Source organism: Ruania albidiflava DSM 18029, from assembly GCF_000421225.1.
GTDB classification, from domain to species: domain Bacteria; phylum Actinomycetota; class Actinomycetes; order Actinomycetales; family Beutenbergiaceae; genus Ruania; species Ruania albidiflava.
In genome coordinates this window covers 1-45,603 of sequence record NZ_ATWL01000022.1, presented here as the reverse complement: position 1 = coordinate 45,603, position 45,603 = coordinate 1, and the positions used below count along the sequence as shown (strand labels likewise).

The window sequence follows — 45,603 nt, the reverse complement described above, 5'->3', positions numbered from 1 at the left end:
GGCCCGCGGCGGTGTCTACGCCGGCAGGCCACGATCCGCTCAGCCACCTCGCGCGGGGTACGCCGGGGGCTGCGGCGGGGCCGGCTGGAGCGGTCGTGCAGGCCATCCTCGCCCTCCTGGTCATAGCGCTTGAGCCAGTAGTGGGCGCACTTGCGCGAGATGCCCATCGCCTTGGCGGCATGGGCCACCGCCCACCCTTCCTGGCGTACCCGACGCACCAGCAGCAGGCGTCCCTGGAACGTCAGCCGGGCATTACGGTGGGACACGAGGACCTCCGGGATCTGGTAGTGACTCTTCGACAAGCCACACCCCACCCGGAGGTCCTCCCTACGTCAACGAACCGCCCCGACGAGTGTCACCAACGTCCTGGCCGGGTACACCTAGCCGCGCACGACCTCGCCGAGGCCGTCGATGTTCTCGGTCACCTCGGCGCCGCCGGTGTGCCGGATCGTGCCGGTGCCGCTGATGGTGGCGTCCAGGGCGTGGGTGGCGTGCACCTGGATGTCGCCGGCGCCGTCGATGGCGGCCACGGCATTGCGGGCAGTGAGCTGGTCGCCGTGGAACTCGCCGGCACCGTCGATGTGCACCTCCACCCGGTCGGCCTCGCCGCGCAGCTGGACGGATCCTGAGCCTTCGATCAGCACGGTGACGTGCTCGGCGTCGATGTCGGTGATCACTGCCTCGCCGGCGCCCAGGATGCGCACGACCATCGAGTCGGTGGGCACTGCCTGCGCGGTGACCTCGCCGGCGCCGTCGATGGTGACCGCGTTCAGCTCGGGCAGGTTGAGCTGGTAGTCGATCGGGCCGGGGCTGTTCCAGAATCCGCGGCCGACCGTCAGGTGCAGGGCGCCGGCCTGCTCGGCGGAGGTGATCCGCTTCAGTGCGTTCTCACCGGCGGTGATGTGCAGTGCTGGGTCTCCCGGGGTCACCGTGAGGCTGCCGGTGTCCTCGAGGACCACCTCGGACAGGCCGGAGGGCACCGGGCGGTCCTCGGAATCCGTGGGCCCGGCGGACAGGTACCCGCACCCGGTGAGCCCGAGCAGGCCCGCGGCAACCGCCGCAGCTGCGAGAACCAGTCGAAGTGCCATCGGAGTCCTCCTGTGGAAAGTGGGTGGCCCGCCCCTCCAGCGGGCCTGAGTCCACTCTGGCGGCCTCGTGGTCGCTGTCACTATCGGGGACCACCCCGGTTCAACCCTGGTTCCCCGCTCGGGGAGGAGCCCGAGGGCCCTAGCCATTAATGGAGTGTGTACTCTATTATTGGCGGATGGAACCGACGCGGATTCGACAGCACGCCGCCATCCCGGTGGTCTTCGGCGCCGGGGCGGTGGCACTCGGCGGAGTGCTCGGCGCGGTGGCTACGCCGGTAGCGCGCTGGTTGGTGGACCTGCTGCAGCGCACGCCGATCCCGGTGCACCAGCTGATCGAGGTGCTGGCGGGCCTGACGCTGCCCTGGAGCCTGCCGATCGGGCTGGTGCTCGGTGTGGTGGCAGGGGCAGCACTGGCCGCATCGATCGTGCAGGACGGCCTGACGCTCACCGTGGACTCCGACGGCCTGGAGTACCAGCACAAGGGTTGGGAAGGCTGGCTGGACCACGCGGACGTGGCAAGCGTGCACCGGGACGGGCGCTACGCCGTCGTGCTCGGCCACGACGGCGGTGTACTCGCCCGCCTGGACGCGGATGGCGTCAGCACCCAGCGGTTGCGCGCGGCATTGGTCCAGCACGGATACCGCTACCTCGAGGTCGACCCGTTCGAGGCGGACTACCGGCGTTGGCAGGACGGTCGGCCCGGGCTGGACAGCGCAGAGCACCGGCTGGTGCGCCGCTGGCGCGCAACCGGCAAGGATGCTGAGGCCCGAACGGAGGTGGAGGTCGACCTGCGCCAGGCAGGCCTGGCGATCCGCGAGCGGGATGGTCGCATCCAGGTTCGTCGCACGGCAGGATCGAGACATGGCACGCACCGTCGACCCGCAGCGTCATGAGGCTCGCCGGCTGCAGATCATCGACGCCGCCCTGACGGTGATCTCCGCCCGCGGCTACGAGGGCGCCACCACGGCTGCCATCTGCCGTGCCGCGGGTATCGGGTCCGGCACGTTCTTCCACTACTTCCCCACGAAGGTGGAGCTGCTGCTGGCGATCCTCGCGCTGGGCACCGCCGAGGTGAGCGAGCTCGCCGAACGGCTGGCGAACGTGGAGGACCCGATGGCCGCGATCGAGGCGATCGTGGACCAGGCAGTGGCTGACGCGGCCGATCCCCGCGTGGGTGGTTTCGTGCTCGCCGTCGCCGCGGTGATGCACGAACCGAAGGTGGTCGCCGCGCTGCAGGCGGACGAGGACGCACACCGCGCGCTGCTCACCGAGTGGCTCGCCCGCGCGCAGGACGCGGGCCGGGTGCGCACCGACCTGCCGGCCGCCCGGCTCGCCTCCTGGGTACGGCTGCTGCTGGACGGGTTCCTGGAGCGGATCGCCACCGAGGAGGACTTCACCGCCGAGCGCGAGGAGCCGGTGCTGCGGGAGACGGTGCTGAGGTTCCTGGCCGGTGACCACTGAACGGGGACTTCAAGGTCAGCTCCTGGTGCGCTGCCGTAGCCCGTGGGTGGTGGTCGTCGTGCGCCAAGCGCGGGACCGTGGTCGCAGGCTCGCCGCTCAGCGGGCTCTACCACCGACGGCCGCCGAGGAGGAGACGGTCGACGGGTCAGCCTGATCGCTGCTGCAGTTGTCGAAGTCCACGATGGCCCCCTGGCTGATCAGCGCCTCGCGAAGGGTCGGGTACTCGAGCTGGTTGATGTCAGAGCCGCTCGACAGGCTGAGCGCTGCGGCCGTCCCGGCTCCCTGGCCCATCGCCATGCAGGTGGCCATCACGCGCACCGACCCGAACCCGGGACCATCCGCACTCAGGCAGCGGCCAGCTGTGAGCACGTTGATGCTGCCCTGGGGAATGAGGCTACGCAGCGGCACGTTGTACTCCTGCCGCAGCACCACCAGCTCCGCCTGGTCGTTGGTGTGCGGCTCGTGGATATCGATGACGTGCGCGCCCTTGGCGATCGTGTCCGGGAACGGCTTGGGCACGAGGATGTCGTCACGGGTCAGCTGGTAGTGGCCGACGATGTGGTGCGTCTCGCGGACACCAGTCTGGATGCCGGACTTTGCCAGCCAGCAGTCGGCGAACTCCGGGAAGTTGGCACGCAGCACCCGGATGATCAGATCGAGGTTCTCGCGCATGCTGCACTCGGTGCGCGTGAACCACTCCGGGTCGCTGGCATCGGTCGGCTCACGCAACAGGTTGATGCTCACCATGCCGGGGTGGAAGAAGTAGTTGATCCATGGACCGCCGAAGTTGGGGATCACGCCGGCTTCGTTGAGCTCGGTCAGGCGACCTCGGATCTGCTCAGAGATGGGCAGGATGCCGTCGACTGCGTCACCGAAGGTGTATGCGAGGGCGTCGGTGTCCACACCGCCGAGCTGGAACCACAACGACGCGGGCTGCAGGACATCGGACTTGGTCGTCTCGAAGCCGGCTGCGCGAACCAGGTCGGCATCACCTGTGCAGTCGATGAAGAACTTGCCCTCGTAGGCAACCCGGCCAGACTTGTTCTGGACGATGACGTGGGTGAGCCGGCCGTCGGCGACCACGCAGTCAGCGAGCCACGAGTGGTAGAGCAGCGTGCCCCCCGCCTCGAGCACCAGCCGCTGGGCCGCGAGCTTGAGGATCTCGTCGTTGACAGGGAAGTTGCCGCTGCGCCGAGTGATCTCCGCGCCGTCCAGGTCCGCGGCTCGTTCCATCAGCTCGAACGGGATACCGCCGATGTGTTGCTTGTCGTTGATGCGGAACTCGCTGATGGGCGTCACGAGGGCGCTGGTCGCCATACCCCCGACGAAGCCGTACCTCTCGATCAGGAGTGTCTTCGCACCGTTGCGCGCTGCTGCCGCCGCGGCGATGACACCTGCCGGACCACCTCCACAAACGATGACGTCAAAGCTGCCCTCGACCGGTACGGTCCGACTGCTTTCCCTGATAAACAATGCATTTGCTCCTTGTGCACGGCCTGCATCCAGGCATGGCCGAGCGATCGAATGGCATCTCTTCAACAAAGTGCGGTGCGCTGTGCGCTCACGTCAGGACTTCACGGAGCCGATGAGGACACCCTTCTGGAAGTGCTTCTGGATGAAGGGATAGACGACGATCATCGGCAGTGCCGTGATGACCACGGCTGCCATCCGCAGCGTCACCGTCGGAGTGACGCTGTCGGGTGAGCTCTCAGCCTCGATACTGGTGGTGAGAAGATCTCGCAGGACGACCTGAAGTGGTTGCAGTGCCGTATCGCGCACGTAGAAGATCGCCGCGAAGAAGGTGTTCCAGTTGTTCACCGCGTAGAACAGTCCGATAGTCAGCAGCACGGGAACCGCGAGTGGGAACACGATGCGGGCCAGCAACCGGAGCTCTCCCGCACCATCCAGCCGTGCGGACTCGATGAGCTCACCGGGCAGCCCCTCGAAGAAGGTCTTCATGATGAAGACGTTGAAGACGCTGACGGCACCTGGGATGATCATCGCCCATACCGAGTTGAGCAGACCGGTCGCCTTGACGATGAGGTAGGTCGGAATGATGCCCGCATTGAACACCGTGGTGAAGACCAGTGCGAGCAGGATCACGGTGCGACCGGGCATCTCCTTGCGGCTGAGCGCCCATGCCAGGCCGGTGCTCAGCACCATGTTGAGTGCGGTGCCCACCACTGTGACGAAGGTGCTGATCAGCATGGCGCGTGGGATGCGGGTCTGGGTCCAGATCGCGATGTATCCCTCGAGTGTGAACTTCTTTGGGATCAGCACGTACCCACCGTTGGCGAGCACCTCCGAGTAGGGCGTGAACGACGCGGAGACCACGATCAGCAGTGGCACCAGGGCAAATAACCCGACGGCGAGCAGTAGGACGAGAATCACGGTGTCGAAGGTGCGGTCCCCGCCGGAGCGCTTCACCATACTTGACCGTCCCATCTGCGGGCCATCCGGTTGACGGTCACCATCAGCACGAGGCCGATGATCGACTTGAACAGACCGGCGGCCGCCGCCACGCTGTAGTTGAGATCCACCAGGCCGACTCGGTAGACCCAGGTGTCAATGATGTCGCCCACCGAGAGCACGAGCGGGTTGAGGAAGATGAAGACTTGGTCGAACCCCGCATCTAGGATCCCGCCGAGCTTGAGGACCAGCAGCAGGATGATGACGTTTCGGATCCCGGGCAGGGTGATGTGCCAGATCTGGCGGACCCGGCCGGCACCGTCCATCCGGGCGGCCTCGTAGAGCTCGGGGTTGATGCCCACCATCGCGGCGAGGTAGATGATCGCTCCCCAGCCGATGTCTTTCCAGATGTCGGAGGTCACCAGCACCGTGCGGAACCATTCGGTTGAGGTCAGGAACGGCACAGTGTCACCGAACGTCTGCCGGAAGAACGTATTGAGATAGCCGGTGCTCTGCGACAGCAGTGCCACAGCCACCCCGTAGACGACCACCCAGGAGAGGAAGTGGGGCATGTAGGACAGGGTCTGGACCCAGCGGCGGAACCAGCGCACCCGGCACTCGTTGAACAACAGTGCCACCCCGATCGCCGCGACGGTGCCGAAGACCAGCTTGTACACCGAGATCACCAGGGTGTTCCGGATCAGCTGGCCGGCGTACGGTGAAGTGACAAACGCGGCGAAGTGCGAGTACCACGGGTCCGCCCACGGGCTGTCGAGGATCCCCAGGCCGAGGTTGTAGTCCTTGAAGGCGACCAGCAGTCCGTACAGTGGCCCGTACTTGTAGACAAGGACGTAGGCCAGTGCTGGGGCCATCAGCAGGTACAGCACCCGATACCGGTAGATGTGGGCCCAGAGCCGGTTGCGGCCCCTGGCCTTCTTGCGGTTTCGTCCCGGTGGCTGCTTCGTGGCGGCCACACGCTGCTCGGAGTCTGCGAGGGTCGTCTCAGCGCTCATTGCGCACCACACCGATCGGGACCGAGCCGATGGCGGAATGGGACAGCCCGATCAACAACCGCGCCCAGACCCACCCCATGGCTAGCGCCAGTGGGGGCGCCAGCACGATCCCGGCGCCGACCGCCACAGTGAGCGCCGCGCCGGCCAGCGCCGTGTGCGGGCGCCGCAGCCAGAGCAGCACAGAGAGCCAGAGCGTACTCACCGTGCCCGGTTCTCCGCGCGCGATGAGGGGCAGCATGGTCACGATCGTCGCCAGCAGTGCCACCCCCGCGATCAGGGCTGCGGCCTGCACCGCGGTGGCGGTGGCCGCGTCGGTGGCGGTCAGCCCGAACAGGAGGGTCGCGGCTACGCCCACAGCGGCGAGCAGCGTGGCCACTGTCGCGGCGGCGCGAGCGAGGGGTGCGCGGACGAGCTCGTCCCAGAACGCCCTGACGACAGGTCGGTAGATGCCCTCACGGCGCTCCGCGACTACGCGCAGCAGCGCCAAGGTCGAGCTCCCTGCAGTGATGACCGGCACGCACGCTGCCACCCACAGGGTGGTGAGACCCGCACACTCCCACAGCTGCTCGAGGCGCGCGTAGAGACGCCCGTGAGGGGCCATGGGCGCGGACGCGGAGACACCCACGCGGATCAGCTCCTCACGCCGAGGTCGTCCAGCTGGGTCGCCGCCGCCTCGACGAAGGCGTCATAACCGAACTGAGACTTCAGCGAGTCCACGAACGCGGGGTACTCCGAGGGCGCTGTCGCCCCGGTGAGAAAGCTGACCAGCTGCTCCTCGCTGAACCTGTCGGCCTCGGACTGGTTGAAACCGTCGGGCGAGGTGATGAAGGACTGGTAGTCCGTCACCACCGGTTGGTCGTGCGCGCGCTCGAAGTAGCGCTGTTGGTCCGGGAACTTCACTTCGAGGTAGGGCAGCTCGTCTCTTCCCACCAGCTGGTAGACGAAGAAGTACCCGCCCTCCTCAGCCATCGCCGGAAGTGGTTCGATACGGCCGTCGGCCCCGAGCTCATAGTGGGTGCCCTCGACGCCGTAGAGCACGAGGCGGTTACCTTCCTCGGTCGAGACGTAGTTGATGAGCTCGATGATCTTCTCGACCTTGGTGTCGTCCCCCGCGAGTGTTGCCGGCAGGGCGAAGAAGACTGCGTCCGCCTTGACCGGGATCACCCCGTCGGAGCCGTCCGCCGTGGGGAACAGGTCCAGCTGCACCCACTCCGCATCCGGGTTTGCCGCGACCGCCAGCTCCTCGGCCTCCTGCTTCTTCACTGCTGTCCAGGACTGCGCCATCACTCCGGCGCCACCCTGGAACCCACGGTCACGGGCCTCCATGCTGGAGAGCGAGTAGGAATCGGGATCGACGTAACCGGAGGTCTGCAGGTCGGCGATGTAGGCGATCGCATCGGCGACACCTTCATCTTCATACCCGGAGCGGAGCTCGCCGGACTCATCGAGGTAGATGGTGCCGGGGCCCGGGGTGCCGAACGAGCCCCACAGTGGACGGAAGAGCGGGTCGGGTGCTGCACCGGTGAGTCCGTAGGTGTCGTTCTGGCCGTTGCCGTCCGGATCGTCCTCGGTGAAGGCACGCAGCACCTCGCGAAACTCCTCGAGCGTCGTGGGTGTTTCCAGACCCAGGTTGTCGAGCCAGTCCTGCCGGATCCAGTAGGTCACGCCGTTGACGTTGTTCTGGTATCGAGTGATCGCACTGAGCTTGCCGTCGATCACGCCGCGACCGGCGGTCTCCTCACCGACGAAGTCCACGTAGTCGCCGAGCTGGTCCTGGTAGTCGCTGAGGTCGAGGACCAGTCCCTGCTCCACAAACCTCTGCAGCTGGTTGCGGTCGACCCGGAAGATGTCGGGTGCATCACCGGCCGCGAGCGAGGCCGCCAGATCCTCCGGCGAGTGCTGGTGGACCACCTGGGCACCGATGGCATCGCCGAGCGTCGTCGCGATCACGTTGTCGTCGTCGGGGGTGTAGTCGTTGGCGGCACCGCCGAGAGCCATGTTGATGGTGACCGGCGCGTTCGGGTCGCTTCCCTCGCCTGAGCACGCACCGACGGCCGTCACTGCCATGGCACCGCCGGCTGCTGCTAGAGCCTGCCGTCGTGTGATGATCATCTGCGCTTCATCTCCAGGTACTCGGGGCGGACGGGACGCACGTGCGGGACAGGTCGGGGCTGCGAGTGTCCCGGGCACCGTGGTCTGCGCCTCAGCAAGCGACCGTTCGTCGTCGTCACGACTGAGGCTGAGTCAAGCCGACCGTGGCTGATTGGAACTTCGTGGTGTCGATCGAGAGTAAGAACGCGGATCTGCGCTGTGCAAGTAAAATCGGTTTACTAGCGTTGTGGCCTCAGGGGTCCAGCGGCTCTGACATCCGGGCCCCGCGGGCGTCGGCCAGCGGGACGCGCGTGATCTCGAAGATGTCTGGGGTGCCGGCGGCGAGCAGCCACCCCGGACGTTCTCGCTGGTGGTAGTCCGTTCCGTCCAACCAGCCGGTGCGTCCGCCCAGCTCGGTGAGAATCAGCGACCCCGGGACGTGGTCCCACGGCCAGTCCTTGCCGAACAGCATGTAGTCCAGCCGACCGGTGGCGATGTGTGTGTAGGCGACGCCGGCGCTCCACGGCGGCGCTTGCACCGGCGCCAGCCCGCCCGGAGACGTGCCCTGGATCGCCGTGGCACTCCCGCCCCGCAGGTCGCCGGGCTCGGTGGGCCGCGGAGCGGGATCGATCCGGACGCCGTCGCACCAGGCGCCCGCGCCGGCCTCGGCCAGGTAGGCCATGCCGTGCTCGGGGAGCCAGATCCAGCTGCGCACGGGTCGACCGAGACGGAGCTCGCCCACCATCATCGCGTAGTCCGGCGAGCCGGCCACGAAGCTGCGCGTGCCATCCACGGGGTCGATGGTGAAGGCGTGCTCGGCCTCGGCGAGCCCGGCCAGGGCGCGCTGGTTGCCGGCGCACGCTTCCTCGCCGACGATCAGGGCACCGGGGTAGGACAGGCGGAGGGAGGCGGCGATCGCTACCTCCGCCTCGCGGTCCGCCACCGTGACAAGGTCGCCGGGCGACTTTTCCTGCACCTGGTCCGCCGACAGGGCGCGGAACCTGGGCCTGACGAACGTGTCGGCGGCCTCCTTCATGATCTCAAGGACTGCATCAGCGCTCATCCCCGCACGTTCGCACACGCAGCGCGTCGGCCACCCGCTGCCGGTGCGAACCGGGCAGTAAAACGATTTTACTAGTGCGGCACACCGACCTTTCGTAGGCTGACGGGACAGCAAAGAAGGGGCATCCTGTGGCAGACAAGCTTCTCGTGGTCTCCGTGGACGCAATGCACTACGACGACATCGCGATCGCTCGGGAGATGCCCGGGTTCGCGCGGATCTTGGCACAGGCATCGGTGGCTGAGGTAGAGGGTGTCTATCCCTCCCTGACCTATCCGAACCACGCGGCGCAGATCACCGGATGCCCGCCGGCGACCAGCGGCGTGTACAACAACACCCAGTTCCAGCCGTGGGCACGGCGACCGGAGTGGTTCTGGGACAGCAGGCTGCTGCAGGTGCCTACGATCTTCGCCGCAGCCCGCGCCGGTGGGCTGACCACGGCAGCGGTGCAGTGGCCCGTCACGGCCAACGAGCCGGACGTGGACTGGCTGGTACCGGAGATCGCCAGCCCGCAGGTGTTCGCAGGACTCGAGGACCAGTATCGGCAGACCACCAACACGCAGTCGTTCGAACGGTACGTGCTGCCGAACATCTCCCTGATCCACAATGACGGCCGCAAGGGTCGCTACCTGGACATGGTCGACGAGGTGTCTGCGCAGATCCTGCGGAACGAGCGACCCGACCTGATGTTCGTGCACCTGACCGCGCTGGACTTCGCGCGCCACGCCGAGGGTGCTCACGGTCCGCACGTCGAGCGGGCGCTGCGTCGCGTGGACGCGGCGCTCAGCACCTTCCTGGACATCCTCGAGCAGACCGGTGAGCGGGACCGGACCAGCATCGCTGTGGTGTCCGACCACGGCCACCTCGACGTCGAGCAGGTGACGAACCTGAACGTCGTGCTCGCCGAGCGCGGGTTCCTGCGGGTGTCCTCGACCGGTGAGCTGATCGACTACGACGCGTACTGCCTCGGCGGCGGTCTCTCCGGCCAGATCTTCCTGGCCGACGGCATCACCCCCGAGCGCCGGGCTCAGGTGGCACAGCTGCTGGCCGAGATCGAGGCCGACCCTCGGTACCGGATCGAGAAGTTCTGGACCGCAGAACAGGCCCGCAGCGACTACGGCCTGGACGGGCCGTTCACCTGGGTGGTCGAGTCCGAGCCCGGCGTCACGGTGGCGTCCGCGTTGACCGGGCGACCGGTGGTCGTGGCTGGTGATGAGGGCGTTCCCCTGAAGCGTGGCTCGCACGGGCATGCGCCCCGGCACGGCGGTCAGCCCGTGCTGATCGTCACCGGTCCGGCGTTCACAGCCGGCCTTGACCTAGGCCGACGAAACATGCTCGACCAGGCACCCACCTTCGCGGCGGCCCTCGGTCTTGCCATGCCGACGGCGCAGGGCACCGTGATGTCGGACGCGCTGGTGGGCTCCCAGGTCAGGGTGTGATGCGGCCGGCGCGCTCGCCTAGTCTCGTCCACAAGGTACGCGACGTGTGAATGACCGGCCGCTCCAGGCCGCGGAAGGAGCACACCCATGAAGCGCCCGCACTCCACCAGTCCGAGGGCCCGGGCGCCGAAGCTCGCCACCGTGGCCAAGGCGGCAGGAGTCTCGATCGGTCTGGCCTCCCGGGTGATCAACGACGATCCCACGGTGAGCGTGCGACCCGAGACCCGCCGACGAGTGCTGGCGACTGCTGAGCGGCTCCAGTACGTTCCCCAGGCCTCTGCCCAGGCGCTACGCCAGAGGCGCACAAAGGTGATCGGCCTGGCGGTGCACGATCTCGCCAGCACCCTTGTCGTGAAGCTGCTGGAGGGAGCACGCGAAGAGGCCGTCGCGCGTGGGTACCTGCTCCTGCTGACCGACGCCGACGAGCTGGCCTTCACGCCCGAGAGCCGGCGCCTGTACCTGGGTGGCGCGCGGATCGACGGTCTGATCCTCCAGGACGGTCACGCCAGCATGGGGGATGCGATCGACGAGATCGGTGCAGTTCTGCCGACGGTGGTCTTCAACACGCCCGGTCGCACGCTGTCACCCGGCGTGCTGGTGGACGAGAGCCTGGCCGGTCGGCTGGCGGCGAAGCACCTCATCGAGCTCGGTCACCGCGAGATCGGGTTCATCGGCGGCGTCCAGGGAACCCACACCAACGATGCGAGACTTGACGGCGCTCGCCGCGCGATGGCCGAGGCAGGCTTGGCGAGCTCGCTGCACGTGGTCGATGGGGACTGGACCGCTCCGGGCGGCTTCCACGCACTGAATCAGCTGGTCGGGGAGAGGCCTGAGGTCACCGGGGTGGTGACGGTCAACGTCAGCACCGGCACCGGTGCTATCGCCGCGGCGCTGGACTCATCGGTGTCGGTGCCACAGATGCTGTCCGTTGTGGCGATCCAAGATGCCTGGACGGCTGACTTCACCGTGCCGCGCATGTCCACTGTGGTGCTGCCGCTCCGTGAGCTCGGCCAGGAGGCGGTACGGCTTCTCATCCGGTACATCGACGGCGAGGACGTCGAGGAGTCGCACGTGGTCGCGCAGCAGCCGTACCTGCACCCCCGCGAGTCGGCGGCGCCACCGCGCCTGGCACGGGCGAGGCGGGAGCATCCGGTCAGCCCGGGGTAAACCGATTTTACTAGCGCGTCGACCGCCATGCGTTCTACGTTCGATGCAACGAAGATCACGACCGGGGTGATCGATCCACGACTCGGACGCGGAGTGTCCGAGCCTTCCGACATCAGTGCGGCTCTGCCGGCGACTGCAACCAGCGCGGACGGGCTGCGCGCGAGCCTGCGTGCCGGAGCGCGTCTGGTGATTCCCACTTGTGACCACGAAAGGTGACCTCTGATGGCTTCTTCGAAGCGGACGCTCTCCGCAGCAGCGCTGCTCGTCTCGGCCACGCTGGTGCTCGCGGCGTGCTCCGGGGGTGAGGGTGGCTCGGGCGACGGCACGATCGAGCTGCGCATCGCAGTCGGCGGTGCGGCCGACAACCACGAGACGGAGCCGGAGAGCCCGATAGCGATCGGTCTCTCCGAGGAGATCGGCGCCACGGTCCTCCACGAGCCAACTCCGGAGGACCTCTCCGCGTCGTTGGCCGCCGGCGACTCACCGGACCTGTTCCGGGTCGACCGGAACCAGCTGCAGACCTACGTCGATCAGGGTCTGGTGCTCGACCTGACACCGTACGAGGACCAGCTGGGGGACTATGTCTCCTACGTCGGTCAGGAGACCGCGGACCTGGGGTGGATGGACGGTGAGCTCGCCGCCATCACGCCGTATGTCAACAACACGAACGACCACACCTTCTGGATCCGCCAGGACTGGCTCGACAACCTGGACCTGGAGGCCCCGACGACCGTGGAGGAGTTCCGGGAGGTGCTGCGTGCGTTCACCGAGGACGACCCGGACGGCAACGGTCAGAATGACACGTATGGGCTCACCGGGGCGTCCGTGGCGTCGTTCGCCCCCCTGTGGGGGGCCTTCGGCACCCCGGGACCAGGCCGCCTCTACGTCGGCGACGACGGCCAGGCGCATGCCAGCTACGAGGACGAGGGCATGGTCGACGCGATCGAGTACATCAACGACATCCAGGAGGCCGGGTTCGTCGACCCGGACATCTATACCCTTGAGGGTCTCGATGCTCGAGACCGTGGCTTCCAAGGACTTGCCGGGGTGATGGCGCAGTCCTGGACCGGGGTGAAGAAGGAGCAGGCTGCCGAGCTGGCGGTCGCCTCCAACCCCGACGCCGAGTGGGTGCAGCTGGACCTGTTCACCCAGGAGGACGGCTCGCCGAGCTCGATCGCCGTCGGCACCGACGCCGCCGTCATGTACGCCCTGCCGGCCACCTTGGCCGGTCAGGACGAGAAGATCCAGAAGCTCATCGACCTGATCAACTACGTCTCCACCCCGGAGGGGAACGAGTTCGTGATGTTCGGTGTCGAGGGTACGCACTACGAACGTGGCGCAGACGACGAGATCGTCCCGCTACCGGCCATGGCCGAGGAGGGCGGCACCTTCTTCATCTACCAGGTCTCCGGACGTGAGGAGGTTCCGTACCTGACGGCCAAGTTCCCGGACCAGCAGCCGTACTGGGAGCGCGCGCACGCTCAGGAGGTGCTGGTGACCTGGGAGGACTTCATCGTCTCACCGGAGGGCTACAACCGGGCCGATGCGGACCGCTTCGCGGAGGACCAGATGATCCAGTTCCTCACCGGTCAGCAGCCGGTCTCCGGCTATGAGGCGTTCGTGGAGAAGCTGAACGACGACTTCGGGTACGCGCTGTTCGTCGAGGCGGCCGCGGAACAGCTCGACGAGGTGGGGGTGACCGGTTGATGGTCGCGACCGAGGCACCCGGTGCAGGAGGAGGGAGAGCGCGACCATGACCAACGTCGTCCTCCTGGTCAGTGACGAGCACAACCCGCTGTACTCCTCCACCTACGGCCATGACATCGTCAGGACGCCACAGATGGACCGGCTGGCCGCACGTGGCAGCGTGTTCGAGAACGCCTACTGCCCCTCACCGTTGTGCGTGCCGTCCCGGTCGGCCTTCATGGCCGGCCGGCCGACGCACGAGGTGCAGTGCTACAACAACTCCAAGGTGATCGAGCGCCGGCACCCCAGCTATGGACAGGTGCTGGCGGAGCAGGGTGTGCACAGTGTGTACCTCGGCGGTGGGTCGAACCTGTACCGCGACCCGTTCGCGCTCGGGTTCTCCGAGATGATCGGGGTGCAACGAAGCGAACGGTCCTTGGCCGAGAAGGCGATCCGCGCACCGCGTCCGTCCACCCGACCGCTGGTCACGACCGCAGCCAGCGGACCGGTCGAGGACCAGTACGCGGTCGAGGACGAGCGCATCGATGCCGCCGTGGACTGGTTCCACCGCACCGGAAGTGCCCTCAACGGCCCCTGGACCATGACGGTGGAGATCCACCCGCCCCACCCCCCGTACACGACCGAGCCCCCGTTCTGGGAGATGTACGCCGGTCTCGCCGACCTGCCGCGGTACGGCGTGAGGGAGCGGTCCGCCCAGCATCCCTACGCGCAGGACATCCGCGACCATGGCCGCTGGGACTATCCCGATGAGCTGGTCCGGGAGCTGCGTGCTGGATACTTCGGAGCCGTCAGCTATGTCGACTCCCTGCTGGGGCGGTTGTTCGACGGCCTCGAGGCAGCCGGCCTCGCTCAGGACACGGTGCTCTGCTACACCAGCGACCATGGCGAGATGCTGGGTACGTTCGGGATGTGGGGCAAGACCAGTCTCTACGAGCCCTCGGTGCGGGTGCCGATGCTTGCCGTCGGCCCGGGCTTCGAGGCCGGGCGGCGGGTACGCACGCCAGTGAGCACCCTCGACCTGCAGGCTGCGCTCTTCCGCGCCGTCGGCGCCCGGCGCCCGGGGCACTGGAGCGGTGAGCCGCTGCAGGACATCCCTGAGGACGACCCGCAGCGCGCCGTGCTCTGCACCTACCACGGCCACAACGTGCGCGGGGGTGGGTGCATGGTCCGGCAGGGCGACTGGAAGCTCATCTACAACGACGCCGCACCACACCAGCTGTTCAACCTTCGCGACGACCCGGACGAGCTCAACAACCTGTGGTCGGAGCGACCGGAGCAGGCCGCCACGCTCGAACGAGCATTGCGGGAGCTGTGCGACCCCGAGGCTGTGGCACGTGACGCCGCCGCGGTGCAGCGCGAACAGCTGGCCGCGGCCCGCGCTCTGCGGCACCAGCATGGCGAGGGCGCACAGGTGCCGTGGGCAGAGGCCACGCAGAGCTGACAGGAATCCCACTGGCTGGTGAGCGGGGTGGAAGCTGACGCCTCAGCGGCGCCGACCGCAGCGACCTGCGCCCGGGAACTACGGCGGTGGACAAGCAGACACGACCGGCGACACACCGTCGTCGGCCTCAGAAGGGAGCACGACACACAGATGCGCATCATCCTGGTACGGCATGGGGAGTCGTTGTGGAACGTCGAGGACAGGCACCAGGGTCATGCTGACTCCGGCCTGACCGACAGAGGGCGGCAGCAGGCCCAGCGGGTCGGTCGGGCCCTCGCCGACGAGGTGGGCGCACTAGCTACCGTGTGGAGCAGCGACCTGCCACGCGCGCGGGACACCGCGCAGGCGTATGCCGATCTCGTCGGTGCCGCTGTGGTGGAGGATCCGCGTCTCCGTGAGGTCAGCGTGGGCTCCTGGTCGGGCCGGCGCATCGCGGACGTGGAGCAGGAGGAGCCCGAGGTCGTCGCCGCCTCCCGCGCAGGAGGCGACCCGCGGCGCGGTGGCGGTGAGACGTTCGCCGAGCTGCGGGTACGGATGATCGAGTGCCTGATGGAGATCGCTGAGCAGGGGGCCGATCCGGCGCTCGTGTTCAGCCACGGTGGATCGATCCGGGTCGCCTCTGCGCATGCCGCCGGCACGCCGAGCCCCGGGCATGCTTCCATGGGGCCACCCAGCAACTGCTCGCGGACCGTGCTGCATCTGGCTCCCGAGCGTTGGGAGCTGGCTCACTACAACCTGCCGCTGCCGTCCGAGCGCTCCTGAGTGAGGGGAGCCGTCGAGGTCAGGGCGCCTCGGTCCCGGCCAGGTCCTCCGCGTCCAGGATCGAGTACGCATACCCCTGCTCGGCGAGGAACCGTTGCCGGTGGGCGGCGAAGTCCTGGTCCACCGTGTCCCGGGTGACCACGGCGTAGAAGTGCGCGGTGCGCCCGTCGGCCTTGGGCCGCATCAGCCGGCCGAGGCGCTGGGCCTCCTCCTGCCGGGACCCGAACGACCCGGAGACCTGGATCGCCACCGCCGCCTCGGGCAGGTCGATGGAGAAGTTCGCCACCTTGGACACCACCAACGTGGTCAGCTCCCCGGAGCGGAACGCCTCGAACAGCCGCTGCCGCTCGGGCACGGTGGTGGCGCCGGTGATGACGGGTGCGTCGATGTGCTCCCCGAGCTCGGTGAGCTGGTCCAGGTACTGCCCGATCACCAGGGTCTGCTCCCCGGGGTGACGGGCCAGGATCTGCTCCACCACCGCCAGCTTGCCCGGGGCGGTGGCCGCCAGCCGGTACCGGTCCTCCGGCTCGGCGACCGCGTAGGTCATCCGGTCGGTGTGCGGCAGGTCCAACCGCACCTCCACGCACTCCGCCGGTGCGATGTACCCCTGTGCCTCGATGTCCTTCCACGGCGCGTCGTAGCGCTTGGGCCCGATCAGGGAGAACACCTCGTCCTCCCGGCCGTCCTCACGCACCAGCGTGGCGGTCAACCCGAGGCGCCTACGCGCCTGGAGGTCCGCCGTCATCCGGAAGATGGGTGCGGGAAGCAGGTGCACCTCGTCATACAGGATCAGCCCCCAGTCCCGGGCATCGAGCAGCTCCAGGTGCGGGTACACACCCTTCCGCTTGGTGGTGAGCACCTGGTAGGTGGCGATCGTCACCGGCCGTACCTCCTTGCGCGACCCGGAGTACTCACCGATCTCCTCCGGGGTGAGGCTGGTGCGCCGGACCAGCTCGTCCCGCCACTGCCGGGCGCTGACCGTGTTCGTCACCAGGATCAGCGTGGTGGTCCCTGACCGGGCCATCGCGCCGGCGCCCACCAGGGTCTTGCCTGCCCCGCAGGGAAGCACGACGACGCCGCTCCCGCCGTGCCAGAAGCCCTCCACCGCCTCTTCCTGGTAGGGCCGTAGCGCCCAGTCCGAGGTGTCCAGGCTGATCTCGTGCGCCTCGCCGTCCACGTAGCCGGCGAGGTCCTCGGCCGGCCAGCCGAGCTTGACCAGCACCTGCTTGAGGTGGCCCCGCTCGCTGGGGTGGACCACCACGGTCTCGTCGTCGATCTTCTCCCCGAGCAGCCCCTGGGTGCGCTTGGAGCGCATCACCTCGGCCAGCACCGGGGCGTCCAGCGCGTGCAGCAGCAGCCCGCGGGCAGGGTCGCTGACCAGCTGCAGCCGCCCGTACCGGCTCATCGTCTCGGCGATGTCCACCAGCAGCGCGTGCGGCACCGGGTACCGGGAGTAGGTGATCAGCGCGTCGACCACCTGCTCGGCGTCGTGCCCGGCGGCGCGCGCGTTCCACAGCCCCAGCGGGGTGAGGCGGTAGGTGTGCACGTGCTCCGGGGCGCGCTCCAGCTCCGCGAACGGGGCGATCGCGCGGCGGCACTCGGCCGCCTGGTCGTGCTCGACCTCGAGGAGCAGGGACTTGTCGGACTGGACGATCAACGGGCCGTTGGGCATCTTGTCATTCTCCCACGCAGACTCCGGCGACCCCGAGGGCGTTCACCGCCGGCGATCACGCCACGCCCGAGCGGTCGATGGACTTCACCCGAGAGCAGCGTGTAGCGTGCGTCACATTGGTAAACGATTACTGATGCGCGTTCGTGACTATGGCGTCTGACTGGGGAGAACCTCCGCGACCCGACACCGCAGCGGCACGCGAAAGCCGCCACGGTGCCGCTCCCTCGCCTGCGCCCACGAAGGAGGGGATTCGATGACGCCACTGCTCTCGCTCGAGGGCGTCTCCAAGGGCTTCCCCGGGGTGCAGGCGCTGGCGGACATGCACCTGCAGGTCTATCCCGGTGAGGTGCTCGCGCTGGTGGGGGAGAACGGTGCGGGCAAGTCCACCCTGATGAAGCTGCTGTCCGGCATCTACACCCCGGACTCGGGCACCTTCGAGCTGGACGGCCAGCCCTACCGGCCCACCGGGCCCAAGCACGCTGAAGAGCTGGGTATCGGCATCATCCACCAGGAGTTCCACCTGATGCCCGACCTGACGGTCGCCCAGAACATCTTCATCGGCCGAGAACCCAGGCGAGCCGGCATCTTCACCGACGACCGTGCGCTGAACCAGCAGACCGCGGAGCTGCTGGACCGGCTCGGCCTGGACCTGGACCCGCGCAGCATCGTCGGCACCCTCACCGTGGCCAAGCAGCAGATGGTGGAGATCGCCAAGGCGCTCAGCGACGAGAGCACCAAGGTGCTCATCATGGACGAGCCCACCGCGGCGCTGAACAACGCCGAGGTGGCCACTCTGCACCAGCTGATCCGTCGGTTCATCACCCCGCACACCGCCGTCATCTACATCTCGCACCGGATGGACGAGCTGCGCGCGATCTCCGACCGGATCACCGTGATCCGCGACGGGCGGTACATCGACACGGTCACGACCGCCCAGACCACGATGGCCGAGGTGATCTCCCGGATGGTCGGCCGGGAGATCGACACCAGCGTGGGACCGCAGAACGTGCGCGAGGGGCGCGAGCCGGTGCTGAGTGTCACCGGTCTGTCCACCAAGCACCTGCTGCGGGATGTCTCCTTCGAGCTACGCAAGGGCGAGATCCTCGGCTTCGCCGGTCTGATGGGCGCAGGGCGCACCGAGGTGGCGCGCGCCATCGTGGGTGCCGACCCGATCACCAGCGGCACCATCGCCGTGCACGGCCGTCAGGTGCGGATACCGCACCCGGCGCGCGCGAACGAGCACGGCATCGGCTACCTGTCCGAGGACCGCAAGCGTTACGGCCTCCTGCTCAACCTCAGTGTGGCGGACAACATCGCGCTGTCCTCGCTGCGGGAGAAGTTCACCTCCGCAGGTTTCGTGCGCTCAACCGGCATCGCTGAGGAAGCCCGGGAGAAGGTCCGGTCCCTGGGCATCCGCACCCCGTCCACCGGTCAGGTGGTGAACCACCTCTCCGGCGGCAACCAGCAGAAGGTCGTCATCGCCAAGTGGCTCACCAAGGACTGCGACATCCTCATCTTCGACGAGCCCACCCGCGGCATCGACGTCGGCGCCAAGGACGAGATCTACACCCTGCTGAACCAGCTCGCGGCGGCAGGCAAGTCGATCATCATGATCTCCTCCGAGCTGCCCGAGGTGCTGCGCATGGCCCACCGCGTGGTGGTGATGAGCGAAGGCCGGGTCAGCGGCGTGCTCGACCAGGACCGCGCCACCCAGGAGAACATCATGGAGCTGGCCACGCTCCGCCCCGACTCTGAACCCAGTGTGATCAGCGAGGCAGGACCACAATGAGCACCACGACCACCGGTCAGAACGAGACGGACCAGAGGCCCGCCACCGGGATGACCAGGCACCTTCGGGCCGGGCTGCAGCAGCTGTTCGCCTTCGCCGGCCTGATCCTCATCATGATCGTGTTCTCCCTGGCCTCCCCGGTGTTCTTCACCTGGGGCAACCTGGTGGGGAACATGCTGTTCTCCACCGTGGTGATCGGCACCCTCGCCCTGGGCACCACGTTCGTGATCATCACCGCCGGCATCGACCTGTCCATCGGCACCGGTATGGCGCTGTGTGCGGTGATGGCCGGCAACTTCATCACCACCATGGGCCTGCCGTGGCAGCTCGGCGTGGTCCTGGCGATCCTCTTCGGCGGACTGGTCGGACTGGTCAACGGGCTGTTGGTGGCGTTGGCGAAGCTGCCACCGTTCATCGCGACGCTGGCGATGATGATGGCCGCCGACGGGCTGGCGCTCGTGCTGTCGAACAGCACCCCGATCTACATCGACGCCGAGACCGCCGGCGGCTTCATGCAGCTGTCCACCGGCACGCTCATCCCCCGGGTACCGAACGCCGTGCTGGTGTTCGTGGTGGTCGCCGTGATCGCCGGCATCGTGCTCAACCGCACCATCCTCGGCCGCTACACCTACGCCCTCGGGTCGAACGAGGAGGCCACGGCGATCTCCGGGGTGAATGTCACCCGGTGGAAGATCGCCGTCTACGCCTTCGCCGGCCTGTTCACCGGCCTGGCGGGTGTGCTCATCGCCGCCCGGTTGGGCTCTGCGCAACCCGCGATCGGCATGGGGTACGAGCTGCAGGCGATCGCCGCTGTGGTGATCGGTGGCACCTCCCTGATGGGTGGGCGCGGCTCGATCGTCGGCACGGTGATCGGTGCGCTGATCATCGCGGTGATCAACAACGGGCTGCAGCTGATGTCGGTGCCGCAGGAGTGGCAGAACGTGATCCTCGGTGCGGTGATCGTCGCGTCGGTGTACATCGACACGCTGCGCAAGCGCGCCGCCAGCTCGACCTGACCCCTGTCCCGCCCCACCAGGGGCACCAATCGAAGGAGAACAAAGTGCGCAGACGGACACTGTTGATCGGGACGGCGGCCGGCGCCGCCGTCATGGGGTTGGCTGCCTGCTCGGAGGAGAGCGGGGGCGGCGGTGGTGGCGACGGCGACCTGCCGTACATCGCAATCGTCTCCAAGGGATTCCAGCACCAGTTCTGGCAGGCGGTGAAGACCGGTGCCGAGCGCGGCGCCGAGGGTCGAGCCACGATCACGTTCGACGGCCCGGCCACGGAGAGCGACGTGGAGGACCAGATCAACATGCTGCAGAGCGCGATCGCCAAGAGCCCGGCGGCACTCGCGTTCGCCGCCCTGGACTCCCGCGCAGCCGAAGGGCTGCTGCAGCAGGCGCAGAGCCAGGACATCCCGGTGATCGCGTTCGACTCGGGGGTGGACTCCGAGATCCCGCTGACCACGGTCGCCACGGACAACAAGGCGGCAGCTGCCGCCGCCGCAGAGCACATGGCCGAGCTGATCGACAACCAGGGCAAGGTCGCGATGGTGATCCACGACCAGACCTCCGGCTCCGGTCAGGACCGCCGGGACGGTTTCATCGAGTGGATGGAGCAGAACGCCCCCGACATCGAGCTGCTCGAGCCGCAGTACGGCGAGGGAGACCAGAACCTCTCGGCGAACATCACCAAGTCCATCCTCACCTCCACCCCGGACCTCGCCGGCATCTACGGGGCCAACGAAGGTTCGGCGATCGGCGTGATCAAGGGGGTGCAGGAGTCCGGTAAGGACGGCGACGTGGTGATCGTCGGGTTCGACTCCGGCCAGGCGCAGATCGATGCGATCGAGTCCGGTGTGATGGCCGGTGCGATCACCCAGGACCCGGTCGGGATGGGGGAGCAGCTGATCGAGGCCGCGCTGAAGGCGATCAACGGTGAAGAGCTCTCCGCGACCATCGACACCGGCTTCTACTGGTACGACGCCGACAACATCGATGATCCCGAGATCCAGGAGGCGCTCTACGAGTAGGTCACCAGTCCTCCGCACGTCGGCGCAGCCAAACGGAAAGACTCGTCCGCACTGTGAAAACGTGATGGAATGAGGGCCGGTCGGACGTAGACAACGACGTGCGGAGGGCACCGTGAGAACCACGATCTACCGAGCCCGGGTCCTGGACGTGCCCTCGGACCCGTTCACCGGCGGTCAGCTCCGCTCCGACGAGGACGTCGCCCTGACCGTCACAGACGGCACCATCACCGGCCGTGGCTCGCTTGCCGAGGCCCGCGTCGGTGCGCCCGAGGCGGAGGTCCTCGACCTGCGGGCGGGCATCCTGCTGCCGGGGTTCGTGGACACCCACGTGCACTACCCGCAGGTGCGCGCGATCGGCGGCCTGGGCATGCCACTGCTGGACTGGCTGGATGAGTGCGCCCTCCCGGAGGAGGAGCACATGGCCGACGCCGGCTACGCCGGCCAGGTGGCTGATGAGTTGCTGGCCGGGCTGGCCCAGGCCGGCACCACCACTGCGCTGGTGTTCGGCGCCCACCAGGCCAGCGCGATGGACGTGTTCTTCGCCGCCGCCGAGGGGTCTGGCCTGCGGATCACCGCCGGGCTGGTGGTGGGGGACCGGCTGCTCAAGGACACCCTGCACACCACACCTGACGCAGCGCTGAGCGAGGCGGGCCGCCTGATCGAGACCTGGCACGGCCGCGGGAAGCTGCGCTACGCCGTCACTCCCCGGTTCTCCCTGTCCGCCACCGACGAGCTGCTCGCCGCCTGCGCACAGACCTTCACCTCCCGCGAGGACCTGTACTTCACCAGCCACGTCAACGAGAACACCGCCGAGGTCGAAGCCGTCGCCGAGCTGTTCCCGCACGCTGCGCACTACCTGGACACCTACGACCGGCATGGCCTGCTCGGCCCGCGCTCGGTGCTCGCGCACAACGTGCACCCGGTGCCTGCGGAGCTGGCCCGGATGGGGGAGACAGGTGTGAGCGTGGCGCACTGTCCGAGCTCGAACGCCTCCCTGGGCAGCGGGCTGTTCCCGATGCGCGCGCACCTGGACGCGGGTGTGCACGTGGCCCTCGGCTCGGATGTGGGCGGCGGTACGGGCTTCAGCCTGATCAAGGAGGGCCTCCAGGCGTACTTCGCCCAGCAGGCCCGGCCCGACGGCGTCCCGCTCGCGCCCGAGCATCTCCTGCACCTGGCCACGGTGGCTGGGGCTCACGCCCTCGGCCTGGACCAGGTCGGTCACCTGTCCGAGGGGATGGCCTTCGACGCCGTGTGGTTCCGTCCGCAGGAGGGTTCCACCGCCGAGGCGGTGCTCCGGAGTGCGGCCAGCGCGGGGGACGCGCTGGCGAAGATCTTCGCTCTCGGCACACCGGCCGATGTCGCGCAGGTGTGGGTGGCGGGAGAGGCACCGCGCATGCGGCGCCGTCCTCCCTCTTGTTCGGCGGACCCAGGCTGAGTGGGGCCTCGGTCCGCCGAACAAGAGGGCGCTGCGGTCAGTGCAGAGAGACCGTTGTCAGCGAGCGCTACCCTTGGCGGCTCGGCGACGCCGCGCGAGGAGCAGCAGGGCACCCAGCAGGAGGAGGGCAGCTGTCGTCGCTGTGAGCCAGGCGACATCCGCACCGGTCTGCACCAGGTGATCGCCGGTGCCTGCGGCCGTGGCAGAGTCATCCCTGCCGTCGCTGCCGTCGGTGTCGGTGCCGGTCCCGTCGGTCCCGTCGGAGCCGGTGTTGTCGGAGCCAGCTCCGTCGGAGCCGCCGCCGTCGGAGCCACCGTCGTTGGAGCCGCCGGGACTGCTCGGGTCGTCGGGGTCGGACGGCTCGTTCGACTGGTCGAGGACTGCCACGGCCCGCGATCCGATCGCCTGGTTGCCGTTGGTGTCTGCCACGACGTACGTGACTGCGTAGTGGCCCGGCGTGGTGGTGTCGACACCGCCGATGACCTCGATGCGGTCGGTCACATCGCCGTCGGTGTTGTCGACGGCGCTGACTCCGGCGAGCACATCGAACGCCGCACCGACTGCCACTGTCGTGCCCTGCGGGATGGTGAGCACCGGCGGCTCGGTGTCAGTGCCAGCGGCCGTGGCGACGAACGTGCCACCGAACTGGCTGATCACTCCGGTGGGCTCTTCGGCCTCCCGGCTCACTGCGATCCAGGCGTATCGTTGACCTTCCGTCAGGCCGCTCCACGTCACGGTCGCCGGGAAGCCGGACTTCACCGTCTTGGTGCCGATGACGTTCTCGGTCGGTGTGACCACGGTCAGGCCATCCGTCCCGAACGATGTCATGCGGGTGCTCAAGTTGACCGGCACGGTGAGGTTGTCCTCGGCCCCGTTATAGCGGTCGATGGGCTCCGGTGTGGTCTTGGGCGAGCTGCCATGGTCGTATTCGGTGGCTCCGAACTCATCGAGGAACGGTGAGTAGGTGTCCACCGACATCGTGTTCTCCTCGGTGTCGAACTGCAGCATCCGCAGGAAGCTTGCGCCGAGGGCGAGCTTGTCGGTGGCGAGGTGATCCCACGACCCGTCGCCGTCGACGTCGATCTTTCCTGCGTCAGCGCCGGTCCCGACGATGCACTGCGTCTCGGGGTCGAGCCCGGCTGCAGCACAGCGCTCCGGGGTGAACACCTGCTCCGCCGGAACCAGGTACCCCTGGTAGTCGGCGAGCATCTGCACGACTCGGGTCGTCCCGTCAGAGCTACGGACCGTCTCGACGTTCGTGCCCACCCCGTGGAAGTGACCGCCGAGCACCAGGAACACATTCTCGTTGTCCCTGATCACCTGGTCGTACAGCCTGCCTCCGTCGGCGCCCCGTGGTGCGTCCCGGCCGTCGGGCTGGCTCGATGCGCTGAGGTAGCCGTGAGTGATGAGGATGCCGTTGCGGTCGCTGAACCGTTCGAAGACAGAGTTGGCCCACGCGATCTCCTCGTCCGTCACGCCGTAGGACAGACCGACTGCGACGAAATCGAGCCCACCGGCGGAGAAGAGCACGTAGTTGTTCGAGTTGTCCTCCCCTCGGGTGATCACTTCACCGGTCTCGGGATCGGTGACCTCGTCCATGGCGTGGTACGAGGCGTCCTCCGGCCACAGCGTCTCCGCCTGCTCGTAGTAGGCCGAAGCCGGGAAGAACTGGGCGAACGGAGACAAGGGACCGTTGTGGTCGCCGTTGTGGTTGTCGTGGTTCCCCGCCACTGTCTGGTTCGGGATGCCAGTGCTCCACAGCGGCTCCTGGACCTCTCGGGCGACCTCGAACTCGCTGCGCACCTGTTCCTGGACACCAGCGACCTCGCCGTCTGCGGTCGTGTAGTCATAGACGGATGACCCGTCCATCGGATCCTCAGCGTCCGGATCGAACTGCAGGTCGTTGATCGGCACCTCGCTGTTGATGATGTCACCGGTGTTGGCGACGTAGCGGATGTTGCGTTCGTCCTGGTTCGCCGCAATCCATTCGTTCTGTGCGATGAGCGCCTGGCGGAAGACCGCGGACTCCTCCGGGGTGTTCGTGGCACCATCGATGTGTTGCCACGGCAGGCTGCTCGGCCAGCCGTGGTCGCTGCCGGAGGCGACTTCAGTCGTGTACTGCTGGTCGGTGTAGTGCACGAAGGAGAAGTCGTAGTCCTCGGGATCCTCGAAATGATCCCTCGCTTCTGGGAGACCCGCGGAGTCATCGCGCGGTGAGAGGTTGTCGAGGAACGGATCCTCGGCGGTGACCAGCACGTGCACCACGGGCCGCTCGGCACTGTTGGTGTCGATCATGCGCGGCTGCAGCTCTCCCTGCAGGTGTGTGTCGTCATCGGCCGCACCCGGTGCCACGTCGATGAAGTCCCACTGCTCACTGTCGACGTCCCAGGTCCACAGCCGCGCCATCCGGGCCGGGTCCACCTGGCCGCTCCACAGCAGCTGCTGGCCGTGCTCGCTGCTGGGCAGCTCGATGTCGTAACGCTGGAACGGGTAGCCGTTGCCGGTGGCGGGGGTCTCGACGAGCTCGCCGTCATCGGGCGTGAGCGAGCCGGTGATCTCCGTCAGATCGTCCAGGTCGTTGGTGAAGTCGAGTCCGAGACGCTCCGGAGACTCGCTGACAACTCCTTGCACGCCGCCGGAGGCGTCGATGAGGTCGGCCTCCTGGAAGGTGGTCGTGACCTGCTCGCTCGAGCCGGTCGCGATCGCGGAGAGGGTCACGGTACCGCGGCCCTGACCGGTGTCGGTGCCGCCGCCTTCCGGGATGTTCGGCGACGTGAACGGGATGGTCCAGCTCACCGGGCGTCCGAACACATCGACAGCGGTGATGGCGATCTCGTGGTCGCCGGCAGCCATGCCTGCACCGATGACCTCACCGAGCTCGATCGGCTCGCCATCGAGCAGGTAGCGCCAGCCGGTGGCCAGTGTGCGGTCGCTGACCTGGACGTCGAACTCCTGGGGTGACTCCAGGTGGGAGCCGGCGGCCGGGACCGAGGTGATGAGCTCAGGAGAGGCGATCCGGTCCCCGAAGGAGTCCCGGTCCAGCTGCGCGGCCTGGTCGGCGTTCAGCGCCGTGCTCCAGATCCGGGCGTGACCGACCGTGACCGCTGCCGGGGTCTCGATGTCGCCGCGCCCCTTCACATCGGAACCGATGGCGAAGTAGCGCACGTAGGGCTCGATGCTCGACCCCGCTGTCGGCGCCTTGACGTTGCCGGCCGTGTTCGAGGAGTTGACCCCCTGGAGCGCCCCATCGACATAGAGCGCCACCTGGGTGCCGTCGAACGTGGCCACGACACTGTGCCAGACTCCGCTGTCGATCGGCGCCGACGTCACGCTGCGGTAGCCGCCGTTGATGTGGAACGAGGCCACGATCGATGAGTCGCTCAGGTGCAGCCCAAAGCCGCCTGAGCTCTTGCCGGCACAGAAGTGCGGCGCGCCGTCCACCGGGAGGTCCTCCCGGACCATGACGTCGCACTGCAGGGTGATGCCCTCACCTGCCCAGGTGTCGTCCGCCCAGGTCGCGATGTCGTCGGTGCGAGGCATGCCGGTGTCGGCCCACGCATCCTGCAGTGGGTAGAAGACATGGTCGTTCGCGCCGTCTGTGGTGTAGGCGTAGCTGGGCTGGCTCGCGAACGCGGTGCTGCGTGCCACGTCGGTCGTACCCGTCGAGCGTGGTGCACGAGCAGCGGGGGAGTGGTCCTGGAACGGGTCGTCCGGGCTGGAGAAGTCGACGTCCAGGATGTCGGCGTCCGGAAGGTCCACGTCGGCCGGTGTCGGTCGCTCGGCCCGCCACAGATCCAGCACCTGCTCGTCGGTGAGCACGCTGCTCCACGCACGTGAAGCCGCGACGGCAACGTTTCCGGGCGCGGTGAATCCGTCGGCTGTCGGCTGGCCTCCGATGCCCCACTTCGGAACAGAGTCCACCCGCAGCTGGGTGTACGGGCCGAGGTGGTTGCGGCCCGTCCCGGAACCAACGCCGGGCTGGACCGGTAGCTCCCAAGCGGGCTGGCCGTCGAGGTAGAGCTTGATCTCACCCTCGCCCACGGTCGCAACTGCGTGCACCCATTCGCCGGGCTGCACCGGGATCGGCGCAGTCGCCGTGTTCTTGTCGGCGGAGGTGGAGGTGGCCTGGAACCGGAGGAACTCACCCGTGGCCGGCAGGTAGAACCCATAGCCCTCCGGGCCGCCCGAGCAGATGCGGTTCGTCTGCCCCGAGGGGACCGGTATGTCGCCGTCATAGCGGAAGAAGCACTCGAATGTTCCGCCGTCGAGCACGTCGACGCCGTCGACATGCTCGGGGTCGCTGGTCGACCATGCGTCCGGAATATCGGTGATGAGCGCCCCGGTGCCTGTGCTGGTCCGGTCCTCCTCAGCGGCGAAGTTCGCCACGTGACGCTGCACCGACTCGTCGTACTCGATCGAGGGGGCGACGCCGTCAGCGGTGACCGTGCGGTCTCTGGTGTGCTCGACCGGGCCCTCGGAGGTGAAGTCGATACTGACGATGTCCGGCTCAGGCACGCTCGAGACGGCCGCATCCGTGGCAGAAGGCGAGGTGTCCGGACCCGCGACAGCAGGGGTGACCACTCCTGTGATCGAAAGAACGGTGAACGCAGTGATTCCTGCGGCCATTCTGCGTCGAGTGGTTCTACTGATTCCCCGCGTCGCCCTTGGCGTGCATCCAGTGAGTGTATGCATGCGACATTTGTATCGCACGTGTCAAGCGCTTACCGATCGTTGGCCGATCGTTAACAGAGATTTAATTGATGCCATCATGTGTTGCCGGGAAGCGACCCAATGGTGAACGCCAGGGGTTCGATGAATCGATGGGGTGCAGAGGGCTGCGGTGGGCCCGAAGTCACGCGCAGGGGAGGCCTCGCTGCAGGCGTAGTGCAGAGCTCAGGCGCGAATCGGCGCAGCGTTCCCGGGGCTGGCCTCGGGATGGCCGCAGGGAGTGCGAGGGCGGGCGAAGGGGTTGATCGGTATGACGATAGTCGATCAAACATTCGAGTATATGTGTGCGGGCACAGGTAGTTCATCGTTGCGTTATGCGCCCGAAAGAAGAGTTCAAGTGGAGGGCAGTAGCAACGAAGGTCGGCCGCAATATTTGCCCGGAATTGTCGGTCAGAGGTGTTGTCGGATCGGCGCCTCCATGCTCAGGTGTCGGAATGGCACGTGCGGTGCACACATGAACTCATCGGCGGTGGTAAGAAGCCGACATGCGATCGAGCGCCGCCACCGCGTCCGGAATCCAACCGGCGTCCCACCGGTGCTCGTGCTTGGTGTCGTTGGCGTAGACGTGCGCAATTTCGAGCTCGTCCAGGAGCTCATGGGCTGCGGTCAGGTGGTCGTAGGACCAGGAGGGCGGGTTCTTGCCGAAGTTGGCGTATCCGTACAGACCGATCCGCGGGGTGGGCCCGAGGCTCTGGCCCCGTGTCCGGAGCAGGTGCGGGATGGCGAAGTCTCGGAAGTGCTCTGCGTTCGGCCAGAAGTAGGGCATCTCCCACTGGTCGGGCTGCTCCTTCATGATCGGTGCGTCGTGCGCGGCCGCTGCGGTGAACAGCTCCGGGTACCGGAGCAACAGCTGGAGCGCGGCCGAACCCGCCTTGCTGTGCCCGATCAGGAGCCTGGTGGCACCGGGGTAGAGCCCGTCGATGAATGGCACGACGTCCTCGATGAAGTACAGCACCTGCTGGAACATCTGCTGGTCCGGTAGATCGGTCATCCACGGCCAGTCCGAATAGCTCGGGGCCACGGCCACCATGCCGTACCGGTTGTGCAGGTCGTTTCGCAGGATCTCATCGAGCCCGTCCCCGGAGCGGTGGCTGAGCTCCGGGCACGAGGGCAGCACGAACAGGAGTCGGCGTGGTGTGGCGGCGTCGACGACGTCAGGTTCGAGCACTCTGATGATCGTCTCGAACATCTGCCGATCCGACCTCACCGTGTACTGCAGGTAGTTCAGCCGCAAGGGGCCGGAGTATTCCGCGGGCACTGGCTTCCTCTCAGAGTCTGGATTTCGTCAGGACTTCAGCCCACCGGCGGTGAGCCCCGAGACCACGTGTCGTTGGGCGATCAGGAACACGATCAGCACTGGCAGCACCGACAGCGTCGTGGCCGCCATCTGCACGTTCCAGCGCGGTCCCGCCAGCGGGTCCTCAAAGAGTGTGAGGGCGACTGGCACGGTCAAGTTCGCCTGCGAACGCAGGTACACCAGAGGTTCGAGGAACTGGTTCCAGCTGAACCACGCGGTGAACACCACGGCCGAGGCGATGGCGGGCCGCACGAGCGGGAGGAAGATCTGCACCATCGTTCGTGCTCGGCTTGCGCCGTCAAGGGTTGCTGCCTCCTCGAACTCGGCCGGCAGGGTGACGAAGGCCTGGCGCAGGATGAACATGGCCACCGGCGCAGTGGACAGCAGTGCGGTGAACAGCACCAGGGGGATGTAGGTGTCGATCCATCCGAGCTGGGCGGCTTGTTCGAAGAGCGGCACGATGACCGCCTCCGGTGGGATGAAGATGCCGCTGAGCAGCACCACGAAGATGACCGCCGCACCGGCAGGACGCACCCGGCCCAGAGCGTAGCCGGCCGGGATGGCTACCAGCAGCGTCAGTGCGCACACCAGGACCATCACGACGACGGAGTTGAGGATCGGTCGTCCGAAGGGCTGCAGCGTGAAGACCTCGACGTAGTTGCTCCACTGGAAGACCTCAGGCAAGATCGTCGGCGGATAGCGCAGGATCTCGCTGATCGACTTCAACGACCCGCTGAGCATCCACAGGATGGGGCCGATGAAGAGGAAGGAGATCACGCTGAGCAGCAGGTAGCTCGGCACGCGGCGCAACGCGACAGAGCGGCGTCGATCAGTCGTCTTCATGGAAGACCAGCCTCCTTCGAACCAGCCAGACGAGGCCGATGAGCGCGAGGACGAGGGCGAACAGGAAGACGGCGAGTGCCGCGGCATATCCGATGTCGTTGAGTCGGAACGCCTGACGGTAGATCTCGAAGGCAAGCACCGAGGTCTGCACTCCGGGCCCGCCGTTGGTGAGCAGCAGGACAAGTTCGAACACCTTGAAAGACCCGCTGATCATCAGCATGAACACCATCAGGACCGCTGCTGAGATCTGCGGCAGCACCACGTGGCGGAACCGCGCCCAGCGGCCCGTGCCGTCGACGCGCGCCGCATCCAGCAGGTCCTGGGGCACACCCTGCAGCGCCCCCAGGAAGATCATCACGTTGATGCCGACGTTCTTCGTGATCTGGATGACGGCGAAGACCGCCAACGTGAGCCAACCGCCGCGCAGCCACGGTATCGGGCCGATGCCGACGAGCCCCACGATCCCGTCGAAGATCCCCTGCGGCTGGAGGATGAAGCGCCAGACCAGGGTCCAGGCCACTGTGGTGACCAGGGCAGGGATGAAGATCGCTGAGCGGAAGATGTTGATACCCGGCAGCGGCTGGTTGAGCAGCGTCGCCAGTGCTAGTGCCAGGACGGTGCCGACGACGCTGAGCACGATCACCAAGAAGAAGGTGTTCGAGAGGATGATCGACATCTCCGGATCGTTCGCGATCCGGAGGTAGTTGTCCCACCCGACGAACTCTCGCGTCCCGGCGAGGACGTTGACCTGCGTGACACTCAGCTGGATGACGCCGCCCACGGCGACGAGTCCGACGATCAGTAGGCCCAGCGTCTGCGGAGCGAGGAGTAGATACCCGAAGGTGGTCCGCCCGGCGTGGCGACTGCTACGCCGACGCCGGGCAGGACTCACCTGCTGGAGCGGTACAGCCACGTTCTGGTTCCCTGCCCGTCAGCCCAGGAGGGGCGCAATGTCTGCGCAGACGCTGATCATCGCTTCCTGCACGTCCGCATCCGGCTGGTAGAGATTGAGGTCCAACGAGGAGTTGAGGGCGTCAGCGACTGCCGAGTTGTCCTGTGCTACCGGGAACACCTGACCGTTGGCCGTGATGCCGTCGATGATCGGCTGCACCGCTTCGGTGGTGAGCACATCGGAGTTCTCCACGAAGGTCTCCGGGACCAGCAGGCTCTCTCGGATCGGTGGGAAGGCGCCGGAGTATTCCGCCATCGCGTCCTTGGTGGCCAGGAAGGTGACGAACTCCGCGGACTCCGTGGTGTGGTTGCCAGCGCTGAGCGCGACGATCGACGCCTGCCCGGTTGCCACCACGTCGCCAGCAGGGCCGCCAGGCGTCGGGGCGATGCCCCACTCGAACTCCACCTCGCTGAGGTTTCCGCTCGAGCCGAGGAACGCCGACGTTGCCCCGACCTGACCACCCCAGAAGTCGACCTGCCGACCGGGGACGGGCATCGAGCCATCGTCGAACGTCATGCCGTGGAACATCGACATCGCGTCCACCATCTCCGGTGAGTCCATGGTGCAGGCGGTCGCGTCGTCATTCCAGGGGGAGGCGCCGTAGGCTTCCATGTAGGGCAGCAGACGTGTCCAGTTCTGGAAGTCGAAGTCGTTGAGGGCGTAGCCGGGCAGCCCGAGCTCATCGCTCAGCTGCTGGGACGTTTCCCGGAACGCGTCCCAGGTCCAGTTCCCCTCGGCGATGAGCTGCTCCGGGTCCTTCACGCCGGCTTCGGCGTAGAGGTCCTTGTTGAAGTACATGATCAGGGGGCCAGTGGAGAACGGGATCCCGTAGACCGCCTCACCGTCCACCCAGTTCTCCAGCAAGGAGGGGACGAAGTCGTCAAAGTCGAAGTCGGGGGTGGCATCGATCGCTTCCCGCAGGTCGACGAGCGCACCTGCGCTGACGTACTCGCGGCTGCTCTCGACCGGAAGCCAGCTCACATCCGGCGGGTCGCCCGCGGCGATCTGCGTCGTGAACAGGGTGTCGAGGTCGGCCAGGTTGAAGCTCTCGATCGTCACGCTGGAGACTCGAGGGCTGGCCTCGGCGAACTCGTCGCCGAGAGACTGGAACATCTCGACGTGCTCGGGAGCGGCCGACCAGATGGTCATCCGGAGCTCGACATCATCGCCGGTGGACTCCTCGGTGGTGTCCCCGTCTGAAGTGCCCATGCACGCCGCTACCAGGCTGACCGTCGCGAGCGACGCGGCCGTGAGCAGTGCGCGGGAGTGCTTACGCATGGTGATCCTCCTTGATTCGGTAGCTGGTTGCAGCGTTGCCTGCGAAAAGCGTGTTGACGTGTGCGCCGTTGCGTGGGAAGTATAACGCTTAACCAAGATGAGAAGTCAACCTCTGCCTCGGGTGCCCCTGCATAGCGGTTGAACGGTTGACAGTGCGGAGATTCCACGCATAGCCTCCGGTAGCACAAGCGCGAAGCGTGGCGCTAGGATCGCCGCAACGCAGCACTTTAGCGATTTACCAGAAGAGGTTACTGATGAAGCGAGTCGTCGCCTACGGCCATGAGCTCGAGCGCTTCAACCCGCTGGCCCGGGTCGTGACGTTCGATGACTTCGACACCGGCTTCAACGGGTGGATGGACCTGACACCGAACTTCGTGAACGACGACTACGAGTCGTTCGACAGCGTCGTCGACCTGACGAGCTGGGCGCCGGCCATGCTCAGCTCTGCACCGATGCGTTTTGCTGCCTCGAATGGCTCCATGGACGGCACCTACTCCCTGAAGCTGACCACGGCGCCAGTGGCTGCCCGGCACACCGAACCGCCAGCCGACGGCAGCATGGGGGTCGTCGTCAAACGCCTCTCCCGGTACGGCGACCCGAGTCAGATCCAGATCGAGGCCTGGTACTCCTACACCCCGGCACAGGATCGAGTCGGCATCGGTGAGGAGGACATCCGAGCGTTCGGCTTCTACTTCGACATCCAGGACTCGGAGCACCGGTATATGCCGGGGGTGCGCTACGTGAATTCTCTCGATGGCAAGCTCGTCAAGCGCTGGCAGTACTGGAAGGCAGTCGAGGGCGTCACTCACGAGAGCTGGAATCACGGCGTCTCGAGCGGGTGGTGCAAGCCCGGTATCGACAATCTCTGGTACGGCCAACGTCACGAGGACGGCTCGTCGGACGGCTACCAGTGGGTGCCGGATGGTGAGCAGGATCTGCTGTACAACGAGAGTCCGGACAAGCTCAACTGGCTCTACTTCCGACTCACGGTCGACGTGCGCAATCGCGAGTACATCGAGCTGCAAAGCATGGACCGGGTCTTCGACCTGCGAGGGATCGCCCCGACGCTGTCCGACCGGTACCGCGCGATCGACAATCTGATCAACCCGATCTTCTACGTCGAGACGGACACGAACCGCGCCGTGCACCTGTTTCTTGACTCCGTCCTGTACTCGACCGAGTGACTCCGGTCCCGAATCGAAGGCGCGACATCGTGCAGAAGACTCACACATCCGTCCTGGCTCGCCGAGTGTGGATCCGCGGCCCGCATGCCACGCTGCCGTACGAGGCAGGGTGGGCGACCGAGGCAGTGTTCTTCACGCAGGCCGAAGAGGACCACCCCGAGCTCACCATCGGCGCCGAGATCTCCCCGGACGGGATCAGCTGGGTTCCCTGGGGTGATTCCGTCACGCTGGGCGAGGCTGACCGCATGGCGGCCCTGGCTCTGACCCGCTTCGGAAGCTGGGTGCGCCTCGTCCTGACCGGTGCGAGCGAGAGCAGGCCGGCGCGGGTCCTCGTTCACGTCTCTCTCAAGGGGTAGGACGTGCCTCCCAGCCGCAGTCCGGAGTATGGGAGAGCGTCAATCGGTACGAGCACGCTGCACGAGCAGTCGATACTGGCAGCAGTGCTGCGTTCGGCACCGGGCGCCGATGCGGTCCAAGGCTAGACGCGAGAGAGGGAGGTCTCATGGGTAGCTCGGTGAGGCGGGCGCCTCGGCTCGCTGAGGTAGCGAAGCTCGCCCAAGTGTCCACCGGTCTCGTGTCACGCATCGTGAACGATGACCCGACCTTGCGGGTGCGCGAAGAGACCCGTCAGCGGGTGCTCGACGCGGTCAAGATGCTGAACTACACGCCGGACATGTCGGCACGGGCGTTGCGCAGCGCGCACACGGGGATGCTGGGCTTCGCGCTGCACCACGCGAACGACCCGATCTACGTGCAGCTTGTCGATGCGGCCCAGACGCGAGCGTCAGAGCAGAACTACTCCTTGTTCCTCCTCAACACCGCTGAGCTGAAGGATCGGGGGGATGCATTCCGGGCGATCGTGCTCGGTCGGCGGGTGGACGGGCTCCTGATCCAGCTCGGTGTGGATGCCGATGAGAGCCCGCTACGAGAAGTCGCGCGTGCGGTGCCCTCGATCGTGTTCGGTGCCGACCGGGCTGATGACCTGCGCACCATCCGCCTCGATGATGCGGCGGCAGCACGGATGGCGACCCAGCACCTGATCGACGCCGGCCACAGGACCATTGCCTACCTCGGTGGGGGAGGGGCGTCGTCGCGCCGTCGCTATGACGGCTACTGTGCGGCTCTCGCCGATGCCGGACTGCCGGCGCTGCCACCGACCGAGGCTGGCTGGATGCCGGACACTGCCCACGATGCGACAGTGAGACTCGTGCGCGCCCAGCCCGGCATCACCGGGATTGTCGCGGTGACGACCACTACGGCGCTCGGTGTGCACTCCGGCATCGTCGCTGCCGGCCACACGATCCCCGACGACATCTCGTTGATCTCCGTGCACGACACCTGGTTCGCAGGGCACCTGAACCCGCCACTGACGGCGGTGGCGTTGCCCCTACCCGAGCTCGGCAGGCTGGCCGTGGATCTGCTGATCAAGCAGATTGACGACCCGAGCCCGGGCGAGGTCGTGGTTGACGACCCAGCTCCCCAGTTGATCGTCCGCGCATCGACAGGTGCACCGCCGGCACCCCGGTAGTTCTCGTGCCCGCGGGAGGTGTCCTTCGTAAAGAAGGCTCTGCCGCAGAACCGAGCAGCAGCAAGCGCCTGGACGTCGACGCGCAGCCGTGTCCTTGTGCTCCCGGCGCTGGGGCGGCTCGCGTGCGCGCTCAGTGAGCGATGAGCTACTCCACCGAGGAACCGAGCCGCTCGACCTCTGGGTGGTCGTCGAGATAGTCGGCCACCCGGTCTTCAGCGAACGCCTGGCAGAGGTCTTCCATCGCCTCGGGGTCCAGGTTCACGATCGACTGCCGACCGTCCGGGCTCCGCCCGGTACCCAGCACCGGTGCGCTGATGAAGGTGACATCTCCTGGCCGCACGTCCCGCATGGACAGTGCCAGGTCGCGCATCTCGCCGATGCTGAAGCCCTCGTCCACCGAGACGTTCTCGGCCACCACGGTGAGCAGATCTGTCAGTGCGACTGGGTTGGTGAGCACATCCCGGTCGAAGGCCGACGAGAGCATGGCTCGCATCCAGTTCTGCTGACGCTGCATCCGGGAGAAGTCGCCGCCGGAGAGACCGTGCCGCTGCCTGGTGTAGGCGAGGGCCTGCTCACCGTTCAATGTGCGGGTTCCCGCCGCGATCGTCTGCCCGCCGACCTCGAGCGGTTGCGTGAGGGTGATCTCCACGCCCCCGAGCTCGTCGGTGATGTCCTGGAAGGACTCGAAGTCGGTGACCACCATGTGGTCCAGGCGAATCCCGGTGAGGTGTTCCACGGTCTGGATCATCAGGGTCGGTCCGCCGAAGGAGTACGCGGCGTTGATCTTGTTGTCCCCGTATCCCCGGACAGGTACCCAGGAGTCGCGCGGGATGGACATGACGGTGACGGACTCACGGTCGCCACTGATCGAAGCGATCATGATCGCATCGGTGCGCTGTGCCCCGGCCTGCCACTGGGACGGGTCGCCAGCGGAGATCCGGCTGTCCGACCCCAGCACGAGGATGTTCACCGGGTCGGCGGTCTCCGTCTCGCCCTCGGTGGACGCTGGCTGCGTCGGGCGGTCGCTCCCGAGGTCCGCGAACGGGTCGCCGAAGCGTTCCATCGCGTTGTCCAACCGGTGCTGCACGTAGAGCACGCTTGCCACCGCGCCCACGACCAGAAGGCCGACCAAGGACACGGCAATGACCAGCGCCAGCCTGGTGCGAGAGCGACGACTCATGGGCCCATCCCGATCTACCGCCATTGCGTGATGACGGCGGGGCCGCAATCACGTCATGAACTCACGTGAAACACTTCTAAGTAGACCACTCGGCACTTCCGATTGGTGACGATTGTACGGTTGTGTCGTCCGCTACCTGCCCGTGCGGGCTCTACCGCACGAAGATCTCCTTCAGCGCCCCCAGCTGCTCGTCGGTCAGCTCCAAGGTGCCGGCAGCGGCGTTGTCCTCGAGCTGGGCGACGCTGGAGGAGGACGGGATCTGCGTGCCCATCCCGTCCAGGGTGAGGATGTAGGCAAGCGTCAGCGTGCTCACCTTCACCTCCCAGTCCCGGGCGAGCTCGCCGAGGCGGCGCACGGCGGCGAGCTTGTCCTCGCCGATCCCGGAGAAGGTGCCCTCGTCGAACAGCCGGTCGCCGGGGCCCACCTTGTCCGGGTCCAAGTAGCGCTCGGTGAGCAGGCCCTGGGCGAGCGGGGAGTACGGCACGAAGGAGACACCCTCCCGGGCGCACAGGTCCAGCACCCCGGGCAGGCTCTCCCCGTTCAGCGGGTCGAACCGGTTCTGCACCGCGATCGGGCGGGTACGCCGGGAGAGCGTCTCGCTGATCCGCAGGCACTCACCGAGCTGGGCGGCGGAGAAGTTGGAGACCGCCAGGTAGCGCACCGTGCCCTGGCTGACCAGGTCCTCCACGGTCTCCAGGCTCTCCTCCAGCGGCACGTTCTCGTCGAACCGGTGGAACCAGAGCACATCCAGGTAGTCGGTCTGCAGCCGCTCCAGGGACGCCTTCACCGACTCGATGATCTGCAGCCGGGACAGTCCCGCGTGGTTCGGGGTCCAGCCGTCCATCCCACCGTGGGTCTTGGTGGCCAGCACCACGTCCCGCCGGCGCTGCGGGTTGTCGGCCAGCCAACGGCCGATCAGCCGCTCAGAGTTACCGGAGGCGGCGTTGTACCGGTTCGCGGTGTCCCAGAACATCACGCCCAGCTCGCAGGCACGGTCCATGATCGCCGCCGCCCCCTCCGGGTCGATGCGGGCGCCGTCGCCGGTGTCCGGGAAGCCGAACTTCCACGTGCCCAGGCCGATCGCCGGGCCCTGCAGGCCGCTGCGGCCGAGGTAGCGGTAGGGCATGCCCTGGTAGTCGTGCGCCTGGTAGGTCACGTTGTACAGGTCGGTGTTCGGTGTGAGCGGATCCATGCTCCGATCCTGGCACACCAACCCGGTCCGTTCAGCCGGTGCCCACCGGCCGGACGGAGGCGATCCGGTGCGCCGCCACGGTGATCTCCGCATCGCGGCGCACGTCCAGCACCCGGATCCGGCCGGCGTCCACGGTCAGCGGCCGCACCACCCGGGACTGCACCCCGCCCTGCGCGCCGGCCATCACCAGCTCTACGTCCGCCCCACGGGAGGCGGCCACCCGGAGCGCCTCCAACGTGTCTGCCGGTGGACCGGGCTGTTCCGCCCGGGCCCGGAGCAGCTCGTGGGCGCGCTGCTCCCCAGCGCGCATCGCGGCGATCACCGCCGGCACCGGTTCCCCAGGCTCAGCGGGCGGTGCTCCTGGACGCACCGCCCGCACCGGGGACGCGGCGGTCGCCGGTAGCGTCAGCGCGGTGCCGTCGGGGCCTTCCAGCACTCCGGCCAGCCCGGCCGCGGCCAGCGCGTGCGCCACGTCCCGGGCATCGGCGCGGGCCACCAGCACCGTGGGTGCGATCGTGTGCAGGCCCAGGTGGGTCAGCTCCGGATGAGCCAGCACCCGGCCGAGCGCTGCAGGGTCCTCGGCGCGCAGGTACGCCCCGGCCGCCCCCACCCGCACGGCACCGTGCGAGCGGGCCACGTCGTGCACCAGGTACTCCAGCGGCTGCGGCAGCGGCGTCACCGAGACCGCTCGCAGCTGCTCCAGCAGGTCCTCGGCCGCCAGCCCGGAGTCCAGTGCTCGGCGCACCGAGTCCGCCGAGAACCGCACAGTCATCCCAGGTCCGCGGCTCTCGACGTCTGCGACCAGCTCCACCAGCGACCGCAACCCGGGCTCCGGCCGGCCCGGCACCACAGCGGTGAGGTCGCCCTGGACGATCATCTCCTGCACTGCCGGCGGGATCGTCTCGGCCAGCTCGGCGGCCAGCAGCCTGGCCCCGTCCGCCACCAGGTCCGTCTCGCCCTTCGCACGGCCTGGCTCGGTGACCTCCAGCAGCAGCCGGCCGGCCGGGGTGAGCGCCCCGGCCCCGGTGAGCCCCAGCGCCGCCGCCTCGGCCAGCAGCGCCTGCACCGCCGGCAGCGGCGGCACCGCCTTGGCGGTGTGCCAACCCAGGTGCGCACGCACCTGCTCCGCGCTCGGAGCAGCATCCTGCCGCCAGGCTGCCAACGCCTGCAGCACCCGACGGCGCAGCACCGGTGCCCAGTGCCGCTGCAGGTCCGGCTCCAGCGCCGCACGCAGCACCCCACGTTCGGTGCGGGTACCGGCCAGCCACGGGGTACGGGCCCAGCCCACCCACACCAGCAGCAGGTCGGCCCACCGCCCGGCCAGATCCAGGTCTGGCCACTCGACGGCCTCCTCGCTGGCCGTCCACCACGAACCGTCGGCGTCGGTGCGCTGCCCGAGCAGCCCGCTCGCCCCGGCGAGCTCCACGACCAGGGCGAGCTCCGCCGTCGGGAGCTGGAACGAGGAGGCAAGCTGACGCAGCTCCCGCACCCCGACCCCACCGGAACGCAGCACCGGCACCGGCCGGGACCGCCAGGTGCCCACCAGCGCTTCGATCTGCTCCAGCAGCTGCTCCCCGGCCCGGGCCGACTCCGCCAGCACCATCTCGCGGGAGCGCACCGGCGCCTCGGGCAAGGGAGGGGCCAGCGGCACGTGCGGCGCCAGCCGGTCTCCCCGGGCCGCCAGCGCCACCTCCCGGGGTAGCACCAGCTCCGTGGCCGACATCCGCACCAGCACGTGGTTGTCCAGCAGCCACCTGGCCCCGGGTGGCACGTCGTGGGAGACGGTGCCGACCGGCGGGCCCCAGGTGAGCGCGTCCAGCATCCGCCGCGCCGGCTCCGGCGCCTTGGCCAGCGCGGAGCGCACCGCCCGTGGTGTGGTCGGCCACCCCTCCGCCGGCGGCACACCCAGCTCGGCCAGCCGCGGGCCCAACCCCAACGGGTGCGGACCCAGGCACTCCCGCAGCGTCGGCACCGGCACCAGCCGGCCCGCCTCGGGCAGCAGCAGCGCCAGAGCGGTCAGCTCCGCAGTCTGCGCACTGGTGTCCCGCCCGACGGCGGAGTCCAGCTGGGCCTGCGTCGGCGCTCTGCTCTCGGCGAGCACCACGACCGACTCCAGCGTGGTCAGGGTAGGGGCGTCCAGGCTCGCCAAGGCACGGGAGACCGAGGCTCGCGCCCCGGCGCGGGAAGCGAGCGCGGTCAACGACGACGGCGGCGGGGTGGCCAGGTCGGGGCGGCGGCGGAGCAGGTGCTCCAGTCGTGCGTCGTCCCAGGTCCGCACCGCCTCAGCGAGATCGGGTGAGGACCCTGCGGTGGGAGCATGGCCGGGCATCCGCACTAGTCTACGGCGGGGTTCCCTGCAGTAAACTGGGTGCACGGATACGCACTGCGTGCCTCGAGCGTTCCCCTCCCACGAGAGAAAGACGGGTAGACACGTGCCCACCGGCAAGGTCAAGTTCTTCGACGCCGACCGCGGCTTCGGGTTCATCGGCTCGGACGACGGCGGCGAGGTCTTCCTGCATGCCTCGGCGCTGCCGGCAGGAGCCCCCGCCCCGCGCCCGGGCACCCGGGTGGAGTTCGGTGTGGCCGACGGCCGCCGCGGTCCGCAGGCGCTGTCAGTGACCATCCTCGATCCTGCCCACTCGGTCACCCGCAACCAGCGCCGCTCCGCCGAAGACATGGGCCCGATCGTGGAGGACCTGATCCGCCTGCTGGACCGGGCCGGGAACCGGCTACGCTCCGGGCGCTACCCCGACCGGGCCGAGTCCGCGAAGCTGGCGAAGATGCTGCGCGTCGTCGCCGACGAGTTCGACGTATGAGGGCCGCTGCGGCCACCCGTCCGGCAACGGGCCGCAAACCCACCTCCGACACGGTGCTCGAGGCTGCCGTGGACCTCGCCCGCGCCGCGCTCGGCGACGAGCCGGTGGGCGAGCACCTCGGCTTCACCCTGGAGGCCGAGCGTCTCGGCACGCACTACTTCGCCGCCACCACCCCCGGCTACCACGGGTGGCGCTGGTACGTGACGCTCTCCCGGATCCCGCGTTCGCGCAACGCGACCGTGTGCGAGTCCGGGCTGCTGCCCGGAGAGGACTCACTGCTCGCCCCAGCCTGGTTGCCGTGGGCGGAGCGGCTCGCCCCGGGGGACGTGGGCCCCACCGACCGGCTGCCCTACGTGGCCGGCGACGACCGCCTCGAGCCCGGCTGGACCGCTGGCACCGGGGACGAGGAGATGGACCGGCTCGCGCTGCGCGAGCTGGGCCTCGGCCGCGACCGGGTGATGAACCGCAAGGCTCTCGACGACGCAGCCACCCGTTGGTACGAAGGCTCCCGTGGGCCGGACACGGCCGGGGCGCGCGCCGCTGGCGCCTCCTGCGCCAGCTGCGGGTTCGTGGTGCCGCTGGCCGGGTCGCTGGGGCAGCTCTTCGGGGTGTGCGCGAACGAGTGGTCCCCGGACGACGGCAAGGTGGTCTCCCTGGACCACGGTTGCGGGGCGCACTCGGAGACCGACCTGAACGTCGGCGGGCACGAGTGGGAGCAGCCCGACCTGCACGTGGACGAGTACGACCTGGACGTGGTGGCACTGCCCGCAGAGACTGGGCAGCCTGCGGAGCCTGGTGCGCAGGAAGCCGATGCGGCACCGGGGGCCGCTGCGGTGGGTGCAGCGCAGGAGCCTGGCCAGGCCGCTGACGCTGAGGCGCCCGAGCAGGGCGACAGCGGCACACCCACGGGCCAGACGTCGTCGGAATCCGCTTCCCGAAAGACCACCGACTAACGACTTTTCCGCGTAGTATCAGGGCTGCATGGGGTATTCCCGTGTATAGGCCGAGGCAGGCGGCAGACTCGCGCGAGCGATGATCCACATGATTCGCTACAGTGGGAGACCCGTCTCTCGGGGGACAACAGGCTAAGGAGCCGAGAGAATCATGAGAGAGAAAGCGACACGTCGGGCCCGGTGGGCAGCGGTTGCCGGCGGTGCGGTGTGTGCGGTGCTGCTGATGGCACCGGGCGCATCGGCCAGCACTACCGCAGGATGGGGCGACGAGCTCATCCAGCTCAACCCGGACGGTCAGCAGACCCAGGGCTGGGGTGATGAGCTCATCAACGGTGGTGATGGTGGCGTTCAGACCTCAGGGTGGGGCGACGAGCTCATCAACGGTGGCGGCGGTGGCGTCCAGACCTTCGGCTGGGGCGACGAGCTGATCTGACCGTGAGCCTTCGCTGACCCGCCCCAGACGGGTCAGCCATCGGCTCCTGAGCACCATGAGGCACCGCCCACCGCAGGGCGGAGCCAAGACGGGTTCCCCCGTCGACGGCGGCCGCGTCCGTGCCTCGGACGCGGCCGCCGTCGTATCCGTAGCCTCTGGCATCATGACTCGAGTGATGACCTGGTGAGCGGCGCCCAGCAGTTCACCTCGCTGCGCCCGCTGCTGCCCGGCGTGTACCTGCCGTCGCTGCTGTTCAGCATCGGCATCGGCGCCATGATGCCGATGATCGCGGTCAGCGCCGTGAACCTCGGCGCCGATGCGGCCGGGGCCGCGTTGCTGGTCGCGATCCTGCCGGTCGGACAGATCATCGCCGACGTGCCCGCCGGCGCACTGGCCGCACGCCTCGGGGACCGGCTCGCGATGATCTGCTCGTCCCTGGTGGCGATGGTCGCGTTGGCGGGGTGCGCCCTGGCACCCAACCTGGGCGTGCTCGCGCTGGCTGTGCTGCTCACCGGCGCGACCAACGCCGTCTACGGGCTGGCCCGGCAGGCCTACCTCACCGAGGTGATCGCCCCGATGCGCCGCGCCCGGGCGATGTCCGCCTTGGGTGGTGTAGCCCGCATCGGCCTGTTCCTCGGCCCGTTCGCCGGTGCGGCGCTCGTGCACGGCAACGAGAACCCGGCACCCTCCTACTGGCTGGCCGTGATCACCTCGCTCATCTCCGCCCTGGTGGTCTGGTTCCTCGTACCCAGCGAGGGGCACCGCCCGCACGGCAGCGGCAGCTCTGCGCCAGCGCGGGTCTCCACCTGGGACGTGCTGCGCAGCTTCCGGGCCACGTTCGCCACCCTGGGCATCGCAGTGCTGCTGGTGGGTGCGGTGCGTGGTGCCCGGCAGAGCGTACTGCCGCTGTGGACCGAGCACCTCGGCTTCGCCCCGGCCACCACCAGCCTGGTGTTCGGCCTCGCCGGTGCGGTGGACATGCTGCTGTTCTACCCGGCCGGGAAGGTGATGGACCGGCTCGGTCGGCTCTGGATCGCGATCCCCTCGATGCTGGTGATGGCCCTGGCGATGGTGCTGCTGCCGCTGACGCAGAGCCTGCCGGCGGTGATCACAGTGGCGCTGCTGCTCGGCATCGGCAACGGCATCGGCTCAGGCATCCTGATGACCCTCGGCGCGGACACCGCCCCAGAACGTGGGCGCGCACAGTACCTGGGCATCTGGCGGCTGTTCGGCGACACCGGCAACGCCGCCGGGCCGCTCGGCGTCTCCCTCGGCGCTGCACTCGGCTCTCTGGGTGCCGGGGTGATCGCGATGGGCGGCATCGGTGTGCTCGCCACCGCCGCGCTCGGGCGATGGGTACCCCGCTGGAGCGACCATGCCAACGCGACCACCCGCCGTCGAGCCGGTCTGAGCGGGCCATGACCGGCGTGGCACTTCCGGACGGTGTGCAGAGGACCACCCCTGGTGACCAGCGCGGACGGCCGCGCGTCGGCCTGCACCCGGCAGTGTGACGTGGGACACTTCGGCTGAGCCATCCTTGGAGGCGGACATGATTGCGACCAACGACGAGCTGCGTCCCGAACAACGCCCCGACAGGTCCGGTGCCTTCGCTCAGGTGCTGGCCTACGGCCGCAAGGTGGCCCGCGACCTCGCCCTGACCGGTGTCCCCGAGGACTCCTACGCCGTGCAGGAAGCACGTCAGCCTCCACCGCATGCCCGGTATGGGTTCGCCGGCTTCGCCGACGATGTCAGCGCCCCCGTGCGCGAACGGCGCTCGAGCATCGGCGGCTGGCGGGTGTACCAGCGGCTGCTGGACGAGACCATCCGCCTCGACGAACGCGGCAACCAGGTCGGCCCGGCCACCTCCCGCACTGTGCGGGAGATCTGGTTGCTGCGCAGCGGTGCCCTGCAGGAGGTCGTGCTGCACACCGAGGCGGACGGGGCGTGCAGTGCCCAGTCCGCCCCGCTCACCGAAGGTGTGGCGCACGCGATCACCGACTCCGAGCAGTGGCGCCAGGAACGGTCCAGCCATGCGGGGGTGCGGTTGCTGCGGCGCACCGCGGTCCTCACCCCCAGCGAGGCGGATCCGGAGTTCGCCGCGCTGGAGGGCCTGCTGCGCGAGCTGCGTGGACGGATGCAGCGCTGAGGGGCCGACCCCGGATCGCCGTTCTTGGCATGGCGATCGAGTCCAGTGTGTATTCCCAGCACCGGGCCGGGTACCGGGACTTCCGGATGCTGGAGGGGGAGGCGGTACTGGGGCGGTACCCGTTCCTGGCGGCGGATGCGCCGCTGCGGGCAGCGGCCGAGTGGCTGGGCGTGTTCCAGGCCCGGTCCATCCCCGGGTGGGCGGGTGCTTCCGCGGGTGTATGCGGACTTCCGGGACCGGATGGTCCGCCGGCTGGCCTCGCTGGTAGCGGACGGCGGTGTGGATGGCGTGTACCTGGATATCCACGGCGCGATGAGCGTGGTCGGCATAGACGACGCCGAGGGCGACCTGGTCACCGCCCTGCGGCAGGTGGTGGGGCCGGAGACGCGGGAGCGCTCCGCCCGGGACCTGGTGGACTGGCTCGGGCGGGACGAGCGGCCGGTGCGGGCGTGGGTGCCGGTGCCGATCCTGCTCGCTGGGGAGCAGACCTCCACCCGGGTGGAACCAGCCCGGATCCTGTATGGGCGGCTGCCGGAGGTGACCGCTCGTTCCGGGGTGACCGATGCCGGGATCTGGGTGGGGTACGCCTGGGCGGACGAACCACGTTGCCATGCGACCGTGCTGGTGACCGGGTCGGACGCGGCGGCGGTGACATCTGCGGCGGAGGAGGTGGCCGCCCAGCTGTGGCGGGTGCGGGAGGAGTTCGACTTCGTGGCGCCGACCGGCACGTTGGACGAGGCGATCGACGCGGCACTGGTGCACGTGGCTCGTGGGGGAGCCGGCCCGTACCTGGTCAGCGACTCCGGCGACAACCCCGGTGCGGGCGGTTCTGGGGACGTGACCTGGACCCTGACGCGGCTGCTGGGCCGCGCGGACCTCACCGGCCCCGGCGCCCCGGTGACGTACGTGGCCTCGGTGTTTGACGCCGTCGCCATCGAGGAGCTGTTCGCCGCGCCGCTCGGCGAGCAGGTGAGCGTGACCGTGGGGGCGCGGGTGGATGACCGGGTGAGCGGCCCGGTATCGGTGACGGGTGTGCTGCTCAGCCGGCACGAGGGCGACCCTGCGGCGGGACGGATCGCTGTGCTGGCGGTCGGCGGGCTGCGGGTGATCATCACCGAGCTCCGCAAGGCGTTCCACGCCGTGGACGACTTCGCCCAGATCGGGCTGGACCCGGCGCACGCGGCGATCATCGTGACCAAGATCGGCTACCTGGAACCCACGCTGCACGACATTGCGGCGGGCTGGACGCTCGCGCTCACGCCGGGTCCGGTGGACCAGGACCTCGCGCGGCTCGGGCACCAACGGATCCGGCGGCCGATGTTCCCCTTCGATGCGTTCCTGGCTGAGCCGGCGCTCGCGGCAACTGTGCTGCGCGGGCGCGAGGTGGTCGGCGGGGTCGACCGGCCATCTGGGCTTGTGCGGCTCTCTGGCGGCGAGGAGGCATGATGACGGCGGTCGAGCTGGCGGTCCAGGACGTCGCCGGGGTGCGCATCGCCCAGGCGGTCGGGGTGGACCGGCTCGAGCTGTGCACCGCCCTGTCGCTGGGCGGGTTGACGCCGTCGGTGGCGCTGGTGGAGCGCGCGGTGGCCTCCGGTGTGCCGGTGCACGTGCTGGTGCGGCCGCGGGCCGGCGGGTTCGACTACGACTCGAACGAGCGGGCGCTGATCGTGGCGGATGCCCGGGCGGCGATGGCGGCTGGGGCTGCCGGCGTGGTGGTCGGTGGCACCGTGGCTGGCACTGCGCCCGGGGACGCGCGGCATGGTGTCGGGGGCTGGGCGGTGGACGAGGCGCTGCTGCGGGCCGTGCTGGACCTGGCCGGTGAGGTGACGTTCCACCGCGCCTTCGACGTGCTTGCCGTCCCGGAACGCGCGCTGGAGCAGCTGGCAGCGCTCGGTGTGCGCCGGGTGCTGACTTCTGGGGGAGGTGCGCGGGCGGTGGACTCGCTGCCCGCGCTGGCCCGGCTGCAGCAGCTGGCCGGTGACGGGCTGGAGATCATGGCCGGTGGTGGGGTGAGCCCGGAGAACGTCGTGCGGGTGGCGGCGACCGGGGTTGCTGCGGTGCACGCATCGGCCAAGCGCCGGGTGGCCCAGGGAGCGGGGTCGGCGCCGGCCGGTGCCCTGTCGCTCGGCTCAGCAGACACCGGGGAGTATGAGGGCTCTTCCGGATTCAGAGTGCGTTGATGCGGGCGGCGAGCTGGCCAGAGTGTAGGAGGCAGCGCAGGACGTAGTGGGTGAAGTTCCGAAAGCCGAGGGCGATCCCGCGCAGGTGCTCCAGTCGTCCGTTGATCGCCTCGACAGGCCCATTCGAGGCTCCCTCGTGGTCGAAGAACGCCAAGATCTGGTCTCGTTTGCGCCACAGGGTGCGCCCGAGCTGGGCGATCTCCTCCAGCCCGTCGGGCAGCCCACGGCGGAGCTTGTCGATGAGGGTGGCCATGAGCTTCTTGCCGGTGCGCCGGTCAGGGTGCTGATAGGCGGTGATGATGTCCTGATACACCAGGTAGGACACCT

General features: G+C 68.3%; 39 protein-coding genes and 1 pseudogene. 22 read left to right on the top strand and 18 right to left on the bottom strand.

Features of this window, described 5'->3' with window-relative positions; genetic code table 11:
- Together K338_RS0117405 and K338_RS0117400 are read right to left on the bottom strand one after the other, a co-directional pair.
- The coding region (locus K338_RS0117405) for a leucine zipper domain-containing protein (RefSeq protein WP_169579582.1) at window positions 1-266 on the bottom strand (266 nt) is incomplete at its 3' end.
- 114 nt (window positions 267-380) lie between these two features.
- Window positions 381-1,088 carry a GIN domain-containing protein gene (locus K338_RS0117400; protein WP_022919439.1) on the bottom strand — a complete coding sequence of 236 codons (708 nt, stop codon included), beginning with the start codon at window positions 1,086-1,088 and terminating at the stop codon, window positions 381-383.
- A 176-nt stretch (window positions 1,089-1,264) separates the two neighbouring features.
- Between K338_RS0117400 and K338_RS0117395 the strand changes: the two genes are divergently transcribed.
- Window positions 1,265-1,981, top strand: a complete 717-nt coding sequence (locus tag K338_RS0117395) for a YqeB family protein (RefSeq protein WP_022919438.1) — start codon at window positions 1,265-1,267, stop codon at window positions 1,979-1,981.
- The gene (locus K338_RS0117390) at window positions 1,950-2,549 is read left to right on the top strand and encodes a TetR/AcrR family transcriptional regulator (RefSeq protein ID WP_022919437.1); all 600 of its coding nucleotides are present in this window, start codon (window positions 1,950-1,952) and stop codon (window positions 2,547-2,549) included. The genes K338_RS0117395 and K338_RS0117390 overlap by 32 nt, the downstream gene beginning before the upstream one ends.
- A 96-nt stretch (window positions 2,550-2,645) precedes the next feature.
- On the opposite strand, the gene K338_RS23645 is transcribed toward K338_RS0117390, so the two are convergent.
- The 6 genes from K338_RS23645 to K338_RS23640 form a co-directional block, all read right to left on the bottom strand.
- On the bottom strand, window positions 2,646-4,022 hold the full coding sequence (locus tag K338_RS23645; protein WP_022919436.1) for an FAD-dependent oxidoreductase: 1,377 nt from the start codon (window positions 4,020-4,022) through the stop codon (window positions 2,646-2,648).
- Window positions 4,023-4,115: 93 nt separating this feature from the next.
- The gene (locus K338_RS0117380) at window positions 4,116-4,940 is read right to left on the bottom strand and encodes a carbohydrate ABC transporter permease (protein ID WP_245543000.1); all 825 of its coding nucleotides are present in this window, start codon (window positions 4,938-4,940) and stop codon (window positions 4,116-4,118) included.
- A 32-nt stretch (window positions 4,941-4,972) separates the two neighbouring features.
- Window positions 4,973-5,971: an ABC transporter permease gene (locus tag K338_RS0117375; RefSeq protein ID WP_022919434.1), complete on the bottom strand. Its 999-nt coding sequence runs from the start codon at window positions 5,969-5,971 to the stop codon at window positions 4,973-4,975.
- Window positions 5,961-6,488 (bottom strand): hypothetical protein, encoded by a 528-nt coding sequence (locus K338_RS0117370; RefSeq protein ID WP_157612597.1) that lies wholly within the window; start codon window positions 6,486-6,488, stop codon window positions 5,961-5,963. The genes K338_RS0117375 and K338_RS0117370 overlap by 11 nt, the downstream gene beginning before the upstream one ends.
- 113 nt (window positions 6,489-6,601) lie before the next feature.
- A complete protein-coding gene (locus K338_RS0117365; RefSeq protein WP_022919432.1) occupies window positions 6,602-8,083 on the bottom strand; it encodes an extracellular solute-binding protein in 1,482 nt (493 codons plus the stop codon).
- 232 nt (window positions 8,084-8,315) lie between these two features.
- Window positions 8,316-9,125, bottom strand: a complete 810-nt coding sequence (locus K338_RS23640) for an inositol monophosphatase family protein (protein ID WP_022919431.1) — start codon at window positions 9,123-9,125, stop codon at window positions 8,316-8,318.
- Window positions 9,126-9,253: 128 nt separating this feature from the next.
- Here K338_RS23640 and K338_RS0117355 point away from each other — a divergent pair, with 128 nt between their 5' ends.
- From K338_RS0117355 to K338_RS23630, 5 genes are all read left to right on the top strand, one after another.
- Window positions 9,254-10,561, top strand: coding sequence for an alkaline phosphatase family protein (locus K338_RS0117355; protein WP_022919430.1), 1,308 nt, complete (start codon window positions 9,254-9,256; stop codon window positions 10,559-10,561).
- A gap of 87 nt (window positions 10,562-10,648) precedes the next feature.
- Complete coding sequence (locus K338_RS0117350; protein WP_022919429.1) at window positions 10,649-11,728, top strand: LacI family DNA-binding transcriptional regulator; 1,080 nt, start codon at window positions 10,649-10,651, stop codon at window positions 11,726-11,728.
- Window positions 11,729-11,950: 222 nt separating this feature from the next.
- Complete coding sequence (locus K338_RS23635) at window positions 11,951-13,435, top strand: extracellular solute-binding protein (protein WP_022919428.1); 1,485 nt, start codon at window positions 11,951-11,953, stop codon at window positions 13,433-13,435.
- A gap of 46 nt (window positions 13,436-13,481) precedes the next feature.
- The gene (locus K338_RS0117340) at window positions 13,482-14,876 is read left to right on the top strand and encodes a sulfatase family protein (protein ID WP_022919427.1); all 1,395 of its coding nucleotides are present in this window, start codon (window positions 13,482-13,484) and stop codon (window positions 14,874-14,876) included.
- Window positions 14,877-15,026: 150 nt separating this feature from the next.
- Window positions 15,027-15,638, top strand: coding sequence for a histidine phosphatase family protein (locus K338_RS23630; protein WP_022919426.1), 612 nt, complete (start codon window positions 15,027-15,029; stop codon window positions 15,636-15,638).
- A 19-nt stretch (window positions 15,639-15,657) separates the two neighbouring features.
- Here K338_RS23630 and K338_RS0117330 read toward each other — a convergent pair whose 3' ends face one another.
- A complete protein-coding gene (locus K338_RS0117330; RefSeq protein WP_022919425.1) occupies window positions 15,658-17,310 on the bottom strand; it encodes a DNA repair helicase XPB in 1,653 nt (550 codons plus the stop codon).
- A 253-nt stretch (window positions 17,311-17,563) separates the two neighbouring features.
- On the opposite strand from K338_RS0117330, the gene K338_RS0117325 reads away from it, so the two are divergent.
- The 4 genes from K338_RS0117325 (at window position 17,564) to K338_RS23625 (ending at window position 22,566) form a co-directional block, all read left to right on the top strand.
- Window positions 17,564-19,099 (top strand): sugar ABC transporter ATP-binding protein, encoded by a 1,536-nt coding sequence (locus K338_RS0117325; RefSeq protein WP_022919424.1) that lies wholly within the window; start codon window positions 17,564-17,566, stop codon window positions 19,097-19,099.
- On the top strand, window positions 19,096-20,115 hold the full coding sequence (locus tag K338_RS0117320) for an ABC transporter permease (protein ID WP_022919423.1): 1,020 nt from the start codon (window positions 19,096-19,098) through the stop codon (window positions 20,113-20,115). The genes K338_RS0117325 and K338_RS0117320 overlap by 4 nt, the downstream gene beginning before the upstream one ends.
- A gap of 44 nt (window positions 20,116-20,159) precedes the next feature.
- Window positions 20,160-21,131: an ABC transporter substrate-binding protein gene (locus tag K338_RS0117315; protein ID WP_022919422.1), complete on the top strand. Its 972-nt coding sequence runs from the start codon at window positions 20,160-20,162 to the stop codon at window positions 21,129-21,131.
- 112 nt (window positions 21,132-21,243) lie between these two features.
- A complete protein-coding gene (locus K338_RS23625) occupies window positions 21,244-22,566 on the top strand; it encodes a guanine deaminase (protein WP_022919421.1) in 1,323 nt (440 codons plus the stop codon).
- Between the two features lie 57 nt (window positions 22,567-22,623).
- Here K338_RS23625 and K338_RS0117305 read toward each other — a convergent pair whose 3' ends face one another.
- From K338_RS0117305 to K338_RS0117285, 5 genes are all read right to left on the bottom strand, one after another.
- On the bottom strand, window positions 22,624-27,147 hold the full coding sequence (locus tag K338_RS0117305) for a LamG-like jellyroll fold domain-containing protein (protein WP_022919420.1): 4,524 nt from the start codon (window positions 27,145-27,147) through the stop codon (window positions 22,624-22,626).
- Between the two features lie 607 nt (window positions 27,148-27,754).
- On the bottom strand, window positions 27,755-28,483 hold the full coding sequence (locus tag K338_RS0117300; RefSeq protein ID WP_157612595.1) for an alpha/beta hydrolase-fold protein: 729 nt from the start codon (window positions 28,481-28,483) through the stop codon (window positions 27,755-27,757).
- A gap of 96 nt (window positions 28,484-28,579) precedes the next feature.
- Window positions 28,580-29,434, bottom strand: a complete 855-nt coding sequence (locus K338_RS0117295; RefSeq protein WP_169579581.1) for a carbohydrate ABC transporter permease — start codon at window positions 29,432-29,434, stop codon at window positions 28,580-28,582.
- Window positions 29,421-30,347: a carbohydrate ABC transporter permease gene (locus K338_RS0117290; RefSeq protein ID WP_022919417.1), complete on the bottom strand. Its 927-nt coding sequence runs from the start codon at window positions 30,345-30,347 to the stop codon at window positions 29,421-29,423. The genes K338_RS0117295 and K338_RS0117290 overlap by 14 nt, the downstream gene beginning before the upstream one ends.
- An 18-nt stretch (window positions 30,348-30,365) precedes the next feature.
- On the bottom strand, window positions 30,366-31,664 hold the full coding sequence (locus K338_RS0117285; RefSeq protein WP_022919416.1) for an ABC transporter substrate-binding protein: 1,299 nt from the start codon (window positions 31,662-31,664) through the stop codon (window positions 30,366-30,368).
- 197 nt (window positions 31,665-31,861) lie between these two features.
- Between K338_RS0117285 and K338_RS0117280 the strand changes: the two genes are divergently transcribed.
- From K338_RS0117280 to K338_RS0117270, 3 genes are all read left to right on the top strand, one after another.
- The gene (locus K338_RS0117280; protein ID WP_245542999.1) at window positions 31,862-32,848 is read left to right on the top strand and encodes a DUF6772 family protein; all 987 of its coding nucleotides are present in this window, start codon (window positions 31,862-31,864) and stop codon (window positions 32,846-32,848) included.
- A gap of 125 nt (window positions 32,849-32,973) precedes the next feature.
- Entirely contained in the window at window positions 32,974-33,204 is a 231-nt protein-coding gene (locus tag K338_RS0117275; protein ID WP_157612593.1) for a DUF6385 domain-containing protein, read from the top strand.
- A 146-nt stretch (window positions 33,205-33,350) separates the two neighbouring features.
- Window positions 33,351-34,376 (top strand): LacI family DNA-binding transcriptional regulator, encoded by a 1,026-nt coding sequence (locus K338_RS0117270; RefSeq protein WP_084481423.1) that lies wholly within the window; start codon window positions 33,351-33,353, stop codon window positions 34,374-34,376.
- Window positions 34,377-34,521: 145 nt separating this feature from the next.
- Here the strand turns inward: K338_RS0117270 and K338_RS0117265 are convergent, their stop codons facing one another.
- The 3 genes from K338_RS0117265 to K338_RS0117255 all read right to left on the bottom strand — a co-directional run bounded on the left by K338_RS0117265 (window position 34,522) and on the right by K338_RS0117255 (window position 39,077).
- The gene (locus K338_RS0117265; protein ID WP_022919412.1) at window positions 34,522-35,556 is read right to left on the bottom strand and encodes an LCP family protein; all 1,035 of its coding nucleotides are present in this window, start codon (window positions 35,554-35,556) and stop codon (window positions 34,522-34,524) included.
- 151 nt (window positions 35,557-35,707) lie between these two features.
- Window positions 35,708-36,748 (bottom strand): aldo/keto reductase, encoded by a 1,041-nt coding sequence (locus K338_RS0117260; protein WP_022919411.1) that lies wholly within the window; start codon window positions 36,746-36,748, stop codon window positions 35,708-35,710.
- A 31-nt stretch (window positions 36,749-36,779) separates the two neighbouring features.
- Complete coding sequence (locus K338_RS0117255; RefSeq protein WP_022919410.1) at window positions 36,780-39,077, bottom strand: helicase-associated domain-containing protein; 2,298 nt, start codon at window positions 39,075-39,077, stop codon at window positions 36,780-36,782.
- Window positions 39,078-39,180: 103 nt separating this feature from the next.
- Here K338_RS0117255 and K338_RS0117250 point away from each other — a divergent pair, with 103 nt between their 5' ends.
- From K338_RS0117250 to K338_RS0117220, 8 genes and pseudogenes are all read left to right on the top strand, one after another.
- Window positions 39,181-39,564: a cold-shock protein gene (locus K338_RS0117250; protein WP_022919409.1), complete on the top strand. Its 384-nt coding sequence runs from the start codon at window positions 39,181-39,183 to the stop codon at window positions 39,562-39,564.
- Window positions 39,561-40,517: a DUF3027 domain-containing protein gene (locus K338_RS0117245; protein ID WP_022919408.1), complete on the top strand. Its 957-nt coding sequence runs from the start codon at window positions 39,561-39,563 to the stop codon at window positions 40,515-40,517. Before K338_RS0117250 ends, K338_RS0117245 begins: the two co-directional genes overlap by 4 nt.
- Before the next feature lie 151 nt (window positions 40,518-40,668).
- Window positions 40,669-40,950 (top strand): hypothetical protein, encoded by a 282-nt coding sequence (locus K338_RS23620; RefSeq protein ID WP_040654304.1) that lies wholly within the window; start codon window positions 40,669-40,671, stop codon window positions 40,948-40,950.
- Between the two features lie 183 nt (window positions 40,951-41,133).
- On the top strand, window positions 41,134-42,372 hold the full coding sequence (locus K338_RS0117235) for an MFS transporter (RefSeq protein ID WP_022919406.1): 1,239 nt from the start codon (window positions 41,134-41,136) through the stop codon (window positions 42,370-42,372).
- 127 nt (window positions 42,373-42,499) lie between these two features.
- Window positions 42,500-43,096 carry a hypothetical protein gene (locus K338_RS0117230; protein WP_022919405.1) on the top strand — a complete coding sequence of 199 codons (597 nt, stop codon included), beginning with the start codon at window positions 42,500-42,502 and terminating at the stop codon, window positions 43,094-43,096.
- Between the two features lie 29 nt (window positions 43,097-43,125).
- A pseudogene (locus K338_RS26295) lies at window positions 43,126-43,233 on the top strand (hypothetical protein); the annotation flags it as partial.
- Window positions 43,234-43,300: 67 nt separating this feature from the next.
- Entirely contained in the window at window positions 43,301-44,542 is a 1,242-nt protein-coding gene (locus K338_RS23615; protein WP_245542997.1) for a M81 family metallopeptidase, read from the top strand.
- Window positions 44,542-45,276, top strand: coding sequence for a copper homeostasis protein CutC (locus tag K338_RS0117220; protein WP_022919404.1), 735 nt, complete (start codon window positions 44,542-44,544; stop codon window positions 45,274-45,276). The genes K338_RS23615 and K338_RS0117220 overlap by 1 nt, the downstream gene beginning before the upstream one ends.
- On the opposite strand, the gene K338_RS0117215 is transcribed toward K338_RS0117220, so the two are convergent.
- A partial coding sequence (locus K338_RS0117215) for an ISL3 family transposase (RefSeq protein ID WP_027286975.1) occupies window positions 45,263-45,603 on the bottom strand: 341 nt, incomplete at its 5' end. The two genes, K338_RS0117220 and K338_RS0117215, sit on opposite strands and share 14 nt — an antisense overlap.

Bases quoted from the DNA above. Each gene is read 5' to 3' on its own strand.
- K338_RS0117400 (WP_022919439.1), bottom strand. From the start codon at position 1,088: ATGGCACTTCGACTGGTTCTCGCAGCTGCGGCGGTTGCCGCGGGCCTG.
- K338_RS0117395 (WP_022919438.1), top strand. From the start codon at position 1,265: ATGGAACCGACGCGGATTCGACAGCACGCCGCCATCCCGGTGGTCTTC.
- K338_RS0117390 (WP_022919437.1), top strand. From the start codon at position 1,950: ATGGCACGCACCGTCGACCCGCAGCGTCATGAGGCTCGCCGGCTGCAG.
- K338_RS0117375 (WP_022919434.1), bottom strand. From the start codon at position 5,971: ATGAGCGCTGAGACGACCCTCGCAGACTCCGAGCAGCGTGTGGCCGCC.
- K338_RS0117365 (WP_022919432.1), bottom strand. From the start codon at position 8,083: ATGATCATCACACGACGGCAGGCTCTAGCAGCAGCCGGCGGTGCCATG.
- K338_RS23640 (WP_022919431.1), bottom strand. From the start codon at position 9,125: ATGAGCGCTGATGCAGTCCTTGAGATCATGAAGGAGGCCGCCGACACG.
- K338_RS0117350 (WP_022919429.1), top strand. From the start codon at position 10,649: ATGAAGCGCCCGCACTCCACCAGTCCGAGGGCCCGGGCGCCGAAGCTC.
- K338_RS23635 (WP_022919428.1), top strand. From the start codon at position 11,951: ATGGCTTCTTCGAAGCGGACGCTCTCCGCAGCAGCGCTGCTCGTCTCG.
- K338_RS0117340 (WP_022919427.1), top strand. From the start codon at position 13,482: ATGACCAACGTCGTCCTCCTGGTCAGTGACGAGCACAACCCGCTGTAC.
- K338_RS23630 (WP_022919426.1), top strand. From the start codon at position 15,027: ATGCGCATCATCCTGGTACGGCATGGGGAGTCGTTGTGGAACGTCGAG.
- K338_RS0117330 (WP_022919425.1), bottom strand. From the start codon at position 17,310: ATGCCCAACGGCCCGTTGATCGTCCAGTCCGACAAGTCCCTGCTCCTC.
- K338_RS0117325 (WP_022919424.1), top strand. From the start codon at position 17,564: ATGACGCCACTGCTCTCGCTCGAGGGCGTCTCCAAGGGCTTCCCCGGG.
- K338_RS0117320 (WP_022919423.1), top strand. From the start codon at position 19,096: ATGAGCACCACGACCACCGGTCAGAACGAGACGGACCAGAGGCCCGCC.
- K338_RS0117300 (WP_157612595.1), bottom strand. From the start codon at position 28,483: ATGTTCGAGACGATCATCAGAGTGCTCGAACCTGACGTCGTCGACGCC.
- K338_RS0117295 (WP_169579581.1), bottom strand. From the start codon at position 29,434: ATGAAGACGACTGATCGACGCCGCTCTGTCGCGTTGCGCCGCGTGCCG.
- K338_RS0117285 (WP_022919416.1), bottom strand. From the start codon at position 31,664: ATGCGTAAGCACTCCCGCGCACTGCTCACGGCCGCGTCGCTCGCGACG.
- K338_RS0117270 (WP_084481423.1), top strand. From the start codon at position 33,351: ATGGGTAGCTCGGTGAGGCGGGCGCCTCGGCTCGCTGAGGTAGCGAAG.
- K338_RS0117265 (WP_022919412.1), bottom strand. From the start codon at position 35,556: ATGAGTCGTCGCTCTCGCACCAGGCTGGCGCTGGTCATTGCCGTGTCC.
- K338_RS0117260 (WP_022919411.1), bottom strand. From the start codon at position 36,748: ATGGATCCGCTCACACCGAACACCGACCTGTACAACGTGACCTACCAG.
- K338_RS0117255 (WP_022919410.1), bottom strand. From the start codon at position 39,077: ATGCCCGGCCATGCTCCCACCGCAGGGTCCTCACCCGATCTCGCTGAG.
- K338_RS0117245 (WP_022919408.1), top strand. From the start codon at position 39,561: ATGAGGGCCGCTGCGGCCACCCGTCCGGCAACGGGCCGCAAACCCACC.
- K338_RS23620 (WP_040654304.1), top strand. From the start codon at position 40,669: ATGAGAGAGAAAGCGACACGTCGGGCCCGGTGGGCAGCGGTTGCCGGC.
- K338_RS0117230 (WP_022919405.1), top strand. From the start codon at position 42,500: ATGATTGCGACCAACGACGAGCTGCGTCCCGAACAACGCCCCGACAGG.
- K338_RS0117220 (WP_022919404.1), top strand. From the start codon at position 44,542: ATGACGGCGGTCGAGCTGGCGGTCCAGGACGTCGCCGGGGTGCGCATC.